At 57.7% G+C, this 57,671-nt stretch carries 48 protein-coding genes (2 of these 48 running past the window's edge); 16 read left to right on the forward strand and 32 right to left on the reverse strand.

What is annotated here, in order from left to right:
- Positions 1 to 1,382 carry the 5' portion of a glycoside hydrolase family 3 N-terminal domain-containing protein gene (locus tag DD236_RS06530; protein WP_109093576.1) on the reverse strand. The gene continues 910 nt to the left of window position 1, outside the view, so the window shows 1,382 of its 2,292 coding nt (coding positions 1–1,382); the start codon lies at positions 1,380 to 1,382; the stop codon falls past the left edge of the window.
- A 227-nt stretch (positions 1,383 to 1,609) separates the two neighbouring features.
- On the opposite strand from DD236_RS06530, the gene DD236_RS06535 reads away from it, so the two are divergent.
- Positions 1,610 to 2,293, forward strand: a complete 684-nt coding sequence (locus DD236_RS06535; protein ID WP_109093577.1) for an alpha/beta fold hydrolase — start codon at positions 1,610 to 1,612, stop codon at positions 2,291 to 2,293.
- A gap of 105 nt (positions 2,294 to 2,398) precedes the next feature.
- On the opposite strand, the gene DD236_RS06540 is transcribed toward DD236_RS06535, so the two are convergent.
- Together DD236_RS06540 and DD236_RS06550 are read right to left on the reverse strand one after the other, a co-directional pair.
- Complete coding sequence (locus DD236_RS06540; RefSeq protein WP_165819848.1) at positions 2,399 to 2,737, reverse strand: DUF2283 domain-containing protein; 339 nt, start codon at positions 2,735 to 2,737, stop codon at positions 2,399 to 2,401.
- Positions 2,738 to 2,987: 250 nt separating this feature from the next.
- Positions 2,988 to 3,500 (reverse strand): DUF6941 family protein, encoded by a 513-nt coding sequence (locus DD236_RS06550; RefSeq protein WP_109093580.1) that lies wholly within the window; start codon positions 3,498 to 3,500, stop codon positions 2,988 to 2,990.
- A 46-nt stretch (positions 3,501 to 3,546) separates the two neighbouring features.
- Between DD236_RS06550 and DD236_RS06555 the strand changes: the two genes are divergently transcribed.
- Both DD236_RS06555 and DD236_RS06560 read left to right on the forward strand, forming a co-directional pair.
- Positions 3,547 to 3,705, forward strand: coding sequence for a ribbon-helix-helix protein, CopG family (locus DD236_RS06555; protein WP_109093581.1), 159 nt, complete (start codon positions 3,547 to 3,549; stop codon positions 3,703 to 3,705).
- A gap of 5 nt (positions 3,706 to 3,710) precedes the next feature.
- Positions 3,711 to 4,424, forward strand: coding sequence for a hypothetical protein (locus tag DD236_RS06560; RefSeq protein WP_109093582.1), 714 nt, complete (start codon positions 3,711 to 3,713; stop codon positions 4,422 to 4,424).
- Between the two features lie 45 nt (positions 4,425 to 4,469).
- Here the strand turns inward: DD236_RS06560 and DD236_RS06565 are convergent, their stop codons facing one another.
- The 4 genes from DD236_RS06565 to DD236_RS06580 form a co-directional block, all read right to left on the reverse strand.
- Positions 4,470 to 6,224, reverse strand: coding sequence for a cation:proton antiporter (locus tag DD236_RS06565; protein ID WP_109093583.1), 1,755 nt, complete (start codon positions 6,222 to 6,224; stop codon positions 4,470 to 4,472).
- 142 nt (positions 6,225 to 6,366) lie between these two features.
- Positions 6,367 to 7,167 (reverse strand): M15 family metallopeptidase, encoded by an 801-nt coding sequence (locus DD236_RS06570; RefSeq protein ID WP_109093584.1) that lies wholly within the window; start codon positions 7,165 to 7,167, stop codon positions 6,367 to 6,369.
- Positions 7,168 to 7,327: 160 nt separating this feature from the next.
- Positions 7,328 to 7,981, reverse strand: coding sequence for an HAD family hydrolase (locus DD236_RS06575; protein WP_109093585.1), 654 nt, complete (start codon positions 7,979 to 7,981; stop codon positions 7,328 to 7,330).
- 2 nt (positions 7,982 to 7,983) lie between these two features.
- Positions 7,984 to 8,805 (reverse strand): CPBP family intramembrane glutamic endopeptidase, encoded by an 822-nt coding sequence (locus DD236_RS06580; RefSeq protein WP_109093586.1) that lies wholly within the window; start codon positions 8,803 to 8,805, stop codon positions 7,984 to 7,986.
- Positions 8,806 to 9,004: 199 nt separating this feature from the next.
- Here DD236_RS06580 and DD236_RS06585 point away from each other — a divergent pair, with 199 nt between their 5' ends.
- The 6 genes from DD236_RS06585 to DD236_RS06615 all read left to right on the forward strand — a co-directional run bounded on the left by DD236_RS06585 (position 9,005) and on the right by DD236_RS06615 (position 13,585).
- Positions 9,005 to 10,540, forward strand: coding sequence for a DNA-3-methyladenine glycosylase 2 family protein (locus DD236_RS06585; protein ID WP_109093587.1), 1,536 nt, complete (start codon positions 9,005 to 9,007; stop codon positions 10,538 to 10,540).
- A 7-nt stretch (positions 10,541 to 10,547) separates the two neighbouring features.
- Complete coding sequence (locus DD236_RS06590; protein WP_109093588.1) at positions 10,548 to 11,093, forward strand: methylated-DNA--[protein]-cysteine S-methyltransferase; 546 nt, start codon at positions 10,548 to 10,550, stop codon at positions 11,091 to 11,093.
- A gap of 265 nt (positions 11,094 to 11,358) precedes the next feature.
- Complete coding sequence (mutM, locus tag DD236_RS06600; protein WP_109093590.1) at positions 11,359 to 12,228, forward strand: bifunctional DNA-formamidopyrimidine glycosylase/DNA-(apurinic or apyrimidinic site) lyase; 870 nt, start codon at positions 11,359 to 11,361, stop codon at positions 12,226 to 12,228.
- A gap of 55 nt (positions 12,229 to 12,283) precedes the next feature.
- The gene (locus tag DD236_RS06605) at positions 12,284 to 12,532 is read left to right on the forward strand and encodes a type II toxin-antitoxin system Phd/YefM family antitoxin (protein ID WP_109093591.1); all 249 of its coding nucleotides are present in this window, start codon (positions 12,284 to 12,286) and stop codon (positions 12,530 to 12,532) included.
- Positions 12,533 to 12,551: 19 nt separating this feature from the next.
- Positions 12,552 to 12,809, forward strand: a complete 258-nt coding sequence (locus DD236_RS06610; RefSeq protein WP_109093592.1) for a type II toxin-antitoxin system RelE family toxin — start codon at positions 12,552 to 12,554, stop codon at positions 12,807 to 12,809.
- 92 nt (positions 12,810 to 12,901) lie between these two features.
- Positions 12,902 to 13,585, forward strand: a complete 684-nt coding sequence (locus DD236_RS06615) for a DUF5701 family protein (RefSeq protein ID WP_207785720.1) — start codon at positions 12,902 to 12,904, stop codon at positions 13,583 to 13,585.
- 82 nt (positions 13,586 to 13,667) lie between these two features.
- Here DD236_RS06615 and DD236_RS06620 read toward each other — a convergent pair whose 3' ends face one another.
- The 3 genes from DD236_RS06620 to DD236_RS06630 all read right to left on the reverse strand — a co-directional run bounded on the left by DD236_RS06620 (position 13,668) and on the right by DD236_RS06630 (position 16,998).
- A complete protein-coding gene (locus DD236_RS06620) occupies positions 13,668 to 14,033 on the reverse strand; it encodes a hypothetical protein (protein WP_109093594.1) in 366 nt (121 codons plus the stop codon).
- A gap of 95 nt (positions 14,034 to 14,128) precedes the next feature.
- Complete coding sequence (locus tag DD236_RS06625; protein ID WP_207785721.1) at positions 14,129 to 14,503, reverse strand: nuclear transport factor 2 family protein; 375 nt, start codon at positions 14,501 to 14,503, stop codon at positions 14,129 to 14,131.
- Between the two features lie 161 nt (positions 14,504 to 14,664).
- The gene (locus tag DD236_RS06630; RefSeq protein WP_243410039.1) at positions 14,665 to 16,998 is read right to left on the reverse strand and encodes a DMSO/selenate family reductase complex A subunit; all 2,334 of its coding nucleotides are present in this window, start codon (positions 16,996 to 16,998) and stop codon (positions 14,665 to 14,667) included.
- 423 nt (positions 16,999 to 17,421) lie between these two features.
- On the opposite strand from DD236_RS06630, the gene DD236_RS06635 reads away from it, so the two are divergent.
- The gene (locus DD236_RS06635) at positions 17,422 to 17,901 is read left to right on the forward strand and encodes a DUF898 family protein (protein WP_207785722.1); all 480 of its coding nucleotides are present in this window, start codon (positions 17,422 to 17,424) and stop codon (positions 17,899 to 17,901) included.
- 471 nt (positions 17,902 to 18,372) lie between these two features.
- On the opposite strand, the gene DD236_RS06640 is transcribed toward DD236_RS06635, so the two are convergent.
- From DD236_RS06640 to DD236_RS12185, 4 genes are all read right to left on the reverse strand, one after another.
- Positions 18,373 to 19,299, reverse strand: a complete 927-nt coding sequence (locus DD236_RS06640; protein ID WP_165819849.1) for an Abi family protein — start codon at positions 19,297 to 19,299, stop codon at positions 18,373 to 18,375.
- Between the two features lie 141 nt (positions 19,300 to 19,440).
- The gene (locus tag DD236_RS06645) at positions 19,441 to 20,367 is read right to left on the reverse strand and encodes a TIGR01777 family oxidoreductase (RefSeq protein ID WP_109093597.1); all 927 of its coding nucleotides are present in this window, start codon (positions 20,365 to 20,367) and stop codon (positions 19,441 to 19,443) included.
- A gap of 213 nt (positions 20,368 to 20,580) precedes the next feature.
- A complete protein-coding gene (locus DD236_RS06650; protein WP_109093598.1) occupies positions 20,581 to 22,200 on the reverse strand; it encodes a HEPN domain-containing protein in 1,620 nt (539 codons plus the stop codon).
- 39 nt (positions 22,201 to 22,239) lie between these two features.
- Positions 22,240 to 22,641, reverse strand: a complete 402-nt coding sequence (locus tag DD236_RS12185; protein WP_207785723.1) for a GIY-YIG nuclease family protein — start codon at positions 22,639 to 22,641, stop codon at positions 22,240 to 22,242.
- Positions 22,642 to 23,253: 612 nt separating this feature from the next.
- Between DD236_RS12185 and DD236_RS06660 the strand changes: the two genes are divergently transcribed.
- The 3 genes from DD236_RS06660 to DD236_RS06670 all read left to right on the forward strand — a co-directional run bounded on the left by DD236_RS06660 (position 23,254) and on the right by DD236_RS06670 (position 28,846).
- On the forward strand, positions 23,254 to 24,630 hold the full coding sequence (locus DD236_RS06660; protein ID WP_109093600.1) for a hypothetical protein: 1,377 nt from the start codon (positions 23,254 to 23,256) through the stop codon (positions 24,628 to 24,630).
- Positions 24,631 to 24,770: 140 nt separating this feature from the next.
- Positions 24,771 to 25,748 (forward strand): DUF1266 domain-containing protein, encoded by a 978-nt coding sequence (locus DD236_RS06665; protein ID WP_133246071.1) that lies wholly within the window; start codon positions 24,771 to 24,773, stop codon positions 25,746 to 25,748.
- A gap of 44 nt (positions 25,749 to 25,792) precedes the next feature.
- A complete protein-coding gene (locus DD236_RS06670; protein WP_109093602.1) occupies positions 25,793 to 28,846 on the forward strand; it encodes a tetratricopeptide repeat protein in 3,054 nt (1,017 codons plus the stop codon).
- Between the two features lie 5 nt (positions 28,847 to 28,851).
- Here the strand turns inward: DD236_RS06670 and DD236_RS06675 are convergent, their stop codons facing one another.
- The 3 genes from DD236_RS06675 to DD236_RS06685 form a co-directional block, all read right to left on the reverse strand.
- Complete coding sequence (locus DD236_RS06675) at positions 28,852 to 30,783, reverse strand: hypothetical protein (protein ID WP_109093603.1); 1,932 nt, start codon at positions 30,781 to 30,783, stop codon at positions 28,852 to 28,854.
- 62 nt (positions 30,784 to 30,845) lie between these two features.
- Complete coding sequence (locus DD236_RS06680; protein ID WP_109093604.1) at positions 30,846 to 31,250, reverse strand: type II toxin-antitoxin system VapC family toxin; 405 nt, start codon at positions 31,248 to 31,250, stop codon at positions 30,846 to 30,848.
- On the reverse strand, positions 31,247 to 31,507 hold the full coding sequence (locus tag DD236_RS06685; protein WP_109093605.1) for a type II toxin-antitoxin system Phd/YefM family antitoxin: 261 nt from the start codon (positions 31,505 to 31,507) through the stop codon (positions 31,247 to 31,249). The genes DD236_RS06680 and DD236_RS06685 overlap by 4 nt, the downstream gene beginning before the upstream one ends.
- Positions 31,508 to 31,573: 66 nt before the next feature.
- On the opposite strand from DD236_RS06685, the gene DD236_RS06690 reads away from it, so the two are divergent.
- Positions 31,574 to 32,197, forward strand: a complete 624-nt coding sequence (locus tag DD236_RS06690; protein ID WP_207785724.1) for an acetamidase/formamidase family protein — start codon at positions 31,574 to 31,576, stop codon at positions 32,195 to 32,197.
- 712 nt (positions 32,198 to 32,909) lie between these two features.
- Positions 32,910 to 33,500 carry a nuclease-related domain-containing protein gene (locus tag DD236_RS06700; RefSeq protein WP_109093608.1) on the forward strand — a complete coding sequence of 197 codons (591 nt, stop codon included), beginning with the start codon at positions 32,910 to 32,912 and terminating at the stop codon, positions 33,498 to 33,500.
- 357 nt (positions 33,501 to 33,857) lie between these two features.
- Here DD236_RS06700 and DD236_RS06705 read toward each other — a convergent pair whose 3' ends face one another.
- The 8 genes from DD236_RS06705 to DD236_RS06740 are packed head-to-tail and all read right to left on the reverse strand — an operon-like array spanning position 33,858 to position 50,020.
- Entirely contained in the window at positions 33,858 to 35,498 is a 1,641-nt protein-coding gene (locus tag DD236_RS06705; RefSeq protein WP_109093609.1) for a DUF262 domain-containing protein, read from the reverse strand.
- A 1-nt stretch (position 35,499) separates the two neighbouring features.
- Positions 35,500 to 37,647, reverse strand: a complete 2,148-nt coding sequence (gene brxL, locus DD236_RS06710) for a BREX system Lon protease-like protein BrxL (RefSeq protein WP_109093610.1) — start codon at positions 37,645 to 37,647, stop codon at positions 35,500 to 35,502.
- A 13-nt stretch (positions 37,648 to 37,660) separates the two neighbouring features.
- The gene (gene pglZ, locus DD236_RS06715; RefSeq protein ID WP_109093611.1) at positions 37,661 to 40,156 is read right to left on the reverse strand and encodes a BREX-1 system phosphatase PglZ type A; all 2,496 of its coding nucleotides are present in this window, start codon (positions 40,154 to 40,156) and stop codon (positions 37,661 to 37,663) included.
- The gene (locus tag DD236_RS06720; RefSeq protein WP_109093612.1) at positions 40,153 to 41,634 is read right to left on the reverse strand and encodes an AlbA family DNA-binding domain-containing protein; all 1,482 of its coding nucleotides are present in this window, start codon (positions 41,632 to 41,634) and stop codon (positions 40,153 to 40,155) included. The genes pglZ and DD236_RS06720 overlap by 4 nt, the downstream gene beginning before the upstream one ends.
- Before the next feature lie 10 nt (positions 41,635 to 41,644).
- Positions 41,645 to 45,148 carry a BREX-1 system adenine-specific DNA-methyltransferase PglX gene (gene pglX, locus DD236_RS06725; protein ID WP_109093613.1) on the reverse strand — a complete coding sequence of 1,168 codons (3,504 nt, stop codon included), beginning with the start codon at positions 45,146 to 45,148 and terminating at the stop codon, positions 41,645 to 41,647.
- Between the two features lie 14 nt (positions 45,149 to 45,162).
- Entirely contained in the window at positions 45,163 to 48,675 is a 3,513-nt protein-coding gene (gene brxC, locus DD236_RS06730) for a BREX system P-loop protein BrxC (protein ID WP_109093701.1), read from the reverse strand.
- Between the two features lie 5 nt (positions 48,676 to 48,680).
- Positions 48,681 to 49,280, reverse strand: a complete 600-nt coding sequence (locus DD236_RS06735; RefSeq protein WP_109093614.1) for a DUF1788 domain-containing protein — start codon at positions 49,278 to 49,280, stop codon at positions 48,681 to 48,683.
- Positions 49,277 to 50,020 carry a DUF1819 family protein gene (locus DD236_RS06740; protein WP_243410041.1) on the reverse strand — a complete coding sequence of 248 codons (744 nt, stop codon included), beginning with the start codon at positions 50,018 to 50,020 and terminating at the stop codon, positions 49,277 to 49,279. The genes DD236_RS06735 and DD236_RS06740 overlap by 4 nt, the downstream gene beginning before the upstream one ends.
- Before the next feature lie 24 nt (positions 50,021 to 50,044).
- Here DD236_RS06740 and DD236_RS06745 point away from each other — a divergent pair, with 24 nt between their 5' ends.
- A complete protein-coding gene (locus DD236_RS06745; RefSeq protein ID WP_109093615.1) occupies positions 50,045 to 50,356 on the forward strand; it encodes a hypothetical protein in 312 nt (103 codons plus the stop codon).
- A 277-nt stretch (positions 50,357 to 50,633) separates the two neighbouring features.
- On the opposite strand, the gene DD236_RS06750 is transcribed toward DD236_RS06745, so the two are convergent.
- The 7 genes from DD236_RS06750 to DD236_RS06780 form a co-directional block, all read right to left on the reverse strand.
- Positions 50,634 to 51,233, reverse strand: coding sequence for a hypothetical protein (locus DD236_RS06750; protein ID WP_133246072.1), 600 nt, complete (start codon positions 51,231 to 51,233; stop codon positions 50,634 to 50,636).
- 45 nt (positions 51,234 to 51,278) lie between these two features.
- On the reverse strand, positions 51,279 to 51,968 hold the full coding sequence (locus DD236_RS06755) for a hypothetical protein (RefSeq protein WP_109093617.1): 690 nt from the start codon (positions 51,966 to 51,968) through the stop codon (positions 51,279 to 51,281).
- Positions 51,969 to 52,074: 106 nt separating this feature from the next.
- The gene (locus DD236_RS06760) at positions 52,075 to 53,085 is read right to left on the reverse strand and encodes a LacI family DNA-binding transcriptional regulator (RefSeq protein WP_109093618.1); all 1,011 of its coding nucleotides are present in this window, start codon (positions 53,083 to 53,085) and stop codon (positions 52,075 to 52,077) included.
- A gap of 21 nt (positions 53,086 to 53,106) precedes the next feature.
- Positions 53,107 to 54,546, reverse strand: a complete 1,440-nt coding sequence (locus DD236_RS06765; RefSeq protein ID WP_109093619.1) for a glycoside hydrolase family 1 protein — start codon at positions 54,544 to 54,546, stop codon at positions 53,107 to 53,109.
- Positions 54,543 to 55,451, reverse strand: coding sequence for a carbohydrate ABC transporter permease (locus tag DD236_RS06770; protein ID WP_109093620.1), 909 nt, complete (start codon positions 55,449 to 55,451; stop codon positions 54,543 to 54,545). Before DD236_RS06770 ends, DD236_RS06765 begins: the two co-directional genes overlap by 4 nt.
- A complete protein-coding gene (locus tag DD236_RS06775) occupies positions 55,448 to 56,452 on the reverse strand; it encodes a carbohydrate ABC transporter permease (RefSeq protein WP_109093621.1) in 1,005 nt (334 codons plus the stop codon). The genes DD236_RS06770 and DD236_RS06775 overlap by 4 nt, the downstream gene beginning before the upstream one ends.
- A gap of 73 nt (positions 56,453 to 56,525) precedes the next feature.
- On the reverse strand, positions 56,526 to 57,671 hold the 3' portion of the coding sequence (locus DD236_RS06780; protein ID WP_109093622.1) for an ABC transporter substrate-binding protein. It continues 126 nt past the right edge of the window; only the last 1,146 of its 1,272 coding nucleotides appear in the window; its start codon lies off the right edge, out of view; it ends in the stop codon at positions 56,526 to 56,528.

The following is a 57,671-nucleotide window of genomic DNA, read 5'->3' on the forward strand; positions in this document are numbered from 1 at the left end:
TTCGAATAGGCCACTTCCCAGCCGTCTGGCACCTCGCGGCGCAGGCCGTCCAGAACTGTAGTGATCAGCTTCCGTGGTTGGCCGGCGTCCATCCAGTCGATCTGCCCCGAGTTTCCGGCCCAGTCACCTAGTTGGGTTTGGGCATCATCCGCAAGAGGTCCGACGACGACGACACGCTTGCCCTCCCCCGCATTCCCCGCCGGTTCCTCGTGGCCTTGGAAATGGATTGGCAGAAGAGGTAGGGTGCCGTCATTTTCGAGGAGCACAATGGACTTGCGCGTGATCGCGAGATTCACGGCTCGATGGTCCGGCGTGCCAATGTTGGCCGCTAGCGCGCTTGCAGTGTCCGCAGGGCGCCGCCGATCCTCGAAGAGTCCCATTTCAAACTTCGTTGTCAGGATATGACGCACCGCGTCATCCAGATCGGATTCTTGCAGCAGCCCCCGGTCAATGGCATCCAACGCGCCCTCGAAGAAGCTCGGCGTTGTCATGATCATTTCATTGCCGGCGTGGACGGCGGCGGCCGCGGCATGAGTAATGTCAGGTTGAATCTGCTGTTCCCACACCATTCGGCCCACGTTGTCCCAGTCGGTCACCAGAACGCCTGTGTAGCCCCATTCGCCGCGCAAAACGTCGGTCAACAACCACTCGTTGAGCGTGATCGGGATACCGTCGGTTGTTTGGTACCCGAGCATGAATGCACCGCTTCCTTCGCGGGCTACCTTCTCGAATGGCGGCAGGAACCAGGAACGCAGCTTACGGTGAGAGATATCTGCCTCGGAGGCGTCCCGCCCGCCCTGAGTTTCCGAGTATCCAGCGAGATGCTTGGCAGTGGCCAGCACGGCCGTCCGATCAGTCAGGCCGTTGCCCTGATACCCGTGCATCAGGGCGCTAGCGAACTCACCGATGAGGTAGGGATCCTCTCCGAATGATTCGTCCACGCGTCCCCACCGCAGGTCCCGTGCAATACACAGCACCGGAGAGAACGTCCAGTGTATTCCCGTCGCCGCTACCTCAACGGCAGTCGCGCGGCCTACCTGCCCGATCAGGTCGCGATCCCACGAGGCCGCCATCCCCAGTTGGGTGGGGAACACCGTTGCTCCTTCCCAAAAGCCGTGGCCATGGATGCAATCGTCGGCTACGAGAAGTGGAATCTTCAGGCGAGTTTGGTCCGTCAGCCTGTGAGAATCCAAGACCTTAGCGGGTGACGCGTGCAAAATGGAGCCGGCATGCCTACCCACGATGATGTCTTCAAGGGAGCCGCGGGCATCCAGTTGGAGCATTTGTCCCACTTTCTCCTCTCGGTTCATTCTGGAGAGAAGGTCCTCTACGCGCTCGGTGATGGGTAATGATGCATCTTGATAGGGCATCTTCTTAGGCATCGTTGCTCCTAGAGGTATTTGCGGTCGCGCCAGTATCCAGTCTGTCAGATACAGTCGCTGCATCGAACTCTGACTGGCCGGTGGCCGTACCACGAGCCTGGCCCACCACGATTCCTGTGAATCCCCTGCGCCTCTTTGCGCAAAGGCACCCCGACCATTGACCGGCCGTCCGGGCTCCCATAGCCTCAAGATCAGGAGATGTCTTAGAGAGTGCGGGCGAGGAGCACATGCACATTGTTTTAGTCCACGGACTATGGCTGAGGGTTTCGGTGTGGGATGAGGTTCTCGCACTGCTGATAGCCAGCGATTACATGCCAATAACTGCAGTCCCACTGCCTGCGGATGCTAGCTCCGCCAGCCCCACCACACTCGAGGATCAACTCGACGCCGTGCTGGCCGCCATCGATTCCCAGCCAGAACCAGCCGTGGTTGTGGGGCACTCGGCGGCGGCCACCCTCGCGTGGATGGCCGCGGATCGCAGGCCAGACCGTGTAGCCCAAACCGTTCTGATTGGTGGCTTCCCCCAGTCGGGTGGCGAACAATATGCGCCGTTCTTCCCGATCGTCAACGGCGCCATGCCATTCCCCGGCTGGGAGGCGTTCGAAGGCCCCGACTCTGAGGATCTTACCGGCGCTCAATGCCAAGAAATCGCCTCAGCTGCCATTCCTGTTCCCGAAGCCGTAGCCCGCAGCACGGTCACCTACACGTCCGAGGCGCGATTCGATGTTCCAACCGCCCTCCTCTGCCCCGAGTATTCCCCTGAGCAAGCCCGCAAGTGGATTGCAGCCGACGATGTTCCGGAGCTGTCCCGCACCAAGCACGTTTCTTACGCGGACTTGGACTCCGGGCACTGGCCGATGCTCACGCGCCCGGCCCAGCTAGCCGCGGCCATCGCCGATTTCGCGGAGTAGTACTGTCCCGGATCGGTTTGTATATTGACGACGACGAACCCCGTCGCAGCATATTAGCTTCACCAATGCTTCAGCGATCGACTTACCGTCGGCCACGGATAGCCGTTAGCAGGGGGCAAAGTCCGCCGATAGACGCCTGTGAGAGACCGAGTCCGAAGTAACGCTGAATTTCCATCCTCGTTGAACTGGCGAAGTCACGCGAATGAGTGTGTCGCTAACCTCTGAACTCACGTGATAATCCTTGAGGATATCTTCCACTGGGATCGTCGTACCGAGGCCTAGAATTTCAATCCCAACGACCATGCCCAATCGGTCCAGATCAACCAACACGAAGTCATTCACGGGAACTGTTCGATCTACAGACTCGCTGGAGAGCTGGATATATGCAGCGTCGGCCTCACTGTCTGTAGTGACAACTACGCGAGGCTTCTCGTTTTCGAGCATCTTCCACCTCATCTTTCCCCATTGAGCCGATAACAAGTAACTAGCTTCAATCTACCATCGTCCGAGGGCGGCCACGAGGTTACTACGCCCACAGGTGGAGGAGGTTCATGGTCTCTGAATTTCATCTCAGCAGGGCTCTTACCTGGCAGCCGAATATCTGGACAATTGACGGCTTCTTCAACTCGTTCTATCGTGACTCCACGCTGAACCATGCGTTCGCGGGCATGCCGAGTCACGCTGAGTTTGTACCTCACGCTTCTTCCTCAGCGAAAAACTTAAGCTCCCTGGCTACTTCGTTACCAAGAGAGACCTGTACCGCATAGAGCCCTTCTGTCGGCAGGGAGATCACAACGCCGGCCGCAAAAAGAAGGCCGACCTTGTTCTCTTTATATGGTTCCTCCGCTTCCGGCTCTAACTCGAGATCTCCACGTATCTCGTAGGATCCATCAGGCGGCAGAACTGTAAGAGTCAGAGGACAATTTCCCTCATTATGATCGGCTCGAATACGCCCGGCGATATACAGCGATAGCTGTGTTGGAAAACTTGGGACAACCACTTTCGTGAAGCTCGCGCCTATAGCAGTGAGTTTTCCGCCAGTCACAGCAGCATAATCAGCAAGAAAGACATAGTCTAGTTGTGCCATGTAGTGGATCCTACAGGAGCAATCAAGCACAGAACCCTTATCCACAACCACTGCCATGACCCGTTTCGCGAAGTAGTGCTGTCCCGGATCGGTTTGTATATTGACGACGACGAACCTCATCCCCAGACCCTTGTCTCGTGCATTGCTAGTTTGCTAGCATGCGAGCATGAACGAGAAGCAGAGCAAAGTTCAGTTCAACGTATACCTACCGCCCGAACTGGCCAAGCAGGTCAAGCACGCGGCGATTGACGCGGACCAGTCCCTATCCGTATTCGTCGAAGGCATCCTGCGAGAGGCTATCGCTCCCGCAGCCACAAAGGAGTAAACATCATGATTATCAGGCTCACATGCTTCACCCCAAACCCCGAACGCTGGGAGGTTCTCGCCTCGGCCCTTGGTGGCACAAAGGTCTTAGCAACTGACCTCTGGCGCCTCTACTCGTTGGGAGCTGGACGCCTCGGCATCCACAGCGTCCCGTCCGAAAGCCCCGTCGCGGGATCCTGCGCGATCACGCTAGAGGTCCCGGACCTCGAGGAGTACCTTGCACACGCCCGGCCTAAGGACGCCGAACTATCTATTGGCGATACCCGCCACGGGCGGGCCATCACGGTCACGTCCCCTTCGCTTCCCACCTTCTTCATCGATCCGATCGAAGGCGAAGTCACCCATTCTGGCGAAACCGCAGCCGCTCCCCTGTTCTACACCGGACACGTTCCGGCCGCCGCGAACCTGCTCGCCAGCCTCGGCTTGGAGCCCCACCTCAGCTCCGAGGCCGGGACGTGGGCGGATCTCACATCAGACGGCATCGCCGCGGTACATCACGGCAAACCCGGATACGCTCCAAGCTTCGAGCACCCCGATCTAGATCAGCTCTCTGAAAATCTGCGCGCCGCCAGCATCCGAGCCACGCTAATCGACGAGACCTTTGGCCGCACGCTCCGCGTGGAACACCCAGACGATCCCTCAACCGCAGCGGAGATTTGGATCAACGAACCTCAGACGGACCTCTACGGTTATCGTCAGGGTCTACCTACCGCTAGATGACACAGGTGCCACGGGCGCCACAGCCTACATCCGGGCCCGTGCGTCTCACTCATCAGCGCGCTCGCGCATCTCTAGCGCGATCTGCGATGCGTCCAAAACGTCGAGGGTATGCGCGAGGGTCCCGGAATCAAACTGCCGATCGTCGCGCGCTTTGATGAGCGCCTCGCGCTGAGCTTCGATGATATCGATCTGGCTAGGCACGTGGCCTTCGGAGTTGGGTCCCGCCACGTCGTCGTCGTTATTAAAACTTCCGGAACCGGGCCCTAGCGCCCACTCGCTCAACAACTCAGACTTAGCCCCATCCAGAAGAACCTTCAACTCCCGCTGTTCGGCGGCCTGGTCTTCGGCCGAGGGTGCCGCGGTGGGCTTGACCCAACGAACAAATGTGGCCAAGGTACCGCCCTGAATGAGGAGGGAGAAAACCGCAACTAGGAAAGCGATGAATACCAGATAGGAACGCATCGGAGTGGTGGAAGGCAGGGTTTGGGCGGCGGCAACGGTGATGGCCCCGCGCATCCCGGCCCACACGATCACCGTGCCGTCGCGGTTCGTCAACGGAGAGGCGAGGAAGTAATCGATGTCCGCAATGGAGCGCCGCATTCGGGCCGCTAGGCTCTCGCGATGTTCCGACGTCCAATCCTCACTCTCGGATTCACCCCGCTTCGCCGCCCTGCGCCTATTGCGTTCGATACGGCGCTTCTGGCCCTTCGTGAGCTCAAGGGCTGCCGGTTCGATTCCAGCTTCCGCAGGGTCCCCACCCTCTAACCGAATCTGGGCGGCCTCCAAGTGCGGGCGAAGGCCTTCACGCCGCTTACGGCGCTTGCGCAAGAGGTGCAAAAGCGGATAGACGAAAGCCGTTCGAATCAGCACGGACGCCACCAACATGATGAGCGCGATGCCCGAGGCGCTAAGAATGGACGCTAGCGAACCATCGTGCAGATCTTCCACCAGCGTGTGCAGCTCCAGCCCCATCGTCAAGAAGATCGTTCCTTCAATGATGAATTCGATCGTCTCCCAGATCTGCGAATCGGACATCCGCTGGCTTGGCGAAAGATGCCGCGCCGCGCCTTTACCCGTGATCAACCCGGCAACAACCGCTGCCACGAGGCCGGACGCCCCGATTTCCTCCGCGATCGCCATCGCGATGAACGGGATGGCAAAAGACAGGACCGTGGTGGCGGTGATATTTGAGATCCGGGACCGTATGGCGAGATTTATTTTGCCAACGACGAACCCCACCAACGCCGCTCCCAGCACCGCCCACACGAGAGAACCAACGATTCCCCAGGCCGTGACGGAGGCCGCTGCTGCCGCAACGGCTGTGCGAAGCATGACGAGGGCGGAAGCGTCATTGAGTAGGCCTTCTCCCTCCAGAATCGAGATTATCCGTGGGGAAATCCCGGTGTTCTTGACGATCGAGGTGGCCACGGCATCGGTTGGGCTGATGACGGCCGCAAGCGCTATCGCCCATGCGAGATCGAGTGATGGGATTAGGAGCCAGAGAAGGACGCCTCCTAGGCCGGTTGCGACAATGACGAGGAGAATGGAGAGTCCGGAGATCGCTCCGAACTCGCGTCTGAAGTCCATCACTGGCATGGACACTGCCGCTGAATACAACAACGGTGGCAGTAAGAGTTCGAGGATCAGGTCAGGGTCAATCTCGATCGACGGCACGCCCGGCAAGAATCCCACGGCGATACCAACTACCACCAGAATGAGGGGCGCGGCTATCTTGAACTTAGGGCCGGCAATTGCCGCCGTGCAGATTGCCACGAGTCCCAGCACGATGATGATTTCCATGCTGAAATATTAATGCGCGTTGGCTGTGAAAGCGCTATGTCATTTGTTTTCTAACGCTGTGGAACGGGCAATCGTAACGAATCGCACGTGGCGGTAGGACGTGAACCTGAAGAGCGCGTAGGTGCGCAGAGTTCTGGCCGCTCTAGTAGCTAGGGGCAGCGTCCATGCCAAGGTATTCCTCATAGGAGGCGTAATCGCCGTCCCGCATCTCTTTGGCCACGCCCTTCCCCACATACCGCAGGTGCCAAGGCTCGTAGGCAAACCCGGTGGTATCTTCTTCGCCCTCGGGATAGCGCACAATATAGCCGTACTTCCAGGCGTTGGCATGGACCCATTCTCCGGCGTCGGTGTCACCAAAGCAGGCGAGTAGCTCGCACTTGCCGCCAGGTGTGGTCACATCAGCCGCCAACCCAGTCTGGTGCTCGGAGTAGCCGGGCTTTGCGGATATCGTCAGCGCGTACTTCTTCCCATACCAGTCCACGTACTGATTGAAAAGCGCCTTCTGATCAACGTAGCCGCGATACGCGCTGCTTACTTGAAGGTCTATGCCTTCATCTTCAGCAGCATCGAGGAGGTTCACCATCGCCTTGGCGGCCTGCGGCCGCATGCTCACCCAGCTATCCGCCCCCACACTCGCAAGCGTCACGAGCTTCGGTTCGTAGTCCTTCGGTTCCATCGGGCTGTCCTTGTTGACAAGCACGTGCGTTGAAGCTGCCGATACCGTGTCAAGGTTGCGGCGCTCAATCACCGAGGTTTCAAAAGAATCGTCCTCAGAGACCGTGGCAGTTGGAGTTGGCTCGGGCGTTGGGCTAGCTGCCGCGCTAGAGGGCACGGCCAGAATTCCCGTGGCCGCGAACATAACGACGATAACGATGATAATCAGACGTGTGATTGTTCGCCGCCGTCCGCCGGAGTTCTTCTTGCCGCGTCGGTTCGTGCTCATATCCGTGCCATGCTCCCAAGGTGAGGTGTCCGCCGGGGAGCCTAGCACTGCCTCCTGTGAATATCCATAAGGCGAAAGATGGGGGCCATCAATGGAGCCTCTGTTGTCATAAAACAGATATGGTTATCCATTATATTGAGTCAAGAGCCTGAACATCGTCTTAAGAAAGCGCCTCACCCAACTCGTCCAGCCCACTCACGAGGTCCTCAATAACCAAGAACGCCCCCGCGCCCGTCAAATCCTCGGCGCCGTAAAGGCCTGTGGTCACGCCGAGGAAGTCAAGCCCGGCCTCATTCGCGGCCTGCCCATCGAGTGGGGTATCGCCAATCACCACTATTCGCCGCTCGGGGAACCGGTCCCGCGCCCGGTGCGTCACGACCTCCCGCGACTTCGCATTACCGCCAAAGAACGAATCTTCCCACGCGATCAGCTCAGTATCGATCCCGGCCCCACGCAGCTTGTTGATGGCGCGCGCCGGCGTGTTCCCGGTCAATAGTGCATTCGTGGCCCCTAGCGAAGCCACGAAGTTCAGCGCCTCATTCACCCCGGGAAGTGCTGTCAGCGGACCGGACGTGAGGTACACGTGGGAGTGTATGTCCAGTCGCTCCAGCACGGCAGGCAGCAGATCTTCATCTAGGCCCGCACGATCTAGGTGGAGCGTAGCTCCTTGGGCGTCGGTCATCCCGTCCGTCGCGAACTCCTCCACCTCGGTCCCAGAAACAACCTCCTCGATTGCCCGCGAATGCGGCGCATTGTCCTGCCCGGCTGCGAGCAGCGTCCCGTCAATGTCCCACAGCACAAGTACGTTCGTCATGGCTATATCTTTTCATAACGACGACGACGTTTTGTGGTCCAGCACGCATTCACCACCACTGCGGCGATTGCCAGTGCCAATACACACGCATTAGCAGTGACGGTACCGGCCCACGTTGTGGGAGGTATTCCAAATGTGGCACTCCCTGCATTGAAGAGGGTATGAGCGAACACGCACATGAAGACGCTGGCCCGGCCAGCGATCCGGCAGATGGCTCCGTAGAAGAATCGGAACGCCACGATCTGCACGGCGAACATCCAGAAATTGATGACGCCCGAGGAGTGGTTGGTGCCGGGGATAAAGAAGAGCGGAACGTGCCAACCGAGCCATATAAAGCTTGTTAGGAGCGAGGAAACCATGTAGCCCAGCTTGGAATCCAACTGAGGCTGCAGAATGTATGCCCAGCCCGATTCTTCGAGGCCCCCGATGATGAGGTTTCCGGGGATTGAGAGCAGAAGGGTGTAGAGCGGGAGGGTGGACGGGCTCGGGCCCGACACAACGATGTGTGCGAGGAAGTACACGGCTAACACGAGCAGGACATAGGCATATACGACTGGGCTAGTGCGTACATGGAACACGGTTGCCAGCCATTCGCGCGGCCCGCTGACTCGGCCTCGGTAGCGAAGTACTCCGTACGAAGCAATTGCAGGCGAAAGAATGTAAATCGAAAAAGGAAGATTCTCTAGGAGCTGCTGTGGCGTCCCCACCCAATTGTGCACGGCGTATCCGTATCTGCCGGCCACGATCAAGGTGCCCGATACTACGGCCGCAATGCCGAACGTCCAAGCGGTGAATTCGAGGGCGATGCGGCGATCCGTTGCCATAGCTGTTTTCTCCCGTCGTTCCAATCAAAACTACCAGAACGGGTTTCAGTCTGGACGGCGAAAACAACACCTCTATCGGCTCACTATGAACTTGCCATATCCACACCGTCTCGGCTGGCCATATGCATGTCCGAAAACGGCGAGCTTCATTATGAAGCGCCTTTAGAATTGAAGACAAGATGTGTAAGGACGTGAGGCAATGACGGTCAGCGAAAGCGGACTCTATGCTGCCTTCGCAGCGAACGATGCTCGCTTTGACGGCCGGTTCTTCGTGGGTATTTCCTCCACGGGGATTTACTGTCGGCCAGTGTGTAGGGCTCGGCGGGCGAAGGCGGCGAACTGCAGCTTCTTCGCGAGCGCCGCCGAGGCCGAACGGGCCGGTTACCGCCCGTGTCTGCTGTGCCGCCCCGAGTTAGCACCCGGAGAATCGGCGGTGGAGGCTTCCGGGAAGCTTGCCCGGCGTGCGGCACGGCTGTTGCGGGAGAACTGCGGGAAGATCGAGGGTCTTGAAGAGGTTGCCCGCAGGCTCGGCTGTAGTGACCGGCATCTGCGGCGTGTATTCGCCGAAGAGTTTCACGTCGCCCCTGTTCAATACCTGCAAACGTGCCGGTTGCTGCTTGCCAAGGGGCTGCTCACGGATACGGACTTGCCGGTAGTAGATGTTGCGATGGCCGCCGGGTTTGGGAGCTTGCGCCGGTTCAATACTGTGTTCCAGGACCGGTATCGCCTTTCTCCAACTGCCTTGAGGAAGAGACTTCCGGAGCGGGCAGCCGGCTCGGGTATCACGGTGCGCCTTGGCTACCGGCCGCCCTACCGATGGGAGGAGATGCTGGACTTCCTGAGCGTACGTGCCATCGCTGGCGTTGAAGTGGTGCGAGATGGCGAGTACCTGCGCACCGTACGGATTGCGCGTGACAAAAGCGCTGGGGCTGGGGCCGTCAGAGGGGTGTTGGGTTCTGCCACCGCCCCTAGTTTCGGCGTGCCGTCCAGCGTTGCGACAGGTTGGGTCAAGGTTGGTCATCTTCCCTCCCACAACGCGTTGCAAGTGACGATAAGCGAGTCTCTTCTGCCTGTTCTGCCTCAGGTCTTGGGCCGGATCAGGCAGCTTTTTGATCTCGCCTGCGATCCGGATGCCGTGTACGAAACACTGAAACAAATGAATGATCTCCGGCCGGGCCTCGCCGTGTTGGGCACCCGGGTTCCCGGGTGCTTTGATGTTTTTGAGATGGCGGTGCGGGCGGTGCTGGGTCAGCAAGTCACCGTAAAGGCGGCTGGCAGGTTGGCCGGGCGTATCGTCCGAGAGTTCGGGACGCCGGTGGACACGGAGATTGAAGGCCTCACACACCTGTTTCCTTCGGCTGGCGACATTGCAGTGATGGCCGAATCTATCCAAGACAGCTTTGGTGTGCTCGGAGTGACGAGTGCGCGGTCTAGGACGATAGGCGAACTGGCCCGTCTGCTTGTAGAAGGAGCTATAAACTTCGACGTGCCCGCTAGGCCCGAGGATGAGATTGCTCGACTTGAAGAGATTCGAGGGATCGGGCCTTGGACCGCGCAATACATCGCAATGCGAGCGATGGAATGGCCAGATTCGTTCCTCGAAACAGACGCGGGCGTGAAGAAAGCCCTGCCCGGCTATACCTCAAAGGAGCTCGTCGAGTTGGCAGAGGCGTGGCATCCGTGGCGCAGTTACGCCACCGTCAACCTATGGAACTCGCTATCGAGGCTCAGTTAGGAGCATCATGTACTTCCAAACCACACACTATTCGCCAGTCGGGACAATCACCCTTGCCTGCGACGGTTCCGCAGAACACCTTGTGGGCCTGTGGACCGAAGGTCAGAAGTACCACGGGGATACACTGCCCGAGGTGCCTGAGTCTCGGGACAGTTTAGCTATATTCGATCGCGCCAGAGATTGGCTTGATCGATACTTCGCTGGCAAGCAACCGGCGATTGATGAACTGACTCTGGCACCCATCGGTGGCGAGTTCCGTCAAGGAGTCTGGGCAATTCTCCGAGAGATCCCGTACGGGCAGGTCATTACTTATGGCGAGATAGCGAAGCAAATGGCGACAAGGGCTGGCAAGGAGCGGATGTCCAGCCAGGCAGTAGGCGGGGCAGTTGGCCACAACCCGATCTCGATTATCATCCCCTGCCACCGCGTTGTAGGCGCAAACGGCAGCCTCACCGGATATTCCGGTGGCGTTGCGATGAAGACCCTGCTGTTGGAGCTCGAAGGCGTGGACATGTCGCGGCTTTTCGTACCAACCAAAGGGACGGCGCTGTGATGAGAATTATCCTCCTCTTCTGGAGGCATGGAAAGGAAACTTCTCCTTGACAGCATCGCCCGGCCGCTAGTGGACTCAGCGGCTTTCGTTAAGGAATCCTCCGTAGCCGTTGATTGCATCTTCGAGAATGAATTAGAGTTAGTAACGGACCTCCTCTTCCCTGTCCACGTTTCGATGTGTGACCTATCTTGGAAGAGGAGGTTCTTCATGCCTGAAACCTACCCAGCATGTAAATCTCAGACAAGGTCCAGAGGAGGCGGCCCCATTGCCTGAATTACCCGAAGTTGAATCCGTGCGATTAGGCCTGCTGGACCATGTGCTTAGTAAGGAGATTGCGAAGGCTGAGACCTTCAGCGAACGCGTGACGAGGCGCTCTGCCCGTCCCCTGAACACATTGGCTGGCGGCACGCTCAAGGCAGTTGCTCGTCGTGGGAAGTTCCTCTGGTTTGATATCGCCGAACCCACCGGCAACCACTCCCCTCTAGTCGCCCATCTCGGAATGTCTGGCCAGTTTCGAGTGAACTGTTCCGGCCTAGCGCACATCCACGCCAGTCTTGCCTTTACCGACGGTACGCGACTCGACTTCATCGATCAGAGGACATTCGGCTATCTGGCGCCTGACGTCTACGTTCCAACTCTAGACAATGCGGCAGCCGGAGTAGGCACAGAGATGCCAATGATCCCCCACCTCGTCTCCCACATTGCGCGCGATCTCTTGGATCCCCACCTAGATCCGGTGGCGTTGGCGGTCACAATCGTCTCGAAACACACCTCGATCAAGAAGGTTCTTCTCGATCAAGCGGTCATTTCTGGCATCGGCAACATCTACGCGGACGAAGCTCTTTTCGATGCAGGCATTCACCCTCTGCTCCCAGCAAACTCTTTGAAGGGTCTTGAAGTCTCTCGCCTTTTCATGTCGGCAACCAACGTCCTTGAACGCTCCCTCGACGCCGGTGGAACATCCTTCGATTCGCTCTATGTGAGCGTCAATGGAGAATCCGGCTACTTCGAGCGGAGTCTGAACGCCTACGGGAGAACAGGCCTACCCTGCCGAACCTGCGGCCAACCGATCGAGCAAATCACCGTTGGCGGCCGTTCCACCCACTTCTGTCCCCACTGCCAGCGACGCCAGTAATGCTTATGACGACGCGAGGTATTGTGTTCATCTTGTACACGTTGTACGGTGGGGCATGACTTCCGTTACGCTATCCCAATTCCGTAATCGGCAGAGCGACTTTATCGCTGCCGCTCAGCGCGAGCCCGTCGAGATTACCTCTCGTGGAGTTGGTCGCCGCGCTGTCGTGGTTTCTCCTGACTTCTTCGATCGCGCGGTTCAGGCTTTGGAAGATCAGAGCGATATCCGCGCCGCTGCCGCAGCTCGCCAGGAGAGTGAACCTCCGATATCGCACGACGAGCTTATGGCAGAACTGGGCCTTTGAGTAGCGTTCTTCTCTCCGCATGAAATTTCGTATCTCTTACAGTCGAGCTGCAGCCAAGGCGTTCCGCGGCATCCACCCGAAAGATGCGAAGCGAATCAAGGAAGCCATTGAAGCGCTGTCGCGAGATCCTCGTCCGGAAAGAGCCATTCAGCTCGCCGGTGGCGAGGGCGAAATGCGTATCCGCGTCGGCAATTATCGAATCGTCTACGACATTGATGATGGCGCATTGGTTATCCTCGTACTCCGTGTTGCGCACCGCCAAGAGGTTTATCGTTAAGCGGTTGAACCGGCCCTTGGCATGCTAATCACTCGGAATATCTCCTGAATCTCCCGCGTTGAGCTCGTAGCTCATCCAACTCAGGAGGAACTTTGCCCCAGCTTTCCGCGCCCTCGGCAGTAATGCCCTCGATCAACAATCAGGCAGAACGATTAATTACCTTAGGTCTCCCGGCAGCCATTACTGATGAGACGCTGCGCCGTGCAGCGGCACGGCTCGCAACGTCAGCGCCCGAGGGATCACTGCTTGTGCTCCACGAACGTGTCGCGCCGGCTTCTGACCTTGCTCCCCTCATGAGTTTGCCGGCCCCTGGCCGAGCGGGCAAGGCAGGAGAACGTCGGCACGGATTCGTTGTTACTGACATGACCGATGTTGATCTCTTTGGCCCGACCCCCGACGCTGAACTGCCGAATGCGGACGTTTACGTGGTTACCGGTCTGCAGCGAGGAGACGACATGCAGAACTGGTCACCCGAAGAAGCAGAGCCAACACTGCGCAACGCTGAGCGAACCCCACTCACACTCACAGAAGGTATCCATTGGGCACTCCAGTTGCCCGGCATCATCGAGCCAGGAGCTTGCTTCATGACAATTGGTTCTCGGCTGGTCAAGCCCAACGGCAAGTATGACACTCGCACGCCTGCCCTTTGGATCTCAGGCGGCACTGGCCGTGATGGCGCCGAAAACAAGGGGGCGCCTAAGGTCGGTTGGTGCTGGTGGCGTAACCGGCACACTTGGCTCGGGATCGCCTCGGCCAAAGCGCGAGTCACTCATTAGACGCATTAAAGAAGATCGTCGTCGGCACTAACGCTATCCGGTTCTATTCACCATGCCAACAGAAATGACGATCCGGCGATTACTAGAGCGCAATGCAGTAGCTTCGTAACTCTGCGATTCCTGCCGTCTTTGACGTGCTTGCGAAGCGAAAGGCGTGGCTGAAGCAGACGCGCTTACCCGCGGCTTCAAGGTATCCGTCACAGGAAGCGAGGCGGCCGTGAGTGATGATCGAGATGAGTTCAACACGTTCAGGTTTGAACGCCGGGAAAGTACTTACTCCGGCATCCGGACCCCTGTAGGTACCATCGCCCACGAGAGTCCACTCAGTATCGGCTAGGAGCCAAGACGATACAGCTGCTTCATCTCCCATAGCCCAGTTCACGGCGAAGTTACCAACAATGCCGATTCGTGGAGCGTTACCGCAATCGGAGGGCAATACGATTTCCATTGGGCCTTCTTTCAGCTTAATCACTTCGAAAGTCAGGTCAGGGTTACGCTGCTGCGGCTGGGGCCACCCCAACCAGGCGGATCAGGTGGCAACGCTCAGTGGGTAATTGTAGTCTGTTGATAAAGAGCCAGTCTTAGCTCGCCTCCCACGCGACGATAGACGCTCGACATGAGCGCCACGAACGGCTCTGCAAGACCGGCCCGCGATGCCTCTGCTTGATACACGAGAGCAGCAGAGTTCTCTTCGATCGGGATCAACCGGGCATTGCTGATCTCGTACGAGTCCCAGCCGGGAACACCGTCCATCGAACTGGCAACATCGTCACGTGTCATCACCATCCCATTGGCCAGAACAAAGACTGCGTCAGGCAGCATGAGACGCCCGTAGAAGGTGCCGCCGGTTGATTCACAAAGAGAGTCCCAGCCAGCGTGCTCAACCGCGACCGCTTCGTCTAGCGTGATGTCATCCATAGATTAGAGCGTACCAAGCGTGAACGTACCTATGCCTTTTTGACCTGTACCAGATTGGTGTGCTGCGGATTTCCTTTGGCATACGCCGTTGGATGAAGCGTGGTGAGCGTGTTGATGTTGCCACCAACATCAACACCGTCGTCGTTCTTATACCAAGCGCCCTAAGGAAGCGACACCACGCCCGGCATGATCCGAGTTGTCACGTTAGCAGGGACGCGAACCCGCCCACGATCGTTATAGACCTCCACGAGATCATCGGCGCTGATTCCACGTTCCTCGGCGTCCATCGGATTAACGAAGAGCCGCTGATGATGGGCGCTTGTCAGCCACTCAAGGTTTGCGAATGTTGAATGGACGCGTCCCTTAAAGTAATGGCCGATGCACTGCAGAGGATGCTTCTCATTGCTTCTAGCTTCGATAGTGCTCTCGAACGTGTCCACGTACTCAGGCAGAGCAGTAATCACATCTCCCTTCTGGGGATCCTCGAACGTCCACGTTTTGGCCATGTCCCACAGCTCCGAGCTAAAGATCTCGATCTTCCCAGACGGCGTGGCGAGCGGATTGGCCTCCGGATCCTCCCGGAATTTCCGCATCGGCACTACGTGGTTTTCGGGAGTGTGGTAGCGATAGATTCCCATTTCACTCAGCTCATCCCACGTTGGCAGCTCCGGATGCTCCTTCACGTTCTCTTCTGCCATCCACTGGACCCAGTCTTTTCGGGTGCGGCCTTCCGTGTACTCGTCCTCAACGCCCAGCCGCTTCGCCAACTCCACAGCCATCTCATAGGAATCCATAGTGTCATGAAGCGGCTCGATAGCCTGTTCGTGGTACATGTAGTAGGCCAAATCGCCGCCCGTCTCGTTATGCCCGATGTCCCAGCGCTCCGGACCAAGGGTGTCAGGCAGCACCAGATCGGCGTATTGAGCAGAGGGCGTCATCATATTCTCAACCACCACAACGAACTCACACAGCGACTGATCCTTCATGATCTCAAGGGTGCGGTTGATATCGGAGTGCTGCCCGGCGAACTTACTGCCGCCGTACTGAAGCTGGAACTTCATGCCCACGGGTAGCTTGTCTACGCCGCGGATGCCGTCCGTAGTTGCCGTCATTTCGGCCCCACGGGTAACTGCATCCGTCCACATGAACAGTGGGATTGAAGCTTCGATGGGACTCTCACCGCTCGGGAAGGACATCGTGAGCGGACCGTAGGAGCCCTCACGCCCTCCGGTCCCGCCTCCATTGATACCAACGTTTCCGGTAAGAGCTGCCAGCGCGCATATGGCCCGGGCCTGATTCTCGCCGTTCATATGGCGCTGTGGGCCCCACCCCTGCATGATGGCACACGGCTTGGCGTTCCCGATCTCCCGTGCGAGCGCAATGATCTTGTCTGCAGGTATGCCGGTGATCTCCGCGGCCCAGGCTGGAGTCTTCTCGATCCCATCCGTACCTTTACCCGTAATGTAGCTACGGTATGAGTTTCCAGATGGGATACCTTCCGGCATATGGTCCTCATCGAAGCCCTGGCAGTACTTATCGAGGAACTCCTGATCCTGCAAGTCCTCACTGATTAGGACATGAGCCAGAGCGGAGGCCAGCGCGGTATCCGTACCCGGCTTAATCGGAACCCACTCGTCTGCCAGCACCACGGCTGACTCCGAGTACATCGGATCGATGAGGATGGTGCGCACGCCCTCGCGCTGAAGGAACTGCGAGGTATAGAGGATGCCGCCGCCGGACATCCGGGTTTCTTGCGGGTTGTTCCCAAACATCACAACCAGTTGCGAGTTATCTACACTGTCCTCAAACGAGTTGGACGGGACCGTATCGCCGCCTTCTTCGAGCTCGCCAAATGTGAACTGCGTTGCCGCGGTGATCTGCGCGGTGGAGTAGGTGCCATAGCGCTGAAGCGAACCGCCCAGCAGGTTGAATAGCCTTTGGAAAGGATTGGCCGCGCCAATCGCGGCACCGTTCACGCCGGAACCATGTTGATTGTAGATGGCCTCATTGCCGTAGTTATCAATCGTGTACTGAATCTTTTCGGCCACGAGGTCCAGCGCGTCCGGCCACGAGATCTCTTCCCACTCGCCCGCGCCGCGCTCAGTTCCCTCTTTCCGGATCATCGGCTTCTTCACGCGATCCGGGCTGTACACCCGATTCCGGACGGAACGGCCACGCACACACGCCCGCAGCTGTCGGTTCTCCACCGAGTCATCCCCGGTGCTATCCGGCAGGCATCGAACAATGGTGCCGTCCTTGATCTGGAGTCTTAATGGGCAGCGCGATCCACAGTTGACGAAGCACACGTTCCAGACCGTCTTATCCACCCCAGCCATGCCGTCTGCTTTGGCCGCAGAAGCGGAAGGCATCCCAAGGTTGGCGGTGTTGGCCACGAGAGCCGCCGTTCCAGCACCAACCCCAGACCACTTGAGGAAGGACCTGCGAGTGGGCCGAGTCCTCTTTGTATCTTGTTGAGACTCAATAACTTCAGCCACGTCGCGCTCCTTTGAACAGTTGCCCTATCTCCGATTTGCTTCAGCGTCCTAGGACACTTCCAAGCACCCTAGCCCCAGTACGACACGTGTCGTTTATGCCTTCGGTCCCTTACTTCGATGCGGGTGCTCTGCTGTCTCCGCCCGCTGGCCGAAAGGTCCTTTACGCGCAGTTTCTCGTATATAAATAGGCCACGGCGCGTGGACTTTTTGAAGGGTTTTTAACGACGACGAACTACTCGCTCGCCCTTCAACGAAACTCCGAGGTAATCCAACCCCGCGGCGACCGCCTCGCATATCGAAACCTGAACTCAGGTTCAAGCATCCCTTCCAGACGCGCCTATCCCCGCGATACTCCAGCAATGGATACCGGCCAAATCTGAACAAGTCCGCCCGGAAACTCATCTTGACCCTATGATTCAGATTTTGACTATTCCACCCAACAGTTATCAGGGACAGACAGCGTCCCAAGGATTCCCACAGCAGCAGACACCGTATCAGCCGGCTGATTTCCATCCAGCTCCGGCTCAACCAACGTACCCCCAAGCTCCCCAATATTCTGTCACCACCGCACCTTTTCAGATTGGTTTTCGCTTCACCGGCGGCGCAGCGTCATGGCTCGGCGTGCAAATCCTCGGAGTCCTGATCACCGTATGCACTCTCGGCATCTGCTACCCGTGGGCAATCGTTATGACCTATCGTTGGCAGGCCGAAAACACGTACATCAACGGTTATCAGATGCAATTCACAGGCGACGCATGGAGCCTGTTTGGCAACTGGGTCAAATGGCTCTTGTTGTGCATTGTCACGCTGGGAATCTATTCATTCTGGGTTTACCCCCGCATGACCAAGTGGATCGTAGAGCATCATCAAGTGAACCCCGCTGGGATCTACCTCCCCATGTAAAGGGACAGGTTTTTGCAGTGCCACATTGGTAAGGATTAGAAATTGGGACGAGCAATTGCTAACTGGCTGGAGCGGCGTACGCCTGAAAAGCTCGGGCGGAATCTTGGCCATAACCTAGCGGTTTGACAGCGCGCAGCCAACACCCCTGGGGACCCCGACGTTACCCCCTCCAGCACTGGGTACATATCGCGGTACGGCTCGCAGACGTGCGCCCCGCCCGGGATGACCCCGGATGGAAACAGGTCATCCCAAAGTGCCGTCTTGTGCCGGATAGGCACGCTTCGAGTCATGTATCCGTTGAACAGCGATTCCATGATCGAATCGTTCCGTCACTGGGTTTCGCGAGCGCTACGGCTACGTACCGCCTAAGTGGCGGGTTGGCAGGTTTTTAAAGACGACGAACCGACCTGCCCCTCGTTCATTTACCATTCGAAATAACGTCGAGCGTGTTCATCTCTGGGGAACTTGCCTCTAGAGGCGGGGATTGTGTATCCCATTCGCATAATCAGATGACTCGTAGAGCTTCTTAAGGAGATACGCGCTGTATTCCTTTTTCCCTTCGATCTGATCAACCCAAGCTGCGAGCAAGAGAAGCAACGCCGCGGGACTCTTAGGATCCGTGTAGCGGCGTTTCTCCCTTATAACCCATTCAGGTAAAGCAACACTGCGGTTTAGACATCTGTTCCACAGTCTTCCGTGATGGGCGACAATGTTCCTGAGGAACGAGATGTTTCCGACCGCCATCTCAAGTTGTTTCCGGGACTCGAATTTGAACGACTTGGCAACGAGTGATATTTGACGGTGGTTCACCCACGTACTTACCAATTTCGAAAGATCCCCAAGAGTGAGTTCCTCAATAATCACCCATATCGGCACAGGATTACCGGCGTCGCGATAATGGTCAAGTGGAAGAGTTCTTCTGCTCGCTAATACTTCATTCATGGACACCAACACATCATTGCGGTTATTGCGTTGGCGCTCGCGTATAACTTGCCACTTATCAATATCTTGGCCATGCTCTGGGGAGGCGTCCTCAATTGGTAGGTAACTCACGGGATTCAGGTAAGCGTTCTGTGGATTCAGGCTCTGGCCAAGTATGTGGGCAATCCTCTGCCGAAGCGCAAGCTCAACAATTTCAACGCCTTCAAATGCGATCCTACGTATTAGAGCATCAGCCTCGTATACTTCAATAATTTGACCTAGCGAAACACCTTCTCTGAACCGTTCCGCTTGCGTGAAGTTATCCAAGAAAAGTCGGGAGTAGCCAGTTAACCGGTAATAGTTTTGATTCAGTAAGAACGCGCGAAGGTCATTTGCCTCGTGGCTATCAAGTGTCAAACCTCGATCCCGAAAACGCTGGATCTGTTGATCAATGGAACACCACGGTTTTTCCGACATCGGAGGGATATAGGAAAACCCCGCCGGAGGAGATAACTCCTGCGACGGGGCGAATGTTGGCTTCAGTCTATAGGAGCTCCCCAACCCAAACAAGTGTGGTAAGTGTGCGCCTAACCTCATGTACTGGCAGTGGACTGCGGTCTAAACCATTCCTGCCGCTACGGCCTCGGGGATCGTCGGATGCCGGAACTCGAATCCCGCGTTGAGCAGCCTTTCGGGATGGACTGCGGCATCGGTGAGGATGAGTGATTGGGCCGGGTCTGCACCCAGCACCGCCTTGAGCAAGAAACTCGGCGCCGGGAACCAGAAGGGCCGGTTCATCTGGGAGGCCAGTTCCTTGCCGATGGCATTGGCGGTAGCAGGTTCTGGCCCAGAGATGTTCACCGGGCCCGTGATACGCCGCTCCACGATGTACCTAATCGCACGCACCTCGTCTTCGAGTGAGATCCAGCCCCATGATTGGGTTCCCGGACCAAGAGGGCCGCCAAGCCCAAACTTCGTCAGCAACATCATGGGTGCCAACATGCCATTCTGGTCCAGCACGGGCGCTGTTCGCAGGAAGCCAACGTTCTGCCCCGCTGTTGCCGCAGCCCGCTCCCACAGCACACATAGCCGAGCCAAGAAGGTATCACCTGCAGGGCTGTGTTCGGTGAGCTGTACGTTGGGAATGTGTCCGTAATACCCCGTGGCTGAGGCGCAGGCCAAGAATGGGGCGTTCTCGCCAAGCGCTCGGACGGCTCGGGCGATCGTCAGCGCCGGGATCACTCGCGAATCGTAGAGCTCACGTCGGTACGCGCGGGTCCACGGCAGCTTGCCAATGGTTGCTCCATTCAGACAGATGACTGCCTCTGCGCCGCGGAGCACCTCAGGATCCAGAGCCTCGCCGGGCTGCCACGGGATCCTGCTCAGCTCGCCGGAGCCTTTCACGTTTCGATCCCGTTCGGAGCTCTGCCCGCGCACCAGCATGGTGACGTCGTAGCCGTCGGCCAAGAATGAATCGCACAGAGCACTGCCGATCATGCCCGATGCACCGGATAGAACAACGTGCGGATTGTGGCTACTGTTCATGCCGACAGTCTAGGACTCAGCGAAAGGATTTCGAAGAGTTTTGCATTGGCTACCGCTGAAAGAAGAATCTAAACCAATGGGAACGCTTGAATTGAATTGTTTCGGAAGACGCTGCATACTCGGCTGCCGGCACAATCTAACCCCTCAGTGACGTTCTGTGATCAAAATGGAGCTACCAACCTTGCTTACAGCCACGTATCAGCGCATTCACTATCAGCCGCGAAGAAGCAACATTTCACCTCGACTATTTGATGCCATTGGGATCAAATCTGCACGATCTTCATAAAGGGTGCGTACCAACTCGATGGCATACCCTACAGCAGCATCACGACACTTGAGTGCCTCGTGATGCGACAAGTCTTTCGACCCGTGGACGACGGAAGAACGGGTGCTGTATAGCTTTTTCAGCGTCTGATGAAGAGAACGTCGTTCATCCGGCCTGTTTGGCTCTAGGAGGAGTGCCATCGACGCGGTAACACGGAACGTGGTCTCTCCTTGTGACCCAAAAACGTTCTCCCAAACTATTACAGCATCGACAAACGCATCAACCGGATCCCACCTAGCTGAGGTCGCATCTAGAAGACGTCGATGCGCGATACTCAGTCCTTTGAACTGATTTCTCTTGAGAAGACGGAAAATCCGCTGAGCTCGTTCGAGTGCATCGCTCGCAGTCGCCGACTTCGCTTTAGCCACTTGTTGAATGAGTGAGGCTGATGATCCCATATCTGACAGATTTGAGATAAACCGGCCTCCCACTCCGGACGCGAGGAGTTGATCATTTGGTGATGCCAATAGAAGTGCGAGCCTTACCTGATCAATTCCTGCTTCCAAGTCGAGAAAGGGTTGCATAACCTCTATCCCTCTCGTCATCATGAAGTCATTAACCCTCGCCATTCCCGCATCCGTTGAGGGAAGCACCTCGATGAGACATATCGGCATCGCACCAGCAAAGACTGCACTAACCCCTGATTGTGGCCCAAAAATCTGATTCATCTCAAAATCTGATGGTTTACGCAGTATCCCAAGCCCCTCAAACTCATAGCTGGATTCATCGCTAATTCGGATCCCTTGCAGACCGGTTATTGTCGGTACCCTTGTCTCTTGCCAATTTGCGAACTGACGTAGAAGTTTGATCATCTCAACGATCGAAGGAGCAAGAATCTCGTATGTAAGTGGTCCAGCTGTGTATTCGCAAGATGCTGCAGCCGAGAATATTAGAGACCCAGCTAGACCAACAAGAGACATCATGAAGTTGCTTCCTCCTGAAACGATCCAGTTGCTGTGGTATCTCAATAGGAAGTGTTCCTCCCCGCGCACTTCTGCGATGTCCGGTGTACCGGGAAACAATATTGACAAATCAGGATCCATCATTACAGCGTTGCAGAAGTTCTCTATTGCGGGGTGTTGTTCTACGCGAGTATAGGAGGCAAACGCGAAGGATTGAGACGAACGCAAGTCATCAGACCGAACCAAAAGAGCCGGCCAAGAATCATAGGCGATCCGCAAAAGTGCATCGGCCAAAGGATCAACAGAAGTCCTTGGCTGCCCAACGTCACCGCCATTTGCCAATCGCATCTGCTGAGCTAAGGTCTTTCCATCCTCTGCTACATTTGCAGTGAAGTGTCCTGCCGCAAGCATTGAAAGATCTATTGCATCAACAGCGCCCGCCAGGGCTCGATCAGTAACTGCGCACAGCAATCGCCACTGATCGGCAGGCAGCCCAGCTAGAGCTTCATCAACATCCGCTTCGTCAGGTGCACCACATATGTACCGCAGAAACGGCTCACCATACAGATTCTTTAGCTTCTGACGATTGTAGTTATACTCGCCCATTTGTTCTTCACCTTCCGACAAGCCCAAGTACGTCGATCATCAATTCCGATTCAACCCGTATTTGCGTGTGCCGAGAGCTTCTTTGAAATGGCTCTCGGCGGCATCCACCACGCTTGCAGGCGTGGACGGGTCGAACACGCGGAGTAGCGAGAACCTGAAAGTAGACGGCGTTAAGCTCTTGAGCTCAATATTGCCGCCATGCCCGGTCACCGCGTATTCACTCCAACGCTGGCAGATATTCTGTGCGCCATCTGCTTTACCGACGTATTGGCGACCATCGCGCATGTCTGTGATTGCGTAGATGCCCATGACCGACGCCAAGGCTGTACGCCACGATGCAAACCGCTGCTCACTCATAACAGCCTGGAGTTCGGCGTAGTCCAGAATCAGCCGATCAAACCCGGGAAATGGGATCGGTTCTGCATCGGCAATTCCGATCACTGGATATCTACCCGCCGTCGTACCATTCAAACGCCACGCTCTGGGTGATTTCCACCCGATAACGAGTCGACGCTCGAGATCAGTAAGCAAGCCCGATGGAGCGAGATCGAAGTACCGGAGGACAGAATTGGCAGACACCTGCCCCCGATTCTCCAGTACTTTCCACAACCGAGCTTGGGTCCCTCCTTCCCTCATGAATACGACCCAGTACCTCGGCGGAGCCAAAGGAAATCTCCTCGGATCTGCAGACTGCCTTGCTGTGTAATCGAGAATCTCCTGATCGGTTGAGTCAATGCTGAGCCCACTCTCTCCACTATCTTCGTGGTATTCAACAAAAACATGCCGAATAGCTTGAGTGTCTGCTGGATGAATCCCCGAGTCTCGTAGGATCGTTTCAAATGTTAAGGGCACTCTGCCATCACCTCGCTACTTCCGAGAGTGATTCTATATAGAACCACCGGCATGCGTACGCTCTTTCAACCGCCTTGGAGCCGCAGCACAATGCGAAAAACTCCAGACTCAAAGTGGCTCTCAATGCTCAACGCATCATCTATAGTTTGATTCGACTCAGTGTGCAATACGCACTTCGGTACCACGAACGAGGAACCCACCATGGATGGAGAAATCCAGATCATCAATGACGGCGATGGCCTGACACTCATTGGCAGCGAGACCGATATCGATGAGTTTCTTCATTCAGAAGGCTTAAGCGATGTCCCCTCCAGCACCCTCAATCTTCAGCGCCTAACTCCATTTATGAGTACCGGGGCAACCGCGGCTCAGGCAGGCACTCATCTCGCAGAGAACTCTGGCCGGTGGGTCAGACTGACGGCAGAGTCCGCAGAGGCAATTAAAAAGTACAATCTGATCTCCACAGATACGCCCGGTGTTTTTCACGCAATGGCTGGTCAAAGAGGAAGCATCGCAAAATGGCTACAAATCGATAAGGCTCCCGGCCTTCTAATGGCTCCAACAGTGCTACCTGCACTCTCAGCAATGATGCAGCAGCAAGCACTAGAGCAACAGATGAAGAACATCGAGCGGTACCTTGAAACCATCGATGAGAAGGTTGACGATATTCTCCGTTCTCAAAAGGACGCAGTCTTTTCGGAGATGATCGGCGCGAGTCTCGTCATAGCCGAGGCGCTCGTTGTTCGAGACCGAGTTGGAGGAGTCTCTGATGTGACGTGGTCAAAGGTGCAATCCAGCTCTTTGACGATTGCCAAGACGCAGGCGTACGCCCTCCGCCAGCTCGATGCCCTAGCTGGAAAACTAAAGAAAAAGAAAGACCTGTCAGATATCTCGCGAGTCACCAAAAGAGTTGAACCTGAGGTACGTGAATGGCTCGCAGTGCTAGCTAAGTGCATACAACTCGCGGATGCTGTTGCCGTACTTGAACTCGACCGGATACTCGAGTCCACTCCTGAACAACTAGAGAAGCACCGAGAGGGGCTACTCGCCTCTCGCGATGGTCGGCTCGAAGCCATCTCCAAAACCACTGCTCATCTAATTGCCAGCATCGAAGAGAACATCAAGCGGGCAAATGCCCGTGTATTGCTTAACCCGTTCGATTCTCCAACAACAGTTAGAGCAAGTAACCGAGTGGGTGCCGGAATCGTGTCCTTCGAAACTCAGCTCGGCATTGAATCAATTCATGCAGCAGGCGAAGCACGGCGTTGGAGACAGGCTGCCGGAGAAACGAAGGATAAAGCGCTCCAGATGAGTTCAGAGAGCCTTGCCAAGGCACGGGAGGTCGGCGACGCTACGCTGGATCGCGCCACTCAGCCATTTAGACCAATTGATATCGATGGGGACGGTATTCCGGATGACCCGCGAGCAGCGGTCGCAGCTAGGCAGGCCGGCGCGGCCCTCAAAGGAGCAGCCAGTGGTCTTTCCACAGCCTTCAGCACATTCATCGAGACAAAGCCGAAAGAGAGCATTGAAGGCGCCGACAGCCCTAAGGCACTGGACTCCCCAACCGAGGAGTAGGACCACCCAGAAGGTAACTACATATCCCGACTTCCCCGATCGCCAGCGGAGAATCCGGACTGGCCACACCTCAGGGACCATGGTCCCGCTATGCTGTGCTCATTGCCCGATTGCTTCCCTCCTACCCGAAGGCCAGCACTATGCCCAGCACAGACGTCATTATCGGAATCATCATCATCGTTGCGCTTGGAATCGTGGTCCGGTTCGTGGCCGGCTACGTCACAGCCAAGGCTGGAGGGAACGGCAAACAGCGGCGCGAAAATGCCAAGGCACTGAAGGAGCAGGCGGACTGGCTGCGCTCCCACCACCAGATCATCTGGGTCAACTCCCCTGCCCACCTCCGCAGTTCGCTAGAGGGATGGCCCGATGCAGCCAGCGCGAACTACGCCATGTGCCGCGGCGTTCCCATTGATCGGTTCAACTTTGGTGATGGCCCGCACGAAGCCGAAATGCTCTCCAACGCTTGGGGCATCCGCAACGCCTCCGAGCTTCGCCGCCAACTTCTTTCCCTCCTCCAACATGGCCACCGCGAGCGCTTCGATGCCGAACGCCAGAACTGGGCTAACCTCAAAGGCGCTGACGAACGCCGGGTCCGCGGCGCGATGTACAAGGCCGCACAGGAAGGCGCTGACTCCGCCGAGGAATTCCGCCGTTACCGCTGGGTCCGCCAGAACGCGAATGACTGCTTGGCCACGAACTTCCTCGCCTGGGATCTGGTTCGCGTGATCATGCTGTGCCGCGCGGGCGTGGCCGCGGGCTACCTGTCAGAGGACGAAGCCCTCGACACCGCATGGATCGCCTCCCGCGGCCTGCAGGAAACCTACTCCAGCTGGCAAGACATGGTCCATCACTTCTTTGAGGCCCGCTGGTACTGGTCCAGCGAGGACGGCGTGGACGGTGAGCTCGGCCGCCAGCACAATGATCACGCCAAGCAGGTCCTTGCCACTGCTTCCGACTCCCCGTGGGCGATGGTACCGTGGACGGCCCAGATCCCCACTCCAAACTACCTGATCCTTGACCACATGCCGCACGCTTACCCGAACCCGGCGCCTCAGGTCCGCGCCACGTGGACCGAGCAGCTTGAGTATGCGATCTCCCAGCGCGCGGACAGCCAGTGACACGGTTGCACCGGCCAATGAGGTGAGTCAGATAAACTCCCGGTATGCGGAGTGACGTTTTGCTTGGGAACCACGGCCTCGTCGTCGGCGAAATCCTTGAGGTACTGGACTCGGTCCAAGCCTCGAAGTCTCCCCAAATGGTCGTGATCGAAGGCCCGTCCGGCTGCGGCAAAACCCGCATTGTCCAGGAGTTTTATGGCCGGTTGAAGGACCGGAACCAGGACGCTTACTGGCCACCCTTGCGCAAAAGCCAGGGCAATGACGTGATGCGCCAACGCAAGCTGATTGGCCCCCTTCAGGAAGACTTACTCTGGCCGGAAGAAACCTTTCCAACGTTCGGTTGGTGGCACTTTAACTGTGAAACACTCGGGACGGGCATACTGGAGGACGTGGTTGCCGCAGCGCGGCCTCAAGTGGACGCCAACGGCCTCCCACTCACGATGGCGCGCCGCAAGAACGAGGGCCTACTCGCCAAAGGAAAGCGCCAATCCAAGGCAGCGTGGAGTGAGCTAACTGAGGCAGCTAGAGACGAAGGGGTTTCAGCGGCCGTGGACGTCTTGGCAGAGAACGGCATCGAGGTGCTCTTCCCCGAGTCCCTGCTCTCATTCGGCATAAAGGGCCTACGCGCTGGGAATCGGCGGCGGAAGGAACGCGCCCAGTTCAAGAACGAAACTGATACGGCGGAGATCGTCTCCAAGAATCAGGCCACAGCTGGCAAAGACTTGGCGAAGGCGATCGCGGACCTCGCCCTTGACTCGCTCCCCGCAATCGTGGTTGTGGAAGACCTGCACAGGATGGGCAATGAACTATCGGCCCTTCTAGATTCCCTGCTCGCCAGCAACGCTCCCGTGCTGGTGATTGCCACCAACTGGCCTGACGCGGTATCCAACAACATTCAGAGCGCTTTCATCTCGAACCATAAGGATTCGCTCGTCCCCATCGAGTGTCCTCAGCTTGGCCATAGCGATTTAACACAACTGGTGCAGGAATCCTTTGACGTCAGCCTGCACATTGCTGAGGAAACGGCCCGGCGGCTGGATAACCCGCTGGTTCTCAAGCTCTGGCTCGAATCCAGCGAACTGGCCGATTCATATGATTTCATCGGACCCGAAGCCCTCCTGACCGACCATGCGGGACTGCCGATTGACGCGCTGGGCGTCCTTGACGCGCGGTGGGGAGAGCTTGACCGCGAGACACAGATGGCACTTTGCCTCGCCACCGCCGCCCGTCCCGACGAGGCGGTTCCGTTGTGCGACGTGGAGAAGGAAATCCTCGCCGAAGCCTTTGCTCAGTTTAGCCCGGGTAGTGAAGTCGATGTTGCCGCCGGCCTAGACAAGGCAATAAGCCCAATGCACTGGTGTGCCTCCCCAGAGTTCACTGTGCGCTTTATCGACGTAGTGTTCGCAGATCACGCCCGCTATCACAGCGAAAAACGCCTTCGTGGCAACGCATCAAGAAAGTTCCAGACCATCACCCGCGGCATTCTCGCAGATTCGATTTCTCAGCCCGCTCCACAATCTTCTCCGCGTCTGCCAAACCAAAGGGACCTAGCGCTTGCTCGCCGCTCCCATCTGGCGGTTTGGTTCCTTGAGCTGGACGCAGAGTTGAAAGACCAAGCAGCAACACCCGGCCTTGAATACGCCCGGTCACGCGCTGAGCTCCAGCTGAGTGAGCTGACAGGCGGTCGCATGGAGTTTGCCGCATCGTCAGAGCACGCCGCGGCAGCCCTGAAACATCTCCGGGCGGCGGGAATCACCGGGACCGAGCTCCTTAATATGCAGCTCGCGGTGGCTGACAAATATATTCTGGTCTCCAAGCCGCGATCGGCCCAAGCGATACACGAGGAGATCCTTCAGCATGAGAATCTTCCCTCTGAAATTGCCATGCAAATTCACCTCTCATCCGCGCGAATCGCCCGAGACGAGGGCGATTTTGAGGAAGCGGCAGGCCATCAACGCCAAGCGATCGAATTGGCACGTACTATCGCCGGTCCCGAAGCGGACAAACCCGGCATGGAGCTTCAACGCCTCACCTCGCTCTACTTGAGGTTGGAGCAGTACCTCGCTGCTGGGGGCAACTGGGAGGAGATCATCACCGAGCTTTCTCCTGTGCTCGATAAACGCCTTCAGGTTGGCTACCCCACAAACGAGCTTAACAACGGCCAGCTCAAGCGCCTCATCGAGAACGCTCGCCGGAAAATCGACGAATCCAAAGGCATCAAGGTAAGCGCCGAGGAAGAACAGCGTGCGATGCTTGATGCGGCCATTTCCTTACACGGCTCCGACTCTGAGCGGGTACACGCCGAGAGGAATAAGCTCGCGAGCGTCCTAGGCAAAGCAAAGAAGTGGACGGAAGCGGCCGAGGAATACGAGTGGGTTATTTCCCATTGGCACCAGAGCCGTTATGCGGCCTACGGTGAATCCAAGGCCACGGCTTACAGGTCCCTCGCTCAAGTCCAAGAAGCGCTTGGTCAAAAGGAGGCGGCGATAGAGAGCTATCGTCGGGCGATTTCACTTTCCACAAAGAATAACGTGGAGACGGGGTTCTGGCCGCGGATCGCAATCCCCCGCCTGATGGCCGGCATGGGCCAAGTGGATGATGCGTTGACCCAACTTGACCAGATCGTCGAAGAGTTCGAAACCCCTGAGGGCGATACGTGGCTCTCTTTGAGTGCTCTGGAGGCGAGGACTGAGATTCTTCAGAAGGAGAAGCGATTCGAAGAGGCTGAAGCGGGCTGGCGCCGGGCCCTAACGGGCTGGAGTCTGATCCTCGGAGATCTGTCTGATCGTGCCGCCGATTGCCGAAAAAACCTTATCGAAGTCCTGGAGACCCAAGGCAAATTCGACGCCGCAATCGAGTTGCTCCAAAACTACATCGAGCTTGAAGAGAAAGAATACGGGAAAGAAACCACTCCTTCGATCAATGCCAAGATCAAGATCGGCAACGCGTACGCGCAATCAGATCGCCCTGCCGATGCGTTGCCTTGGTTTCAGGAAGCTAGAGCTGGGATAGTTGCCATCCGCGGAAGCGACCATCCCGCCGTGGCGAGGATGGGCAACGGGATCCGTGTCATTGAGGCGCGGTTGAAGCAGCACTGACGAGATCACTCCCGGAGGTGGTTGAGCACCACCATCAGTACTCCCGCAATCGTGCGTTGAAGCGCCGCGGGAATCTCAATCTCCTCTGGCCCGATCGCACCGTACATCGTATTCCCCGATACCAGCACACGCCGCGAATCGTTCTCAAGATCCGCCGGGTACTGCGTAAGAAAGCCAAGCTTTTCCAGGATGTCGATGCCGAAACGCCCGGGCAACATGCTGCCATAGCTGGCCCCGTCCGGAAACTCCCGCAGCATCGGTTCGAATTCGAGCACCTCGCTGAGGATCGAGATGAGATTGACCGTGTACCGATGCTTCCGGATGTTTCCCGCAGAGTCCAAGGGCCCCAGCAGGAACACTGTCAGGAACGCACCAACAAATCCTTCGAGCTCCTCAGTGCTGACTGCCTCGGGATGCTCCCACACCATCGCCTGACTGGCCGGGTAAAAGCCCACACCGTCAAACGTTACGATGTCCATCATGTCGAGGGCCCTGATCCACGCATTCAGCTCTGAGGCCTCGGTCATCGAATGGACATACCGCGTTTGGTCTTCATGATCCTGCTGCCAGACACGAGGCACCTTCGCCTGCCCCACGATGTCGAGACCCAGCATCTTCGCCACCGGCTCGATATCTACTCGTCTCAATCCACCGTTTCTAGTTCCCTTCGGCGCATCTGCCGCCCACTCGATGAGCTCCGGAACGGCCGTCACAATTGGGAGGGTAGCGAGTGCGGCGCGGAGTTCGTCGTCGTCGGGAAATGGAAGCGACTCCAACGCTTCCAACTCGTAATCGCCAATCGTACGTACGGCTTCGGCGCGGTCAAGGACGCTTTGCCAAGCCTCGACGTTCTGGCCGTAGGACATCCGGAAGAACGCGTAGGTTGTCATGGTCTCACGTATGCTGTGGGCGTTATCGCGCAGGGAGTCAGCGGCCTCCGGATCATCGTCGTCATTGGCATCCGCGAGCATGTCAGTGACAATATCCAAGATCTGTGATGCACCCTCGGGAGTGTAGGGATTGATGCCGTTGCCGCGCGCACTCGCGAAAATCTGCGTAATGTCCTCGGCCAACGTCAGGTTCTCGCCCAAGTCAGCTAGCTCTAGCGGCGGTAGGTCTTCGTCTTCGATCCCCGGATTGTTTTGCGCGAGCCTCGTGTAGGTGGAGACGAACCAGTCCTCCAGCTCTTCCGCCAGCTCGTGGTCGCGTTCCAGCCACTCGATGGCACCACGAACGTCCGGACTGCGCGGCACATCGAGCTCCGCGAGGGCGCCTGGCACGTCCACCTTCCACATCCGCGCTGCCCCACCAATTACCCCGGAATAGGCGAGCATCGTGCCGTAGAGTAGGCCCAGTCCGCGATACGTTACGGTGAGCCGGTGAAGATCGTCGAACGCCGCCCCCTTGCGGGCTGTTCGCAGCACATCCTTCGCCGCCTTCGTTCCCCTCCAATCCCAGTGCGGCAACTTGGCCGCGGTAAAGGCCTTGCGCAGATCCGCGTTGCGTCCCCATTCATCCAGCTTCCCCAGCCCCACGCCGATCACATGGGAAATGGCCGGCCAGGGCTCGAAACCTTCCGGGTGCAGAGTGGCGATAATCAGCCCGGCGAGCCCACTATCGCCGCGGCCAATAGCCTCAGCGCACGAATTCAACACCTCGAACGCTGCCAGCCGATCCTCACCCGTTGGCGTGTGCAGCTCCATGTTGTAACGCTCAGTCGCGGCATCCAGTGCCGCGTTGAGGTCTTCTTCCGTCAGATCCTCCAACCCCTCCGGTGCATCCAGATCCACGCCCTCGGCTGCAAGCAACGGGGCCAGCTCATTCATCAGTTCCTGAGCCATGCCCGGCTTGTGCACAATGCCCATTTGTTCCGCGAACTCGCGGAACTCGGGATCGTCGAAGGGATTCTCAGGGGCGCCATCGCGTGGGGATTCCATGGGTACGAGCCTACGTGATGGATGGGGTGGTGTGCAGGGTGTGGGGACGTTTGGGGGCTCGGTCAGGCGCTAGGGGCAACCACTTTAAGTCCATAACGCGACGAAGCCTCAGCCAAGCGGTCATCGTACGTCAGCATCGCTTCTAAGTCTTCGCCGGCAACAAGTGCGGTTGCCAAGTGGATAGCGTCTAGAGACCGCAGCGTCGGAGGTTCTAGACGCGCAGCACTGTCACAGATATCGGTGGAGATCGGAACCAAAACGAGTGTAGTTAGCAAGGCCCTGACGGAAGGAGCAGCTGCGGGGTGGGCTTTACGGATTGCCCGCATCAGCTCCGTCCGGACCAGATCCGAACTGACCATCACTAAGTCTTCGATTCCCGCAATCCACGACCTCAAGGCCAGGGTTTCCGCCTCCTCGGCTAGGAGCTTCGCCAGTGCCGAGGTATCCGCATAGACGAGGCGGCTCAATACCGCTCCTCTTCACGCATGTCTTCGACCACCTGCGAGAGGCCATCGGGAAGTTGAGGGCTAACAAACTCCTTGATGTCCGCTTGCGGCATTCGGGCGCCACGCGCTGCCAGACGGTCAATCGCGCCGCCTCGCAAGCCAGATAAGAGGGCCACTGGGCGGCCACGATCTGTCACGGTTAACACCTCGCCGCCCACCGCGCGCGCAACTACTTCTGAAGCGTTCTGCTTCAACGCTCTAATTCCAACTTCCCCCATGTTCTACATTGTAGCTCAGTGAAGGGTTACGGGCAATCGCTGAGACATAAGTAGAATGCGATCCTCTTGCCCGCCAGCACTGCTCCGCAGTATTCGGAATGGATTACCTTTTCGGTAACGTCCGTTACCATCGACGGTGAGCAAAAGTATTTCGATTCCAATTTGACCTTCCAACGCGCATGGCCTGCACACGATCGATTACTTGCCAAGTTCGATTACAGCCAGGAGCAAGCCCGCTTATTACTAGGTTCCGCTGCGATCGATGGCCGCCTTTGCGGAGTGGTTGAAATTCTGAGTCCGTGCGCCACGGTCTATATACCCACGGCCATTCTCGATTTACCGATTGATCCTCCGGCCAGTGGCTCCACCAAAATTGATCCGGGGAATGGATCCCCGAACGCAGCTCAGATGGCGAGTTTGGATGTCTTCGTTGTTGCCATGTCTTTTGACTTCGACGGAGGCCCAAGAATGTCCGACCTATCAAACGAACAGGTACAGTTCACAGCGTGGCGTGGCCATATGATGATTCACCGAGAAGCCCTTAGGGCGGTTCAACAGGCAGAACGAGACATGCGCATACTGATCCGAGCTCGGAACACCCACTTGGAACCATTGATTGCCGAATCATTTCAAACGAGGGGTATCGAATCTGGTTGGGAATCCCATGGTGGGAGCGCGGATGAAACCTAGAACGCCTATCATTTCCCTTTGGTCGATTGGTCTGCGGAACTCAAGTTCACTATAGATCCAGACCTTCCGGCAATTTATGCTCAGATTTACCCGAAACAAGACTTAAAGAAGAAATTTACGGAAGATCTTAGTGTCTGCTGGAGTGACTCTGACGAATCAATTACGACTGCCTTTGTAACTCGCGTTCAAGCTCTGTTTGACGAAATAGAGAATACGCACACGCTCAGGGACTAAACCGGCGATCTGATAAGCAGCATTCTGTATATCTTCACTAGATCAGCAGTTACAGTACGCGGCCTTGCACGCGAAAACCGCGATTCTGGTACAAGGAGATCCACGAGCGGGCCGCAATCAGGCGCTTCTACAACTGGTGATTACGTGGGACCCAACAAGCTAAGAATGCGCCCGCCTGCCTCCGGAACAGTGCTCGGACTTGAACGCCTTCATTTAGCCTTCGACGGCCACTTATCCAGCAGGACTAACTAAAGAACTGAGAATTGGTTGAACCATCGAATTGATAAAACCGACCGTCGTCTATCTCAACTTGTCTTCTAGGGACCGCAAGCCGTCATCGAACTCCCATTCCAGCGAAATGCCCGGTTCGTCATTTGTCTCTGTCCAACCATAGGGAAATCGCGCCAACCTATGAGCGCCCCCATGAGCCCAGCGGTAGGCTAGAAACATCGTTTCACCGCCGATCGAAGGATCTCCCATGCCTCGCATGATTCCCAGCACGTCGCGCCACAACGCGAACAGGTCCGAGCGCCGCGTGTACAACGCGTTCGAGGGGATCATGGATCGCCCGGATTGGACCGTGATTCACTCACTCCCGATCCGCCAGCACATCGGCAAGGAGATGGGTGAAGCAGATTTTGTGGTGGTAGTGCCGGGCAAGGGAATCGTGGTGATCGAAACCAAATCGCCGAAGCAGGTGGATTACGGGGACGGGGTCTGGACTCTGGACCGCACACCCCAGCCCCACAAGAATCCATTCACGCAGGTGGACGGCGCGCTCGGTTCTATCCGCGCATACCTGCGGCGTGAAGGCGTGATTACGGGGAACGAGCCTTTTGCGCGGCTAGTCTGGCTCACCTCGATTGGCCGCCACCATTTTGGCGGGCGCGCTCCATCGGACCTCTCGTTTTTTGAGTGGGAGTTAGCTTGGGCCGACGACGTTTCCCACCCCACACGCACCATCGAACGCGTTTTGGAGAATCATGCGGCGTGGCACTCCGAGCATCTCGATTGGGCTGAAACGCCAGAAGACGCTGCCGGGGCAGGTTGTGAAAACTCTTCTCTATAAGTGCTCGGGCCTCCGGAGGCGGCCGTCCAGAATTCGTGGCTACCAGAACGTTACGGCTGCCCTGTTTCAGGAGATCGCCAGCAACTCGTTGCTCATGAATCCAGCGCTGACTTCTCCAGCATGCGCCGGCCGCATCATTCGTACAGGCGATAAGCATCGACAGATCACGGGGCGCGCGGCCCCGAGTAGCTGGATCGGCTCGCTGAGATTCTCGCAAATGAAATCCAAATAGGTTTAGGTCCGAGCCCAAACGCACATATTGTCTCGAACGCACTTCAGATATGGCAGTTTTGGCATTCATCAACACACCAGCAGGTCGATTTCCCGACGCAGGAATAAGCATTTTGAGATCGAATTTCAGTCGGCCGGCCAAGCCAGACAAGCCAAATCTGCCAGAAATTCTGTTCGGCGCCCAATGCACTCAATATCCCATGAATCAATTGCCGCTAACGCTTGAGTCAAACTATACGAAGATTCACCGTACACACTCCGTTTCTCAGAATATGGCCTACTCGATAATTGATGATTCAAGCGCTTCTCAAGCAATGTCAAATTGCCAATTTCACGTATCTTAAAATCTGTAGCTTCTTCGTTTTGCCCTTTTGACTGCGGCATTATGTGCTCGATCGTGACCCCAGTTGAAGTCCAATCTAACGGACGTTCAGGCTGTTGAGTCTTTGCGTCTGCAGCTTTTTCTAGCATCGCTAAGACATACTTTGCTCGATTTGTTGGCAATTTCCCATAAGCTGTAAAGGCTAACCGGAACTCGGCATCCGTAGGGATCAGCTTACTGAGTATCTCGCGAACTCCTTGTTGATTAGTTACTCGACCATCTGAGATTGCCGCTGCTGCAGCGGCAAAAGCCTCTTCTGAGGCTCCTGCGCCGATCCGGCCCGCAAATTGAGCGCGCACACTCCATTTGGCGATTTTAACCAGTAGGCGTGACGCCTTCTCTTTCTCCCACTCGCGGAATGCCGCGAGCAACACGGGATAGCTGCTTTCAAAACCAAATCGTCTGTATGCGATGAGCGCGTCTCTAACATCGATACTGACTTCGCGCCAATACTCATTATCGGAATCACTCAGTGCCAAATACACTACTTGAGCCTTCTTGAGACGCTGGACGAATCTTTTGGCTCCAGGATTCTCTCTGAGCTCATCTTGTAGAGCGCGATACAGCTTACGAGCCGTCACTTTGCCGTTGCGAGACATAAAATCATGCCGAACAAACTTCACCATCGCATCAGGCTTGTTTCCCAGGTTCGTTTCAATTGAGTTCCACCCTTGCTCCACATATCGGAAGTCAGACGGTCTTGCTTCGCTGAATAAGAAATTCTTGAGCAGGTCAGCTGTTGTTAGATCAGCACCTCGATCATTCAGAGTCTCAAATATGACGTATGCTTCCGGAAGATCGGACGCAACAGCCACTAGCACCTGTACATCATTCTCAAGTTGGTCGATTATATCGACCAGTCGACGGTAGCTATGGACCGTCGGAGCAAGACTACTTAAGTGCGTCCGGCATTCCTCATAACAAATCCGAATCCTGTTGGACGGTTGCACGTCTGAAAGCTCGCAAGCAATTATTGCGTCGTATGCGTCTTGATCGTTGGGGCTGAGAATTAAGCTATCTACCTCACCTTCATCACGAATACTGAACCTTCGCAGGTACTTCTTAGAAATGTTATCTGAAAGGCTTGCTTTCCCGAGTTCTTGAAGACGGTCACGAATCGCCGCGATAAGCACAGCGGTAGTAGCAAGCCGCTGCTGCCCGTCAACAACTTTTCGCCGCCCGTTTCCCTCATTTGTTTTTGCAAAAACGATTGTTCCCATGAAGTAAGGCGTCTCGCTTTTACGCGCGCGTGCGAGATCAGCGAGATATTCTCGGACGTTCACCCTTTCCCATGAGTATGCTCGCTGAAACTCGGGAACTTCCACAAGGTGATCCGCGAGCAAGTGGCCGAGTTGATCGTGATCGAATTCTGTGTTTTCAGCCATACTAGAAAAGCTCCTTAATATAGGTGACTCCGAAAGCTCTGACCTGCCGGAACTCCTGACGGCTGGTGCCGAGGTCGAACCAGCCTCCGTCGGACTTCTGGAAGATGTCGAGGCCGCGGCCGAGGTTGATGCGCCAGCCGGTGTCAGTGCGTAGCCAGCGGTCGTGGCCGCCCGGGTCTTTTGCGATCTCGACTTTGAGTCCCTGTTGTGCCGCTTCCTGTCGGATCTGGCTGAGCATCTGCAGCTGCTTCTGCTGATAGTTGGGGTCGTCGTCAAGTGTCGTGTACAGCTTGAAGGTCACCTCGTCGGCTGGGTCCTTGGCTGAGGCGATGAGGGCAAGCAGCTCGACAAGGTTGCGGCCTTGGTGGTTCATCCGGATGTATGGGTCGTGCAGTTCGATCTCAGCGGCCCCGCGTAAGTACGGGAGGAACAGTGCCTCATAGGAGACACCGCGTTGGTTTTCCACAAAGTCCCGCTGCCCCTCGAAGAGCTTTTCCTCAACGGGACCGGCAACGGTGGCAGGTCCTGGAGCCGACGACGGGCTAGGTGCTCCAACGGAATGGGGCGTGCCGGCCCCGTCACCGGTCGACGCCGCCGCGGCCTGTTGGGCCACCTGGTAGTAGGCCGGGTACTCGTCTTCCTCCAGCGTGGTAACTGGGTGCCAGTGACCAGCCATGTCGGTGTAGCCGAAGTTGACGGGGTCGAAGGTTGCGTCGATGCGCAGGATCTGGTCCTTGACGCGCTTTCGACCCTCGATTGCGAATCGCAGAAGCTCCTCGATCTCCTCCGGTGTGGCCTCGCCGGTCGGGTAGACGATCTTCATGAGCCCGGAGAACGTCTTGTGGATGCCGTCCCGGTCTCGGGTCGAGATCTCCGGACCGAGGGCGAAGTGCGCCTGGTACTTGTCGGAGAAGTCGCTGTTGCGCATGGAGCGCAGGACTTCGGCGATGTAGTCGACAACGAACCCGTACCCGGTGGAGAACATCTCGCCGCGGATGGTCTCGACCTCCCAGCCGGGGATGTAGCAGTGGAGCCGGTCCAGGTAGGCGGAGTCGTGGTAGGCCTCGGGCAGCTCATCGAACAGGTCGGAGTGCTTGAGCATGTAGGGCACCGTGTGGGACGTGTTGCCCACGAACACCATCGAGGCCTCCGCCCCCATGGTCTGCACGCCGCGGGAGAAGGACTTGTTGGCCATGTAGTTCTTCATGATGTCAACAAGCGCCTTGTCGGTACGCTTCTTCTTGCCCGCGAACTCGTCGAAGGCCGCCACGTCCCAGTAGCCGACCAGGCCGATCTTGCCATTGGAGTTGTTGACGAACAGCTTAGGCACCGTCACCTCACCACCCGAGATCAGCATCCCGTGCGGGGAGAACTCGGAGAAGATGTGCGACTTGCCGGTGCCCTTCGGGCCGAGCTCGATGAGGTTGTAGTTACGCTCCACGAAGGGGATCAAGCGCACCAACTGAAGCAGCTTTGCGCGGCGCCCGAACAGGTCAGGGTTGAAGCCGATGGACTGGATGAGCAGATCCACCCACTCCTCGCTCGTGAACTCCCTCCGGGCGGCCAGGTAGCCGCCGAAGTCGAAGCTCGACATCTGGATCGCCTTGAGCGACCCCAGAATCCACGGAACTACTCGGGAGTCGTCGGAATGGGAGTACTCGATGTCGCAGATGCACCACACTCCACCGACCAGGAGCTTCTCGTTGGCCTTGACGGTGCCGGGGTCGATGATAACGCCACGGATGCCAAGGTTCTCAAACGATGCCTCGTAGACGTCGGCCTTTTCATTGAGAACGACGCTGACGCGGTCGATGATGCGGTGGCGTCCTTTCTCCTTAATGATCGACTTGACCAGCTCGGACTCGTTGCGATGCACGTAGTGATCCGCGAGGATCTTGCGCACCGCGTCGATCCCGGCGACGATGGTTGCTTCGTCGTCGGACGCCGCGTACTGGCCCAGCAGGTACTCCAGCACGTAGGACGGGACAATCGCGTTGCCCTTGACCGTCTTCACCAGGTCCTTGCGCACGACGACGCCCGGGAAGTACAGGTTGATCTTCCGGTCCAGGTCACTCTGCTCGGGCGCACCCGCAGCGGGCACAGTATCCGACTGCTCGGTCGGGTTGAGGTTCGAGACGTCCAGTTCCATGTCTCACACTCTCCTAGAAGTCGAAGTCCGTTGTGAACGAGCGGCGCAGCGTATACGGAACGCGCTGGTAAGCCCGCCACTGGCTTGTATTCGGGATCTGTTCCTCCAAGCGGAACTCCACAGCGCGGTTGTTGAAGGCGTCTGCATCCTGGCTCAGCAGCATCCGCGCACTTTGGTACCGGTCCCGTGCATCATCCGAAGTCTGATCGAACGTCAGCTCAATTTGATTCGAGATCAGCGTCTCGCCGACATACAGTCCAGCGCGTAGGGCTCTGGGTTGGACCTTCTCACTGACCGGCTCAGTCTGGTAGAGCTTGATCACCAGCTGGCCTGTCGTGATCTTGTCCGTCTCAGGCTGGGCTTCGACGTTGACCTGGCGGGTATCGCTCTCGCGCTTCTTGTTGATCGCAAGCACCGGCACCACGATCTCCTGCAACGATGCACCACCATGCACATACCGTGATCCCGCTCCAGGGAGACGAAGGCGGTGGATCGACTTCGGGACCTGCACCTGAAGGTCACTGTCCAAGCCGACTTGCTCCGGTTCAAACAGCTTGAACGCAGGTTCGTCCTTCAATCCCCGACCCAGCACGTAGCGACGGTTGACCGTCACTAGGTCATCACCCTGAGGCTTCGTCGATAGGTACCCCGCATCAGCGAGAGGACTGTCCTGATAGAGGAAGCCGTGATCAGCTGTGACGAAGATGTTCGTCGCGTTGGCGCTGGCGAGCTTCTTCACCAGTTTGACCAGCGTGTCCAGCGTCGTCTCGGTTGCTTCGAAAACCGACTGTTCAGTTGCCGCCTTGTCGCCTGCGGCGTCAATCCCGTTGTGATAGACGTAGAACACGTGGTGCTCGGTGTAGAGCTGTTTCAGCTCTCGGTTACCCATGGCCAAGACTTCTTCGGCTTGGATTGCAAATCCATCCACCGACTCCAGGATCTTGTTGCGGTTGGCTGTGCCATCTGAGCGCTGCCCGTCCACGAGGACGGGGTCGCCCTTCGTGGAGTGTGCGAGCGCCTTGTGGGGCAGGAGCGCCGCCATACCCAGCTGCGTGTAGCTGGGTAAGACGCCGAGCACGGCATCCACCGTGGCATCAAAGCGGTCTTCCTGACGTATGCGGGTGCCTAGTTCGTCGGCGACCTCGTAGCGCAAGGCATCAGAGATGATGACAACGGCCTTCTTGGTGCCCTTTCGGACCAGCGGCTCGACTCGATCCCGGTAGAACGATGGCTGCGGCCTCAAGACGTTGGAGCGCCACGCGGTAGTCGCGTCTACCTGGTGTTGCCATGCGACTCCGAGGGGGAAAAGGAACTTGTTGACGTAGTAATTCTCCACTTCCTTGCGGAGTGTCTCAACCACTCCGTCGTAGTCGGTAGTCCGCGCCGCACGTTGGAAGTGGCGATAGAGCTGATCGATCCGGAACCATTCTCGCTGGTACTTCAGCAAGCCCGCGTCAAGTGATGCCACGTCAAACGTTGCTGTTGCCAGAATCGAGAGGAGTTCGGAAGCGGAACCGATCGCTGTGTAGAGATCCCGGTAGTCATCCACCCAGATGCTTGACTGGCGGCCGCGGATTGTGTCGCCTACCTCGCGGGCGCTGATCGTCCGGTCCGCGACCTGGCGGGCTAGGGTGCTGACGATCTTCTGCTCGACCTCTTCAAACAGATAGTTTCCGGCAAGAGCTGGAAGGTCGACGTCTTCGATCTTGAGTGAATAGTCAAGATCTTTGGCGGCGCGCGAGGCCAAGACCATGAGCGCTGCAGAGCTGCGGCGGTCGTTGCGCAGGCTGTCGAAGTCTAGCTGGATGTTACGCAGCGCCCCCGGCGGATCGCTCTTGAATCCGTTTATGGCCTGCCGGAACATCCACAGCACGAAGTCGTCAACGCTTGGCTGGGTTGCCTTGTACCCGTAGATCCTGGCAACCCCGGCCCAGTGGAAGTCAAGCAGGTCGTATTCGTCGAGTGATTCATACTTCTGACTCGAACCGCTGGCGTTCTCGCCCAACAGGGTACGTGCCAGCTCCAGCATGCTGTGCTCAGTTTGGCCCAACAGAACCGCACACATCTTCGCCTGGACCAGATCCGCCGAATCATCCGCATGAAGGAGTACCCTGAGCGCTTCGGCTCGCTTCGAGGATCGGAAGAAGGCCTCGTGCGCATCGAGCACCGTGTCGATGCCGTCGCTGGTCAGCCCGAGGTCGTGGCGCAATAAGGCAGTACGGTCAGCCGTGAACACCCCGTAGGCAAGTTCGAGGTCAAGGAGCCAGTTTCCAATGCCCACGGGCACGTCGCCTCGGCGATAAATGAGGAAGTGAGCATCCGGTTCCTCTTGAAGAATCCTGTACTTGAGCGCGTACTCATCGTTGGCGACCGAAAGAACTGTGACATCAGCGATGTCAATATCGGACAGCTCGTCGGCGTAGCTGCCATCGGGGTCGTGCCAGAACACCAGGCGCTGGCGAGCGAATTCGTCTTCGAGGTGCGGAATCACGGAAGCTAGGGAACTCACTTGGTGGTCTCCTTCCCAGCAAGGATCTCGCGCCCAGCATCGGTAGTGCGGTAGCGCTGGTTTTGACTGTTCGGTTTCTCAGGGATGGTGCGAGCCAAGTAGCCGCCTTCGATCAGGGGGAGAAGATGACGCTTGTAGTTGCCGTAAGCATCGGACAGGTCGATGCCCGCGAGCAGTTCGGCACGGGAACGAGGGCCCTCCGATGCCAGGCTGAGCAAGGCCTGAGCTTGCTCACTCATCTTACTCACTTGCTCACTCGACTTGCTCACACCTTGCTCACTCGGAGCGTTGCCCTGATGCTCACCAGTGGCGGAGGAACTCTCCGGGGCATGAGAGGGCACGTAGACGGTGAAGCGCAGCCGATCCATCACCTCTTCAATACGTGGCTCGGGTAACCCGGCCTCGGCAATCTGCTCGAAGACGCGCTGGACGCCCGTGCCCCACTGCTCCATGATCCCGGCCTCACGGAAGATCCGTGCCAGAGACGGGTTTCGCAAACGAGAAGCGCGGCGCATGGACTCCACCGTCATCCCTGGCAACAGCAGGCCAGGGCTGTCGACCTGGATGCGGTCGTCGTAGAACCCGACCCGGATCGGGGTGCCGCGCTCGGCATAGTTCGCGTGAACGAGGGCGTTGACGACAACCTCACGGATTGCCTCCACCGGGATCGAGTAGACGTCACGCCGTTTGACCTCGCCGAACACGGCCGTCTTGTAGGCGTGCTTGAGCAGGAACTCCATGACCTTGTCCACGGCTCGTGGCATTGGGCCGTGGACCTCCGTCTGGTCGAAGATGTCCGTCCCGCTCGGCCCGCGCAGTCGCCCACACTGTACCCATGCGGACGGGAGGAATCGCGTCGGATCGTCACACGCGGCCAGAATTCCAGCGTTGGTCGGCACGACCTCGCCACCCTGCTTGACTGCGAGACCCAAGGCTATGAGATCGTCAACTCCTGTCTGTCGCCCACGGAGCTCCGACAGACCCTCTAGGTCCAGGTCGCCCGACGTCGCCCGTGGCTCCGGTAAGTCTTCGAACGCGACACCCCGCGCGTTACGCTCCAGTTCCGCAACCAAAGCCGGATCGGCCTGTCGGGTCGAGGAACCCAACCGAACGTAGACCCCGGACTCCGGGCCCTGATCCTTCATGAAGTGAGGACGCCGCGTACTCAGAGGGACATCCACGACCAAAACAGTCGCCCCACCCAACGTCACTAGGTCAATGCCAGGCACAAGCTGTGGCGAGATCCGATCCGTGATCAGGCTCGTGATGCGCTCCTCCTCGGCGAGAGGGTCCTCGACGCCGGAGACACTGCCGTCATCGTTGACTCCAATCACGAGGCGCCCGCCCGCAGAGTTCGCAAACGCAACAACTGTGCGAAGCGGTTTCGTCGGCGACGACAGGTCACGCTTGAACTCAAGGGTCTTGCCCTCAACTTCAATTACCCGACCGGTCGAATCCAGAGTGAGCACATCAGCCATCAGACATCACCTACAGCCCTTGGATCTTCTTCAGCGCACTCCCGAACTTCGGATAGTTCGACTTCACACCGTCGTCCAAGTCGATCGCAACCTGCTCGGACGCCAGCGGGTACATGACTTCGTGCTCATACTCGCTCAGCTCAACCAAGATCTTCCGTAGACGCTCAGCTTCCTTAGCCGCCGCTGCCTGTTGCCGCGGCGATCCCTCACCATTCGCTTCGCGCTCAAGGTTATGAAGACTCGCCTCCAGCTTCGCCTCATACTCCCGCAAGTAGTCATTAAGAACAGTGGAGACCGTGGAGGGATTGTACCGGTGCATATAGATGAGCGCGTTGAACGAACCTTTGGGACTGGAGAACATCCAGTAGATTGGGCGCTTCTTGTACCGCTTAACATGATCCTCGTAGAACTTCGATTTACCGCCACGCGTGATGAAGTAATCCCGGAGGGTCTTCACACCCAACGACTCCTCAACGAACCGCAGGTTCTCCTCGAAGTGCGTTTCGCCGAACGCCGCCCTCAGGAACTCTCTGAACCGTGCGACGATGTCATCCTCGAACCATTCACCGTCCACAATTGGCAAAACGTTGTCGACATCTGGAACGAACGTCGACTGCGGCACTTTAGACAAATAGTCATGAAGTGCCGAACCCTGATCGGCGAGAATTAGCCCTGGCACGTCGAGGCTGTAGCGACCGAACATGCAACCCACGGCGTACGAAATCAGCTCGGAAACAACATCTCTGCGCTCTAGCGCCGCACATTCCTCCACGCTCTTTGTGGGTCCGTAACGGAACTGCACATTCCGACTCAAGCTGACCCGGGACAACTCAACGTTGGTCTGGGTTTCCTCTTCTAGCCCGTAAGCCGCCGCGACTAACCGGTTGTTCTCAGCTTCGTCCAACCGCTGCTCTTCTGAGGTCGCCCGTTGATGCGCAGACCAGCGCTCGATGGCGACCCTGAGGTCGATGCCGACGGCTCTGTCTTGAACCCAGGAAGGGACAGTAAAAGAGCGTGAGGTCTCAAAATCATTCCAATCTCGTGCGGCGCGAAACACCAAGCGGCCCACAATGTCAAGCAGCTCGGTTGAATCTGCCGCCCGGCGAACTGGGAGTCGGGCAACATCTCCGACCACAAAGTTCATCGTTGGCGCAATCGCCGCGAGGAGCGCTGTGCCAACAGAAGAATTTCCGATCGCGAGAATCTCAGAGCGGAGGTCACTATCCGGATGAAGTGCAGAGTTGCCGCCAACATCGAACACAAACCCTGCAGGGAAGGTGCGGAATGCTGGCTCGCCGGACGACACTTGCGACCACGAAACTGAAGGCATGAAATAGAACTGGCGTGAGGGAAGGTGATTTCCGAGCTTCGACAATTGAGAGTAGTCTGCGGGGGAAAATGCGATCACGTGATCCTGATTCCCATACCATTTGCGGAATGCACCACCCTTATTGTGAGGGAACCAGCGCTTCCCAGATCCAAGTGCCTCATCGACGGAGGTCAGTCCGACCCCAATATTCGAGAGAGAAACTTCCCACCAGTGCCTCAGGAAGCGGTCATTGTCCCCAGTTGCGAGACCCTGACGGAGAGTGGCGACGTCGCCAAGCAAGTTTGCGTTACTGAAAACCTGTCGCACCGCGGGCGACAACCAATACGCGATCTGCTTACCAGGGAGCATCTCAAGGTCGTCAGAAGACGCCGAATACCGATTGGAAGCGGAAAGTAGCGTCGTGCTCTTTCCATGCTCCCCTCTGGCCGTCAGCAATCTGTCAAAGCTTCCATGCACGCTCCCTGCCGGAGCGCATTGAATCACAAACGCCGTTGTTGCGACAACCTCTCCCGCAATCGAGTCGAACGCGCCGGCGCCCAAGTGTGCCATACACGCGATATGAGCACTCGTAATTATCTTCTCACGGAGAAGCTCATATGAAGAGGTGAACATCCACGAGTGCATTGTGATCATTGCTACACACCCGCCAGGCAGTGTGAGGCCCAAATAGCGCTCGAGAAACATCGAATACAAGTCGCGCTTCGAACTCGGGTAGTAGTTCTTTCCTAAGTCCAGTAAACTGTCTGGCATTTGCTTAGAACCCATGTATGGAGGGTTTGCGACTGTCACGGAGAACCTAGTTGACAGATGATCAGCCTGGCGAATTACGGTATGTGCACGATCCAACGTGGCGCTCAGGAGAAGGTCAGGCTGCGCCTGCGTCTTCGCCCCCAATACTGCGCGGAACCTCCCGATTGAGTCAGCCTGCGGTCGCGTAAGCGAGCCGAGCGTGTCGGCGTTGGAAAACTGGTTCCAGAACGCTTCTTCCGCTTGTCGGTCACCATCATTGGTTAACAAGCACTCCAGTTCATCGGGGCCAAGTTGTATCGGCTCAATCACGCAGATGTTGAGCTCTACGAGTTTGTAAAGGAAAGTGCGCTGTTTTGCGCGGGCCTTCATTGCGAGCGCAAAAGCCGCAAGAGCACCAGCGCGCGGATCGATCTCGGACCCATATAGGTTGGTTGTGAGTATCAACTCCGGGATCTCAGACGGCGCGTACCCTTCTTCCTCATAAATGGCGTAGAGGAGGTCGAAGGCGTAGGTGAGCATGTGGCCGGAACCGCAGGCCGGGTCGATGACAGTTAGTTCTTCAGGGCCCGCTAGCTTGAGGAAGTCAGTTTCCTCATCAACAGGTGCGATGTAGTAGTCCATCTGATCGACCAGACGGGACTCTGGATGGTTGAGCATCCACAGACGGCCCACCGAGTTCTCGACAAGGTAGCGGACAATCCAGTGAGGGGTGAACAGCTGTGTAGCCGCGGGGATCTCTGCGGCACCAGCCTTCTTGTTCTTCTTGAACCCGGCGAAAACCTCGTCCTTACGCTCGGAGATATAGAACTGATAGAGCCAGCCGATGACCTCGACGTCCTCGCAGACCGCGGATGTCATCGTGGTTACGGCACGTGCGAGGATGGACTCATCCGCCAGCAGGTTGGAGGGGATCAGGAGTTCGGTGTAGTCACCTTCGCGTTCGAACATGAACGGCATCGACTTGTTCCAATAGCGGCTGTACTCCGCAAGCAGAAGAGTGTATGCCTCACCCTGGGGATCGGTACTGGACCGGGTACCATCAAGCAGTCCCGTCACGTCCTTAGCGATCTTGGCGTTGACGACGTCAGGATCGAACGTGCCTCGCTTGGCGTCGGCAAGAACTTCTGGCTGTCCAACGGTCTGGCCCGCTGCTGGTGAGACAACTCCGGCGTTGGTGTAGCCGTTAGCGTCCATGAAGCGCAACGCAATGATGCGGTTGAACCACGTGTAGGCGACCTTGTCGGCGACAACGTCCTTGCCCTTTGCGTCCCCGCCCGCTTTTCCAATGTCGGTTTCAAGGGATCGGATGGCACGTGGATTCTCCGTGCGTTCGGGCGAGGCTGGAGCAAGGACTGCGGCGATACGGGCACTGACCTGGGTGATGAGTTCGGTACGAGCCCAAGTGGCGAAGCTCTTCAGAGGTGCGGTTTCCATGGATGGGTCTTCTTTCAGAGCGCGATGCGCTTGCCGTCGGTGATGGTGTCGAGGAGCACGCCACGCAGAGCATCGAGGTAGCGGTCCACGTCATCCTCGGTCTCCAGGAGCCCTGTCACTCCTGTGGCGCGGATCTTCTTGATGGAAACTGTCTGCTTGACGGGCGGAGCGGGTGGTACAGCCTGTTCTGCCGGGTTTGGTGTCTCCACTACTCGGGGCTGAGGTTTGGCAGCAGCCAGCTGGTCCAGAATTCGTGGGTAGGTCGTGTCCTCGAAGGTGTTGGCGATCTCGTTGACCACCGCGATCTGCTGCTCAGATTCAATCCTGGCGAGGAGACCTGAGATGAGGTTATCGGCCGAGCGTTGAGCGTCTTGCGTGGCGTCCAGATAAATGGTGCTGTTGTGCAAACCGTCTTGCCGGGAGGAGATGACCTGGCGTGCATCTGCCCGGTTAGCGGCAAGTGCTTCACCTATCTTCGATTTCAGGTCGATAGTGGCTGCTTTGAGCTTGGCCATTTTGTTGCCGCGGAACGCCTGCGGGTCTGCCAGCGCATGGGCAACTTCGGTGCTTGAGCCTGGCGTGAGGTAGTTGAGGTTGCTGGTGTTCTCCGCGAGCAAGGCAGCGGCGTCATCGTAGATAGCTCGCTGCCCACCGTGGAGGAATGCGATGACCGGGTCAAGGACGTCACACTTCGCATCGAGGAGATCGTCGCCCTGGGAAAAGTCGGTGAAATACCACTCGTCCTTCTGACCCACAACCTGTTCCAGCAGGGTGATCGGACCGTTCAGCTGGCCGATAAACGGGTATTTTGAACCTGTCGTCAGGGCCTTCAACTCGTCGAGTTTCGAGTGGAGCTTCTCTGCCCCGAAGTGAGCGAGTTCGAGCGGGTCCTTGGGAGCTGTGGGGTCGTCGAAGAAGTCAGTGACGAAGCTCCGGAACGCGTTCACCTTGCGGGTATCGAAATCCTTCTGCGGGACCACGATCGCATGAGAGTGCTTCTGAGTGTTCCGCAGAACGGTGGCGACCTCGCTGCGTTTGAGCGTGTTGGAGTCCACGTTCAACGTCACCTTGGACGCGCCGATCAGCCATGCGATGACAACTTCGATGGAGGGCAGGTTCCAGCCATAGGGCTTGGCCTGGAAATGGTCGACCACCGTCTTGACCGTGACCTGCTCGCCAAGGCGGTCACGCTGGAGTACGAACGACAGCACCTCTTCCCCCGGCGCGGATAGCTTTGACAAAGTGGGGTCGTTGATCATGCCGGAGTCAGGGCTCGCGAAGCCAGCAACCTGCTGCTCGGTGTAGGTGCGCCCACCCAGCAAGTTCAGCTGTGTGTAGGTACGGGAGATCAGGTCTTGGAATCCGTCGGTGACCCTGGTCTGAGCATCCTGTGACGTAGCCGCTATGTCGGCTGCGTTGATGACCAGCGCCGCGCGGCCGACGGCGCGACGAACACGCTCGACGAGTTCTTTCTCTCGCTCACTGTTCTGCGTCGCCTTGGTTTGGAGGATGCGCTGTTCGTTGGCCGAGATGGAGCTGGTGAGCTTCCGCTTGGTGTACTTCTCGGTCTTGATGAGAAGACGCAGGTCGCTCATAACGCGCTCGTCCGGATCAAGGATGACGCGGAGTTCGTCCTTGCCTGCCGAGTGCATCCGGATCTCTTCGGGCCCGTAGGAGTACTCAGGGGTGATGAAATGCAGGGCCAGTTCGCTTTGCCTCCCGAAAGCTTGATCATCGAGTTTGTATCCGAAGGGGAAGTCCTGACCATTCTTGGCATAGCGGATCTTCGAGGCCTTGATGACGTCACCGGAGAGGATCTTGTTCAGGCGAGAGGAGACCTCGGAAGAGTCGATGTCGACGTTCTTGATCTCCGCCTCGATAACCTGTTCTTCATTGGTCAGGTACTCATACATGTTGCCGTTGCGCTGCACGTACGTCTGGGCTTCCAGCAACGTCAACGACGCCTGGACCTTTTTGTTCAGTTCGGGCAGGTTCAGCCCGAACTGGTCATAGACCAGCACTGTCAGGTTGCGGGCAGTCGCCTTGAAATCGTCCACATACTTCACCAGGAACAGCGCCTTGAGCAGACGGATCGCCAACTGATCATCCAGGTTGCGCTCTGCGACGTCGATGGCGCGTTGTGCTGCGGCCTTCAGCGAGGCGCGGATACCGGCGAACATCTGGTCGAAGGTGGCCAGACTTCCAACCTCATGGGTCCCCAGATACTTGGCGACCTGCTGGACCACGCCCAACATGGAGCGTTCACCGACCGAGGAGTTGCGGCCCTCGAACACGTTGTGGTCCGAGATGGACTCAATCGCTGCCTGGAAGAGCGGGAACTGGTAGGACACGAACGGGTAAGTGCCGACGAAATGGGCCTCGTCGGTGTAGTTGCGGTACGTCTTGGCACCGTCTACGAAATCGAACAGGGTCTTGAAGTTCGCGTGTTCGCTCACGTAGACGGCATCGAGGAGTTCGGTGCCTTTGTCATTCTTGGTGAGGAGGCGCTTGCGGATGACCTCTTCGACGTCAGCGCTGGTGAGCTTCACTCGGGTGGCAAAGCGGGCCTGGATCTTGGAGAAGTCGTTGCCCTGAGACTTCGTCCGGTCACCCAGGACCTTGTCCATGTCCTCCTGACTGGTGACGAACACCCAGGCCCGGCCCCCGCACTTCGTGTTCAAGGACTCCGCGATGGTCTGCAGATTCAGCATGAGATGGGTATTGGAGCCGATGAACTGGCCGACCTCGTCGACGAAGAAGTTCAGGCGGAACCCTGGCCCCTGCTGGTCGAGCCAGGTCTTGACCTCGTCCGCGAAGTCCTCGATGGAGACCTTGTACTCGTTCCGGTACTTGGTCAGGATGTTCGTCGGCGCCCCATCGGTCTGCCCGGTAATTTCGGCGTAAGCCTTCGCGACATTGCCTTCCTCCAGGACGCCCTCCTCGCGACCCTGGAACCAATCCCTCCCAGAGATGCGCGCGTAAGCGTCCTTGAACGCGTCGAGCTGACCCCGATTGTCCAAGTCGCGCTCGAACCGAGCGACGTGTCCCTGGTTGCCGTAGTAGCCACGCGACTCGTCAAATACCTTCACGAACACCTTCAACAGGGCGTCCGTCTGGTCCTTCGAGATCAACGTGGCCTTCTGGTCAATGTTGAACAGCAGGCTCTTAGCTGGAATGCGCTCTGCCTTCGCAAAAGAGGCCGTCAGGAAGGAGTCGTTCTCCGCCTTCGCCTGGAAGCTCTGCGAGACGGCAGCACGGGAGTAGTCCTGACCTTCGACGTCGCCCAGAAGGTGGGCAAGCATCTTCAACAGGTGGGACTTACCGGAACCGAAGAAGCCGGAGATCCACACGCCGTTCGCGTTCGTGTAGTTGGTGTAGGCCTCCAGCAGTTGTTCCAGCCCCTTGGCAGCCTCGTTGGTGAGCACATACTCATCGACCTCGGTGCCCAAGTGGGCGACGTCGTCAGCCTTAATGACACCCTCGATGGGGCGCTGTACGTCTTTGGCAAAAACCTCGTTGAGTAGCATGGCGGTCACGGTTCCTGTTCCAGAATATTCTTGGCACGGTAGTACTGGTCATCCTTCAACCGTCCGAACAGAACGAGCGAAGAGCCGAGTGTCTCTGATTGTTCGTAGCGGCCGGGGAAGAACATGAGCATCGGTTTGCCCACCACGACAGACTGCAAGTTGTTCAGCACGTTGTGGGACCGGATATAGGGGAAGACCTCACCGATCCCAGTGAGGAACACGATGTCGAACCCCCCGTCGGCGAGTTTCTCGCGGATCGCCGGGGCCAAGTGCTCCTGTGGGTCAAGCATGCCCTGGAGCAACTCTCGGAAGTCGTCCTTGTCCTGTTCAGGTTCCAGAGCGACGAGTCGCTCCCACACCCCACGGTCTTTGAGGATCTCGATCGACAGATCGTACAGGTTGATGGTCCGCACGCTGATGCCAGCCTGGGACAGACGGTTCGAGACACGCTTGCGAGCCTTGGCGACTCCCAGGGCGTTCTCCGGGTCATAGGGGTAGATGAAGAACGGGACCTCGTTCGACAGCCCCTCCATGCGCAAGAACCGCTGTCCGGACATGACAGCGAACAGGTGCTCTTCCTGACGTGTCAACTCACTTGGTGTCATTGGACTGCCTCCGTCGGAACTCTCACCGGCAAGAACCGGACATCACTAGGCTGGCGGGCATCTAACGCTTCGCGGACGCGCTCGGATAGAACTGCCTGTTGGATTTGCCCGCCTACGAGAAGGCCAGCCTCGGCCAGCATCCGGAACACGGTTGCCCGCAGCTTCTTCACCGTAGAGTCCTTCAACTCCGCCAACTCCGGATGCCACAACGCCTTGCCAGAGACGAAACTGTCGAAATCCCCGTAGCTCAGCGATGGGGTGAGGAGCAGATAGCGTTCGCGCACCACTTCCTCAGCAAACTCGCCAATAAACGTGTAACGGCGGCAAGCCGCCACCCACAGGAGGAGGCTGCGTTCACGAGGACTCGCCTCCACCAACAGCTCAAGTTCCAGATCAGTAAAAACCGTCAGGCGTTGGATCGCTTCGCGAGCAAGGCGGGCAGCGGAGGATGTGGTTCGGGCTTGAAGGAGGTTTCCGTCAACAAGTCGGGCGCGGACTGCCTTCCAGTCCCGCTTCTCAAAGTAGAGAGGGACAGCGATGCCAGCTTCGCGAGTGAGAAGAGTGCCAACAGTAAACGACAGAGAATAACGAGCGACCGCCACCATTGGTTGCTTCCCATCTCCTTCTCCGAAACCCTCAATATTGAGATAATACGCAAGCCGAGCCCTATCGATTGAGTAGATGCTCGGCGATCCCACGACGTAAAGCACTCCGCCAATTTGTCTTCCAGAATCGACCATTCCATTATACCAGTGGATCCGCACGTGAGCGTCACGATCGATGGCACCGATACCGCGACTGTGCGGGCTGGCGAAAAGGTGACGCTACAGGTTCATGCCGAGGCTCCCTCCCCCGGCACTATCGTTGAAGTTCGCCCAGTCTTTGGCGGTGAGCTTGGCGACCCGGTCGCGATCACGCCGGGGCCTGCTGTCTCGCTTGAGCTGGCATACAGCGCGAAGGATGTGGGCACACACTTCGTTGCTGTGCGGGTCGCCGCTCAGGCCGAAGGCGACAAAGAGTGCCAGTACGCCCGCGTGTCCAACGTGGGGCGTACGCGCGTGAACGTGGTGGAGTGACCGGGTATAGAGGCTCGGGCGGGGGCAATACCAATGTCGTTTCCGACGGTAACACGGGGACCTCATCGAAAGCACCCCTAGTTCTGGTTAACGCGCACTAGTGACGTCGAAGCGGGGATCGATGGGTCAGCTGCCCGCACCTTCAGAGGCAGGACCAGCTTCGCTACCGTTGTCTGTTTCGTACATCTTCGCATGCACGAATTCAAGGTGATCGACAATAGCGAATTCAGGTCTGCAGATCTTTCAGATACGTAAACATTGCCCCGTCGAATTTTCTTTATTCAGATAGTTTTTTCATAATTCCGTTAAGTTCCTTTTGGACGCCACCAATGTTCTTCGCAACTGTCTCTAGACGCCCAGATACGGATTTGGAACTCGTCGTGAAAGTTTGCTCCGTGTATACAAATCGCTGAAGGATGAAAGCGTCCTTGTAGTTTCCAAGACGCCACCATGGAGATTTATACGTCACAGTTGCTTTAAGGATCTCGGGCACATCATTTTCGTGTTCATTGTCCAGATCAGCGATCAAATTAGATGTAAGTGCTTGTCCAGGAGCCAGTGTGCTAATCGGTTCCCTATATCGGCGGGCAACATATCCTGCCATGTCACCGACGAAATCAGAGTTCTCGAATGGAGGATCGAAAGCGACTAATAGCTTTCGGGCTGCTGTCGGTCCGGCATTTCGAACGACCAGTTCTAGCCGTCGGTATGAGTACTCAGGAATTCGATATTCGACAACAACATAAGGACGCGTACGTTCCGCACTATCTAGTCCTGCTCGGAGCAACGTAAATACTGCAACAAGCGCCGTTATAACGGTCGCAATACCAGCGATCCCCGCTATCACTTGATCATTCGTAGCAACCCATTCCATCACATTAGTTCCTTCATTCCGTTGATCTCTATGCCGGTAGACGTCGAATCATACAGCTGGTGGCGCGGTGGACTGGTGCGAATTGTCATTCGTGCGCTCCTGTTGTAGGCACCTTTGCAACCCATGAGCAAACTCGTCTAGTGCCCCTAATGTCGAGACGGCATATCGAACGACGTGACTACTCATCACACCTTCGACATTGCGAGGCACGTCTTTCCGGGTCAGGACCCAAATTGCGCTGTTCTGTATCCCGACCTTATCCCCGACGATATGCCCCGAAACTGTGTTTCTGATGAGACGTAATATTTGGTTAAACTCTTTGTCGTCCCTCATCTCTTTCATTGCCTGCTTGAACTTGCGCTCTTCCTCGGTGAATCTTTCTATATCAAATAAATCTCTGCCAGAGTCCTTAGAAGATAACCGCATGGCCTTGTTAAAACCATTGATCATTCCACCAACGGATTCGTCTGCTTCTTCGAGTGTCAGTGCAAGAAACTTCTCTGCAGTGAGTCGATTCTGTGGATCTACGAGCAGCGCGCGAAGCATAACTCGCATATCAAAGTCCACTGTCAGCACAAAGAACTGTAGCTGTGTAAAGCTTCGGAATATCTCTGAGTCTCGTTCGAGGCCGAGCTTGACGTTCTGCGCAGCAGATTCTAACACTCGTTCTTGCTCGGGCAGTGTCGAGTTGAAGTTCTCGATGAGTTGCTCGGCAGTAGGTAAGACCATCTGCAGCACAGCCTTTCTCTTGCATTTAGCTACACGCGTTTCTCTTTTGAGCAAAATGGACGAAACTCACCGGTTTAGCCCACATATCCACTCCCCTATGGCTATAACGTTACCCTCACGCACCCGAGGACTCGCGCGCGAGGACGCTGGGCGTCAGCACGATTGGCTCCTCAACCTCCTCGCCCTTGATCAGCGCCAGGAGCAACCGGGTGGCCTCGCCGGTCATCGCGCGGGCGGGATTTGTGACGGTTGTGAGCGGCGGGTGGGAGTCCTCAGCCATCGCAGAATCGTCGAAGCCGACCACGCGGATATCGTGCGGTACGCGTAGGCCGTACTCCTCGAATTCCTGTAGTGCGGTGAGCGCCATCATGTCGGAGGCGGCAAATACACCATCGATGCGCTCGCCCGTGGCGAGCAACTCCTGAGCGCCTAGTCGTCCGGTCCGAGGCGTGAAGTCGCCTTCGGACATCGCGACCTCTTCGATTCCTGCCGCTTCGAGCCCCTCGCGCCAGCCCTGCAGGCGGTCCTGCGCGGCGGGCATGTCCAGCGGCCCGGTGATCGTTGCTAAGCGCGTACAGCCTTGTTCTATCAGGTGCTCGGCGGCCAGCCTGCCGCCGAGCCGGTTGTCCAGGTCAACGTAGGGCATGCCGGCGTCCGGGCGTGCCGGCCGGCCAACCAATACGGTGGGCACTGCGCGCTCGCGAAGCACCGCGAGGAACTGATCGTTATCGTGATGGGAGATCACCACAACGCCGTCAACCTGTTGGTTGCCGAGGTAGCGCTCTAGGCGTTCGTCTCCGCCGTTGCGGGTGCGCATGGCGAGGATCAGCTGCTTATCGGTTGGGCCTAGGGCTTCCACCACGCCAGCGATTGCGGCGCCGAAAAAGGGGTCGGAGAAGATGCGCTCGTCGGGTTCGGCAACAACTAGGGCAACGGCGCCGGTCTCCCGGGTAACCAGAGACCGCGCGGCGGAGTTGGGCACGTATCCGAGATCCTTGACGGCCCGGTCCACCAGCTCCTGCGCGGCCGAAGAAACCTTTCCGGCGCCTCGGATGGCCCGCGACGCGGTTGCCCTAGAAACGCCCGCCGCGCGCGCTACATCCTCAAGCGTTGGATTTTGTACCATGTGCGTTTCCCCGGGCAATCGCTAGAAGTCAGACAAACTGTTGGATCGTGCAACCGCTCCCAAGAAGCTAGCAGACCACTTCGGAGTCCTCTGCTGAGTCTCATAATCCACCCGAACAATCCCGAAGCGCTTGGCGTACCCGAACGCCCACTCGAAGTTGTCCAGCAGCGACCACGCGAAGTAGCCCGAAACGTCCACCCCTTGGCCGATCGCTTGGTGAACCGCGGCGAGGTGCTGGCGGTAGTACAGGCCGCGGCTTGCCGAATCGTCAACGTATCCGGCCGGATCAGGAACATCCTCGTATGCCGCACCGTTTTCACAGACCACCAGCGGAATCCCGGCCGGTCCCGTATATTCCTCGTGCAGCCGAACCAGTAATGCGCGCAGATCGTCCGCCTCCACTTCCCAGTCCATCGCCGTTCGGGGTTTGCCGCGTGAGATCACCTGCACGCGCTCCGAGCCGACCCATGGGCTTCGCCGCGGGCGTCCCGCGATAAGGGCAGCTTCGTCGTCGTCAATAATTCCCCACTCCCCGGACTCGGGCGGGGCAACCGCGCAACCACCGTAGAAGTTGATCCCCAGGAAATCCAGCGGGGCCGATATCAGGGCGAAGTCTCCCGGCTGGGCGTTGGAACCCAGCCCGGCACCGGCCATATCCTCCAGAACGTCCTCGGGATACCGGCCGCGGAACAATGGATCAAGGAAGATGCGCGCCGTGGCGCCATCGATCCGCCGCGCGGCCTCTTGGCAACCAGGGTCGGCGGGATCGGCGGGCTTCGGCTCGGCGAAGTTCAGGACGATGCCTAGGTTCAGATCCCACCCATTGGCCGCGGCGATCTTGCGCATCCGCTCGCTCGCCAGCCCGTGAGCCAGCAGGACGTTGTGGACGGCTGCTGCGGCCTCACGAGGATTGGTGTGGCCGGGTGCGTGCTCGCCGGAGGCATACCCCAGCATGGCGATGCACCACGGCTCGTTGATAGTCATCCAGTTGCGGACGCGACCCCCGAAACGGGTGTACAGAACCTCGGAGTAATCGGCAAAGGCCTCGGCGGTCTCGCGCCGCGTCCAGCCGCCGTTGTCCTGGAGCACCTGCGGCATGTCCCAGTGGTAGAGCGTCAGCCACGGCTCGATCCCAGTGTTCTCCAGTTCGTCCAAAAGGCGCTCATAAAACGCAATGCCCTCGGCGTTGGGACCGCGGCCGTCGGGGCATACCCGCGCCCACGAGGTGGAGAACCGGTAGGCAGGAAAGCCGAGTTCGCCAACCAGCGCGACGTCATCAGCGAATCGATGATAGTGATCGCACGCCACCTCCCCCGTGTCCCCGCCAGCTATCGCCCCGGGCTGGCGGCAGAACGTATCCCAGATGGACGGCGCCCGCCCGCCTTCGGTGGCCGCCCCCTCGATCTGGAACGCGGCCGTGGCCACGCCCCACGTGAAATCCTGCGGGAATTCGCGGATCATCCCTTCACCGCCCCCTGCATAATGCCGGACACGAGGTAGCGCCCGGCAACTACGAAGATGGCGAGCAGTGGGATCACGGAGATCACCACGCCGGACATGATCAGCGAATAGTCCTTGAAGTGCGAGGACTGCAAGAGCTGCAAGGCCACGGGCAGCGTCGGGTTGTCGGGCCCCAAGATAATGAACGGCCAGAAGAAGTTCACCCACGAACCCACAAACGTGAAGAGGAACAGCATGGCGGCCGGCCCGCGCGCGGCGGGCATCCCCACGTGGAGGAAGGTCCGGAACATGGAGCAGCCGTCCACCCGCGCGGCCTCAATGAGCTCGTAGGGCAGCGCCTCCTCCAAGTATTGGGACATCCAGAACACCCCGAATGCCGTGACGAGGCCCGGGATGATCACCGCCTTGAGATCGCCCACCCAGCCCAGCTGGCGCATCACGATGAAGAGCGGGACTACACCCAACTGCGTGGGCACGGCCATCGTGGCGATAACGAAAACGAGCAGTCCGCGCCGGCCCCGGAACCGCAACTTCGCGAAGCTGAATCCGGCCAAAGTTGCGAAAAACACCGTGGACACCGAGCAAATGGTTGCCACGAGCACCGAATTGATCACCGCGGGCCAGAAGTTGATGTCCGAATGGATCACCGCGCTGATGTTCTCGAAGAAGTTCGGGCCGGGTATCGGGGACGGGATGGGGTTGCGGGCGATTTCGCCGGCGTCCGAGGAGGCCAGCAGGAACGTGTAGTACAGCGGAAAGATCGAGATAAGGATGGCAAGGGTGAGGATAACGTACGTACCCGCCCGCGGCCGCCTTCCGGTTCCGCCAGCTTCTGAACGACGACGACGTGCCACGCGCCCAGCGCTCGGCCCCGCCAACTGTGTGATTGCGGCAGCAGCATTCATCGGCTTGCTCCTTCGCTGACTGGGCGGGCTTGGCTCTTGAAGAGGCGTCGTGTTCGTCTGTTCGGCGCGCCGCCCGTGGAGGCGATTCTTCGCGTGATCGCAAAGTTCACCATGCCGATCACGAGGATGATGAGGAACAAGAGCCACGCGACCGCCGATGCTTGGCCGAAGTCTTTTCGCGGCCCCCAGCCAAGTTCGTATATGTACATGGTCATTGTCATCCACTGCCTGTTGGCGCCGCCCAGACCCGTGGTGTCAAACATTCGGGGCTCGTCGAAGATCTGGAGGCCACCGATGGTTGAGGTGATCACCACGAAGATGATGGTTGGCCGAAGCATCGGCACGGTGATGCGGAAGAAGCGCTGAACGCGGTTGACTCCGTCAACGATCGCCGCTTCGTAGATGTCTCGCGGGATAGCTTGCATGGCTGCGAGGAAGATTAGCGTGTTGTATCCGGTCCATCGGAAGTTCACCATCGTGGCGATGGCAATGTGGGACGGGAAGATCGAGCTCTGCCAGCCGATGGGATCCACGCCGAAGATTCCGAGGGCGGCGTTAATAAGTCCCGAACCCTCGGCAAAAAGCTTGGCGAAGATCAGGCCAACTGCCACCGGAGCCACGACGTAGGGAACCAGAACTCCCATGCGCCAGAAGGTTTTTGCCCTCAGGTTCGCATCCAGCGTGTAGGCGAGGAAGATCGCCATGATTACCTGTGGCACCGAGGAGAGCAGGAAGATCGAGAATGTATTGCGCAGGGCCTTGGAGAATCCTTGGGCGTCAATGACCGCCTGATAGTTTTGCAGGCCAATCCATTCGCCCTGCCCGCCGATCAGGTCCCAATCGTGCATGGACACGTAGCCCGTGTAGAGAATCGGAAACAGCCCGGTGATGAGGAACAGGAGGAAGAATGGCGCGATGTACAGGTATGGGGAAACCTTGACGTCCAGCTTTCCCATTCTGTCGCGCATGGACATGCTGGCACGCGGCGTGCGGTTAACCATGATTCATACTCCTTCGGAGCGTAATAGGCAGAGGTCCAGGGGCCGGGTACGTTGTCCCTGGACCTCCGCGTGTCTAGAGCCCCGCTTCCTTGAATTCGGTCAGAGCCTGATCCCAAGAACTGGAGGGATCTCCACCCTCAACGTCCCAACGCGTGATGGCATCAGCAACCACGGTGTTGATGAGGAAGAAGTTGGGGCCGTAGGTGGGCTGCACCTCGATCGCCTGAGCACGGTCCGAGAAGATTTCGCCGGATGGCGCGTTGTTGAAGAACTCATCCTCGTAGGCCAGCAGGTTCTCATCCGTGAGAGCGTCGTTGGTGCTGGGGAAGGATCCGATGGCCTCGAACGCCTTCACCTGTTGCTCAGGAGCAGTCAGCCAAGCAGCTAGCTTAGCGGCTTCCTCAGTGTGGTCGCCCTGCTCTGGGACCAGCAGATAGGAGCCACCCCAGTTGCCGCCGCCACCGGGGAATACGTTGGCGATGTCCCATCCTTCAACACCCGCGGCGTTACCTTCAATCACTCCAGTCAGCCAGGGCGGGCACAGCATGGTGGCGAAACCGTCACCCTGGAAGGAAGCAGTCCAATCCTCGCTCCATTGGCCGAGGCCAGCCGAGATATCTTGGTTATCCACCAACATGTCATAGATGGCTTTAACATCGGTGTTCTGATCCAGTGGTACTGGTTCGCCGTCGATCTCGTACGGGTTCTCCAGCTGTTGCACCATGCCGTTGAAGGTGCCGATCGCTCCGTCATACCAGGGGATTCCGGTGGCCTCGGTGAATTCTTGGCCAACCTCGAAGTAGGTGTCCCAATCGCCATCGAGCAGCTCGGCTACCTCGTCGCGATCGGTGGGCAAGCCAGCCTGTTCGAATAGATCCGCGCGGTAGCACATTGCCTCGGGCCCAATATCCGTGCCGTAGCCGATGATCTTTCCGCTGGGTGCCGTTGCAGCCTCCACCTTCCAGTCGAGCCACCGGCCCTCAAGGTCTGGATCGGTGAGGTCCACGAAGGAATCCTCGTATTCGAGCAGCTCGGCGAACCACGCCACTTCTGCGGCCTCAATATCGGCCAAGCCGGCACCGCCGGCAAGGCCCGTCATCAAGTTCTGGCGCGCCTCATCGGTGGTTGCCGCCTGAACGTGCTTGATCGTGATGTTCTCATTTTCGGATTCGTACTGCTTGAACAGCTCCTCGAAACCGAACTCGTTGAATGTTGCAAC

The sequence above is a fragment of the Ancrocorticia populi genome, from assembly GCF_003123745.1.
Taxonomy (GTDB): Bacteria; Actinomycetota; Actinomycetes; order Actinomycetales; family Actinomycetaceae; genus Ancrocorticia; species Ancrocorticia populi.

What these genes read in the sequence shown, in the direction of transcription:
- DD236_RS06675 (WP_109093603.1), bottom strand. Translation starts at nt 30,783, where the DNA reads ATGGAATCCCCACGCGATGGCGCCCCTGAGAATCCCTTCGACGATCCC.
- DD236_RS06585 (WP_109093587.1), top strand. Translation starts at nt 9,005, where the DNA reads ATGACGGTCAGCGAAAGCGGACTCTATGCTGCCTTCGCAGCGAACGAT.
- DD236_RS06535 (WP_109093577.1), top strand. Translation starts at nt 1,610, where the DNA reads ATGCACATTGTTTTAGTCCACGGACTATGGCTGAGGGTTTCGGTGTGG.
- DD236_RS06760 (WP_109093618.1), bottom strand. Translation starts at nt 53,085, where the DNA reads ATGGTACAAAATCCAACGCTTGAGGATGTAGCGCGCGCGGCGGGCGTT.
- DD236_RS06610 (WP_109093592.1), top strand. Translation starts at nt 12,552, where the DNA reads ATGAAATTTCGTATCTCTTACAGTCGAGCTGCAGCCAAGGCGTTCCGC.
- DD236_RS06580 (WP_109093586.1), bottom strand. Translation starts at nt 8,805, where the DNA reads ATGGCAACGGATCGCCGCATCGCCCTCGAATTCACCGCTTGGACGTTC.
- DD236_RS06735 (WP_109093614.1), bottom strand. Translation starts at nt 49,280, where the DNA reads ATGACACCAAGTGAGTTGACACGTCAGGAAGAGCACCTGTTCGCTGTC.
- DD236_RS06550 (WP_109093580.1), bottom strand. Translation starts at nt 3,500, where the DNA reads ATGAGGTTCGTCGTCGTCAATATACAAACCGATCCGGGACAGCACTAC.
- DD236_RS06705 (WP_109093609.1), bottom strand. Translation starts at nt 35,498, where the DNA reads ATGGCTGAAAACACAGAATTCGATCACGATCAACTCGGCCACTTGCTC.
- DD236_RS06700 (WP_109093608.1), top strand. Translation starts at nt 32,910, where the DNA reads ATGCCTCGCATGATTCCCAGCACGTCGCGCCACAACGCGAACAGGTCC.
- DD236_RS06770 (WP_109093620.1), bottom strand. Translation starts at nt 55,451, where the DNA reads ATGAATGCTGCTGCCGCAATCACACAGTTGGCGGGGCCGAGCGCTGGG.
- DD236_RS06565 (WP_109093583.1), bottom strand. Translation starts at nt 6,224, where the DNA reads ATGGAAATCATCATCGTGCTGGGACTCGTGGCAATCTGCACGGCGGCA.
- DD236_RS06640 (WP_165819849.1), bottom strand. Translation starts at nt 19,299, where the DNA reads ATGTCGGAAAAACCGTGGTGTTCCATTGATCAACAGATCCAGCGTTTT.
- DD236_RS06570 (WP_109093584.1), bottom strand. Translation starts at nt 7,167, where the DNA reads ATGAGCACGAACCGACGCGGCAAGAAGAACTCCGGCGGACGGCGGCGA.
- DD236_RS06560 (WP_109093582.1), top strand. Translation starts at nt 3,711, where the DNA reads ATGATTATCAGGCTCACATGCTTCACCCCAAACCCCGAACGCTGGGAG.
- brxC (WP_109093701.1), bottom strand. Translation starts at nt 48,675, where the DNA reads ATGCTACTCAACGAGGTTTTTGCCAAAGACGTACAGCGCCCCATCGAG.
- DD236_RS06665 (WP_133246071.1), top strand. Translation starts at nt 24,771, where the DNA reads ATGCCCAGCACAGACGTCATTATCGGAATCATCATCATCGTTGCGCTT.
- brxL (WP_109093610.1), bottom strand. Translation starts at nt 37,647, where the DNA reads ATGGAACTGGACGTCTCGAACCTCAACCCGACCGAGCAGTCGGATACT.
- DD236_RS06645 (WP_109093597.1), bottom strand. Translation starts at nt 20,367, where the DNA reads ATGAACAGTAGCCACAATCCGCACGTTGTTCTATCCGGTGCATCGGGC.
- DD236_RS06590 (WP_109093588.1), top strand. Translation starts at nt 10,548, where the DNA reads ATGTACTTCCAAACCACACACTATTCGCCAGTCGGGACAATCACCCTT.
- DD236_RS06620 (WP_109093594.1), bottom strand. Translation starts at nt 14,033, where the DNA reads ATGGAAATCGTATTGCCCTCCGATTGCGGTAACGCTCCACGAATCGGC.
- DD236_RS06775 (WP_109093621.1), bottom strand. Translation starts at nt 56,452, where the DNA reads ATGGTTAACCGCACGCCGCGTGCCAGCATGTCCATGCGCGACAGAATG.
- DD236_RS06625 (WP_207785721.1), bottom strand. Translation starts at nt 14,503, where the DNA reads ATGGATGACATCACGCTAGACGAAGCGGTCGCGGTTGAGCACGCTGGC.
- pglX (WP_109093613.1), bottom strand. Translation starts at nt 45,148, where the DNA reads ATGGAAACCGCACCTCTGAAGAGCTTCGCCACTTGGGCTCGTACCGAA.
- DD236_RS06685 (WP_109093605.1), bottom strand. Translation starts at nt 31,507, where the DNA reads ATGGGGGAAGTTGGAATTAGAGCGTTGAAGCAGAACGCTTCAGAAGTA.
- DD236_RS06740 (WP_243410041.1), bottom strand. Translation starts at nt 50,020, where the DNA reads ATGGTCGATTCTGGAAGACAAATTGGCGGAGTGCTTTACGTCGTGGGA.
- DD236_RS06660 (WP_109093600.1), top strand. Translation starts at nt 23,254, where the DNA reads ATGGATGGAGAAATCCAGATCATCAATGACGGCGATGGCCTGACACTC.
- DD236_RS06555 (WP_109093581.1), top strand. Translation starts at nt 3,547, where the DNA reads ATGAACGAGAAGCAGAGCAAAGTTCAGTTCAACGTATACCTACCGCCC.
- DD236_RS06670 (WP_109093602.1), top strand. Translation starts at nt 25,793, where the DNA reads ATGCGGAGTGACGTTTTGCTTGGGAACCACGGCCTCGTCGTCGGCGAA.
- DD236_RS06650 (WP_109093598.1), bottom strand. Translation starts at nt 22,200, where the DNA reads ATGGGCGAGTATAACTACAATCGTCAGAAGCTAAAGAATCTGTATGGT.
- DD236_RS06720 (WP_109093612.1), bottom strand. Translation starts at nt 41,634, where the DNA reads ATGGCTGATGTGCTCACTCTGGATTCGACCGGTCGGGTAATTGAAGTT.
- DD236_RS06575 (WP_109093585.1), bottom strand. Translation starts at nt 7,981, where the DNA reads ATGACGAACGTACTTGTGCTGTGGGACATTGACGGGACGCTGCTCGCA.
- DD236_RS06765 (WP_109093619.1), bottom strand. Translation starts at nt 54,546, where the DNA reads ATGATCCGCGAATTCCCGCAGGATTTCACGTGGGGCGTGGCCACGGCC.
- DD236_RS06540 (WP_165819848.1), bottom strand. Translation starts at nt 2,737, where the DNA reads ATGCTCGAAAACGAGAAGCCTCGCGTAGTTGTCACTACAGACAGTGAG.
- DD236_RS06605 (WP_109093591.1), top strand. Translation starts at nt 12,284, where the DNA reads ATGACTTCCGTTACGCTATCCCAATTCCGTAATCGGCAGAGCGACTTT.